General features: G+C 67.1%; 55 protein-coding genes (2 of these 55 only partly in view). 26 read left to right on the top strand and 29 right to left on the bottom strand.

The annotated features are described in order from the left end of the window. The 4 genes in view from KF871_RS12905 to KF871_RS12920 are tightly spaced (each overlapping or abutting the next) and all read left to right on the top strand, a layout consistent with a single transcriptional unit that may run on beyond the window. On the top strand, positions 1 to 355 hold the 3' end of the coding sequence (locus KF871_RS12905; protein ID WP_291143006.1) for an ABC transporter substrate-binding protein. The gene continues 887 nt to the left of window position 1, outside the view; 355 of the gene's 1242 nt are visible here — the last part of the coding sequence; its start codon lies off the left edge, out of view; its stop codon occupies positions 353 to 355. Next, the gene (locus KF871_RS12910; protein ID WP_291143009.1) at positions 352 to 1977 is read left to right on the top strand and encodes an ABC transporter permease; all 1626 of its coding nucleotides are present in this window, start codon (positions 352 to 354) and stop codon (positions 1975 to 1977) included. Before KF871_RS12905 ends, KF871_RS12910 begins: the two co-directional genes overlap by 4 nt. Then, positions 1974 to 2606, top strand: a complete 633-nt coding sequence (locus KF871_RS12915) for an ATP-binding cassette domain-containing protein (protein WP_291143014.1) — start codon at positions 1974 to 1976, stop codon at positions 2604 to 2606. The genes KF871_RS12910 and KF871_RS12915 overlap by 4 nt, the downstream gene beginning before the upstream one ends. Continuing rightward, positions 2599 to 3207: a CDP-alcohol phosphatidyltransferase family protein gene (locus KF871_RS12920; protein ID WP_291143017.1), complete on the top strand. Its 609-nt coding sequence runs from the start codon at positions 2599 to 2601 to the stop codon at positions 3205 to 3207. Before KF871_RS12915 ends, KF871_RS12920 begins: the two co-directional genes overlap by 8 nt. Here the strand turns inward: KF871_RS12920 and KF871_RS12925 are convergent. Continuing rightward, the gene (locus KF871_RS12925) at positions 3189 to 4487 is read right to left on the bottom strand and encodes a TIGR04283 family arsenosugar biosynthesis glycosyltransferase (protein WP_291143020.1); all 1299 of its coding nucleotides are present in this window, start codon (positions 4485 to 4487) and stop codon (positions 3189 to 3191) included. The two genes, KF871_RS12920 and KF871_RS12925, sit on opposite strands and share 19 nt — an antisense overlap. Continuing rightward, on the bottom strand, positions 4484 to 5488 hold the full coding sequence (locus KF871_RS12930) for a phosphotransferase (protein ID WP_291143023.1): 1005 nt from the start codon (positions 5486 to 5488) through the stop codon (positions 4484 to 4486). Before KF871_RS12930 ends, KF871_RS12925 begins: the two co-directional genes overlap by 4 nt. A 138-nt stretch (positions 5489 to 5626) precedes the next feature. Here KF871_RS12930 and KF871_RS12935 point away from each other — a divergent pair, with 138 nt between their 5' ends. The 4 genes from KF871_RS12935 (at position 5627) to KF871_RS12950 (ending at position 10711) form a co-directional block, all read left to right on the top strand. Then, complete coding sequence (locus KF871_RS12935; protein WP_291143026.1) at positions 5627 to 7789, top strand: FAD-dependent oxidoreductase; 2163 nt, start codon at positions 5627 to 5629, stop codon at positions 7787 to 7789. A gap of 10 nt (positions 7790 to 7799) precedes the next feature. Beyond that, positions 7800 to 8564 carry a DUF3047 domain-containing protein gene (locus KF871_RS12940; protein ID WP_291143028.1) on the top strand — a complete coding sequence of 255 codons (765 nt, stop codon included), beginning with the start codon at positions 7800 to 7802 and terminating at the stop codon, positions 8562 to 8564. Positions 8565 to 8614: 50 nt separating this feature from the next. Then, on the top strand, positions 8615 to 9817 hold the full coding sequence (locus KF871_RS12945) for an FAD-dependent oxidoreductase (protein ID WP_291143030.1): 1203 nt from the start codon (positions 8615 to 8617) through the stop codon (positions 9815 to 9817). A gap of 126 nt (positions 9818 to 9943) precedes the next feature. Continuing rightward, on the top strand, positions 9944 to 10711 hold the full coding sequence (locus KF871_RS12950; protein ID WP_291143033.1) for a DUF4399 domain-containing protein: 768 nt from the start codon (positions 9944 to 9946) through the stop codon (positions 10709 to 10711). Between the two features lie 19 nt (positions 10712 to 10730). On the opposite strand, the gene KF871_RS12955 is transcribed toward KF871_RS12950, so the two are convergent. From KF871_RS12955 to KF871_RS12970, 4 genes are all read right to left on the bottom strand, one after another. Then, positions 10731 to 11426 (bottom strand): haloacid dehalogenase type II, encoded by a 696-nt coding sequence (locus tag KF871_RS12955; protein WP_291143035.1) that lies wholly within the window; start codon positions 11424 to 11426, stop codon positions 10731 to 10733. A gap of 8 nt (positions 11427 to 11434) precedes the next feature. Beyond that, on the bottom strand, positions 11435 to 12508 hold the full coding sequence (gene selD / locus KF871_RS12960) for a selenide, water dikinase SelD (protein ID WP_291143037.1): 1074 nt from the start codon (positions 12506 to 12508) through the stop codon (positions 11435 to 11437). 94 nt (positions 12509 to 12602) lie between these two features. Further along, complete coding sequence (locus KF871_RS12965; RefSeq protein WP_291143039.1) at positions 12603 to 13727, bottom strand: PQQ-dependent sugar dehydrogenase; 1125 nt, start codon at positions 13725 to 13727, stop codon at positions 12603 to 12605. A gap of 69 nt (positions 13728 to 13796) precedes the next feature. Continuing rightward, entirely contained in the window at positions 13797 to 14381 is a 585-nt protein-coding gene (locus KF871_RS12970; protein ID WP_291143040.1) for an NnrU family protein, read from the bottom strand. Between the two features lie 144 nt (positions 14382 to 14525). Between KF871_RS12970 and KF871_RS12975 the strand changes: the two genes are divergently transcribed. From KF871_RS12975 to KF871_RS12990, 4 genes are all read left to right on the top strand, one after another. Next, the gene (locus KF871_RS12975) at positions 14526 to 15032 is read left to right on the top strand and encodes a MarR family transcriptional regulator (protein ID WP_291143042.1); all 507 of its coding nucleotides are present in this window, start codon (positions 14526 to 14528) and stop codon (positions 15030 to 15032) included. After that, positions 15019 to 15711, top strand: a complete 693-nt coding sequence (locus KF871_RS12980; protein WP_291143044.1) for a GNAT family N-acetyltransferase — start codon at positions 15019 to 15021, stop codon at positions 15709 to 15711. The genes KF871_RS12975 and KF871_RS12980 overlap by 14 nt, the downstream gene beginning before the upstream one ends. Positions 15712 to 15823: 112 nt before the next feature. Next, positions 15824 to 16783: an RNA polymerase sigma factor RpoH gene (rpoH, locus tag KF871_RS12985; protein WP_291143046.1), complete on the top strand. Its 960-nt coding sequence runs from the start codon at positions 15824 to 15826 to the stop codon at positions 16781 to 16783. A 48-nt stretch (positions 16784 to 16831) separates the two neighbouring features. Then, positions 16832 to 18604, top strand: a complete 1773-nt coding sequence (locus KF871_RS12990; protein WP_291143048.1) for a 7TM diverse intracellular signaling domain-containing protein — start codon at positions 16832 to 16834, stop codon at positions 18602 to 18604. A gap of 9 nt (positions 18605 to 18613) precedes the next feature. Here the strand turns inward: KF871_RS12990 and lysS are convergent, their stop codons facing one another. From lysS to KF871_RS13035, 9 genes are all read right to left on the bottom strand, one after another. Then, positions 18614 to 20170, bottom strand: a complete 1557-nt coding sequence (gene lysS, locus KF871_RS12995) for a lysine--tRNA ligase (RefSeq protein WP_291143050.1) — start codon at positions 20168 to 20170, stop codon at positions 18614 to 18616. 81 nt (positions 20171 to 20251) lie between these two features. After that, positions 20252 to 20968: an ABC transporter ATP-binding protein gene (locus tag KF871_RS13000; protein WP_291143052.1), complete on the bottom strand. Its 717-nt coding sequence runs from the start codon at positions 20966 to 20968 to the stop codon at positions 20252 to 20254. A gap of 13 nt (positions 20969 to 20981) precedes the next feature. Beyond that, the gene (locus KF871_RS13005) at positions 20982 to 21752 is read right to left on the bottom strand and encodes an ABC transporter ATP-binding protein (RefSeq protein ID WP_291143055.1); all 771 of its coding nucleotides are present in this window, start codon (positions 21750 to 21752) and stop codon (positions 20982 to 20984) included. A 10-nt stretch (positions 21753 to 21762) separates the two neighbouring features. Further along, on the bottom strand, positions 21763 to 22863 hold the full coding sequence (locus KF871_RS13010) for an ABC transporter ATP-binding protein (RefSeq protein WP_291143059.1): 1101 nt from the start codon (positions 22861 to 22863) through the stop codon (positions 21763 to 21765). A 19-nt stretch (positions 22864 to 22882) separates the two neighbouring features. Further along, positions 22883 to 23812 (bottom strand): branched-chain amino acid ABC transporter permease, encoded by a 930-nt coding sequence (locus tag KF871_RS13015; protein WP_291143061.1) that lies wholly within the window; start codon positions 23810 to 23812, stop codon positions 22883 to 22885. A gap of 215 nt (positions 23813 to 24027) precedes the next feature. Then, complete coding sequence (locus KF871_RS13020) at positions 24028 to 25317, bottom strand: replication-associated recombination protein A (RefSeq protein WP_291143064.1); 1290 nt, start codon at positions 25315 to 25317, stop codon at positions 24028 to 24030. A 15-nt stretch (positions 25318 to 25332) separates the two neighbouring features. Then, a complete protein-coding gene (lolA, locus tag KF871_RS13025) occupies positions 25333 to 25971 on the bottom strand; it encodes an outer membrane lipoprotein chaperone LolA (protein WP_291143067.1) in 639 nt (212 codons plus the stop codon). Between the two features lie 47 nt (positions 25972 to 26018). Beyond that, a complete protein-coding gene (locus KF871_RS13030) occupies positions 26019 to 28355 on the bottom strand; it encodes a DNA translocase FtsK (RefSeq protein WP_291143071.1) in 2337 nt (778 codons plus the stop codon). 52 nt (positions 28356 to 28407) lie between these two features. After that, positions 28408 to 29082 (bottom strand): Crp/Fnr family transcriptional regulator, encoded by a 675-nt coding sequence (locus KF871_RS13035; RefSeq protein ID WP_291143073.1) that lies wholly within the window; start codon positions 29080 to 29082, stop codon positions 28408 to 28410. 162 nt (positions 29083 to 29244) lie between these two features. On the opposite strand from KF871_RS13035, the gene trxB reads away from it, so the two are divergent. From trxB to rpmG, 3 genes are all read left to right on the top strand, one after another. Next, positions 29245 to 30192, top strand: coding sequence for a thioredoxin-disulfide reductase (trxB, locus tag KF871_RS13040; protein ID WP_291143076.1), 948 nt, complete (start codon positions 29245 to 29247; stop codon positions 30190 to 30192). Positions 30193 to 30375: 183 nt separating this feature from the next. Next, positions 30376 to 30609 (top strand): 50S ribosomal protein L28, encoded by a 234-nt coding sequence (rpmB, locus tag KF871_RS13045; RefSeq protein ID WP_070400609.1) that lies wholly within the window; start codon positions 30376 to 30378, stop codon positions 30607 to 30609. A gap of 11 nt (positions 30610 to 30620) precedes the next feature. Further along, the gene (gene rpmG / locus KF871_RS13050) at positions 30621 to 30791 is read left to right on the top strand and encodes a 50S ribosomal protein L33 (protein WP_251710571.1); all 171 of its coding nucleotides are present in this window, start codon (positions 30621 to 30623) and stop codon (positions 30789 to 30791) included. Between the two features lie 95 nt (positions 30792 to 30886). Here rpmG and KF871_RS13055 read toward each other — a convergent pair whose 3' ends face one another. Together KF871_RS13055 and KF871_RS13060 are read right to left on the bottom strand one after the other, a co-directional pair. Beyond that, positions 30887 to 32113, bottom strand: a complete 1227-nt coding sequence (locus KF871_RS13055) for a fatty acid desaturase (protein WP_291143080.1) — start codon at positions 32111 to 32113, stop codon at positions 30887 to 30889. A gap of 168 nt (positions 32114 to 32281) precedes the next feature. Then, on the bottom strand, positions 32282 to 33550 hold the full coding sequence (locus tag KF871_RS13060) for an RsmB/NOP family class I SAM-dependent RNA methyltransferase (RefSeq protein WP_291143083.1): 1269 nt from the start codon (positions 33548 to 33550) through the stop codon (positions 32282 to 32284). 37 nt (positions 33551 to 33587) lie between these two features. Between KF871_RS13060 and KF871_RS13065 the strand changes: the two genes are divergently transcribed. The 3 genes from KF871_RS13065 (at position 33588) to KF871_RS13075 (ending at position 36721) form a co-directional block, all read left to right on the top strand. Further along, positions 33588 to 35207 carry a peptide chain release factor 3 gene (locus tag KF871_RS13065; protein WP_291143085.1) on the top strand — a complete coding sequence of 540 codons (1620 nt, stop codon included), beginning with the start codon at positions 33588 to 33590 and terminating at the stop codon, positions 35205 to 35207. Continuing rightward, a complete protein-coding gene (locus tag KF871_RS13070) occupies positions 35204 to 36040 on the top strand; it encodes an AraC family transcriptional regulator (RefSeq protein WP_291143087.1) in 837 nt (278 codons plus the stop codon). Before KF871_RS13065 ends, KF871_RS13070 begins: the two co-directional genes overlap by 4 nt. A gap of 66 nt (positions 36041 to 36106) precedes the next feature. After that, the gene (locus tag KF871_RS13075) at positions 36107 to 36721 is read left to right on the top strand and encodes a LysE family translocator (protein ID WP_291143088.1); all 615 of its coding nucleotides are present in this window, start codon (positions 36107 to 36109) and stop codon (positions 36719 to 36721) included. A 6-nt stretch (positions 36722 to 36727) separates the two neighbouring features. On the opposite strand, the gene purN is transcribed toward KF871_RS13075, so the two are convergent. Further along, the gene (gene purN / locus KF871_RS13080; protein ID WP_291143090.1) at positions 36728 to 37327 is read right to left on the bottom strand and encodes a phosphoribosylglycinamide formyltransferase; all 600 of its coding nucleotides are present in this window, start codon (positions 37325 to 37327) and stop codon (positions 36728 to 36730) included. A gap of 134 nt (positions 37328 to 37461) precedes the next feature. On the opposite strand from purN, the gene KF871_RS13085 reads away from it, so the two are divergent. Together KF871_RS13085 and KF871_RS13090 are read left to right on the top strand one after the other, a co-directional pair. Next, positions 37462 to 38643 carry an acyl-CoA dehydrogenase family protein gene (locus KF871_RS13085; protein ID WP_291143093.1) on the top strand — a complete coding sequence of 394 codons (1182 nt, stop codon included), beginning with the start codon at positions 37462 to 37464 and terminating at the stop codon, positions 38641 to 38643. 10 nt (positions 38644 to 38653) lie between these two features. Beyond that, positions 38654 to 39769 carry an acyl-CoA dehydrogenase family protein gene (locus tag KF871_RS13090; RefSeq protein WP_291143096.1) on the top strand — a complete coding sequence of 372 codons (1116 nt, stop codon included), beginning with the start codon at positions 38654 to 38656 and terminating at the stop codon, positions 39767 to 39769. Positions 39770 to 39805: 36 nt separating this feature from the next. On the opposite strand, the gene murB is transcribed toward KF871_RS13090, so the two are convergent. Beyond that, positions 39806 to 40858, bottom strand: coding sequence for a UDP-N-acetylmuramate dehydrogenase (gene murB, locus KF871_RS13095; RefSeq protein ID WP_291143101.1), 1053 nt, complete (start codon positions 40856 to 40858; stop codon positions 39806 to 39808). Positions 40859 to 40891: 33 nt separating this feature from the next. Here murB and KF871_RS13100 point away from each other — a divergent pair, with 33 nt between their 5' ends. Continuing rightward, positions 40892 to 41377: a YajQ family cyclic di-GMP-binding protein gene (locus tag KF871_RS13100; RefSeq protein WP_291143104.1), complete on the top strand. Its 486-nt coding sequence runs from the start codon at positions 40892 to 40894 to the stop codon at positions 41375 to 41377. A gap of 2 nt (positions 41378 to 41379) precedes the next feature. Further along, positions 41380 to 42024 carry a TIGR02281 family clan AA aspartic protease gene (locus KF871_RS13105; protein ID WP_291143107.1) on the top strand — a complete coding sequence of 215 codons (645 nt, stop codon included), beginning with the start codon at positions 41380 to 41382 and terminating at the stop codon, positions 42022 to 42024. Positions 42025 to 42027: 3 nt separating this feature from the next. Here KF871_RS13105 and KF871_RS13110 read toward each other — a convergent pair whose 3' ends face one another. From KF871_RS13110 to KF871_RS13125, 4 genes are read right to left on the bottom strand one after another with little or no spacing between them, the layout of a single operon-like run. Continuing rightward, positions 42028 to 42387, bottom strand: a complete 360-nt coding sequence (locus tag KF871_RS13110; RefSeq protein WP_291143110.1) for a RidA family protein — start codon at positions 42385 to 42387, stop codon at positions 42028 to 42030. Beyond that, positions 42384 to 43013, bottom strand: coding sequence for a glycerol-3-phosphate 1-O-acyltransferase PlsY (gene plsY / locus KF871_RS13115; RefSeq protein ID WP_291143113.1), 630 nt, complete (start codon positions 43011 to 43013; stop codon positions 42384 to 42386). The genes KF871_RS13110 and plsY overlap by 4 nt, the downstream gene beginning before the upstream one ends. 33 nt (positions 43014 to 43046) lie before the next feature. Further along, complete coding sequence (locus KF871_RS13120; RefSeq protein WP_291143116.1) at positions 43047 to 43541, bottom strand: aminoacyl-tRNA deacylase; 495 nt, start codon at positions 43539 to 43541, stop codon at positions 43047 to 43049. After that, positions 43538 to 44590 carry an aldo/keto reductase gene (locus KF871_RS13125; RefSeq protein ID WP_291143119.1) on the bottom strand — a complete coding sequence of 351 codons (1053 nt, stop codon included), beginning with the start codon at positions 44588 to 44590 and terminating at the stop codon, positions 43538 to 43540. The genes KF871_RS13120 and KF871_RS13125 overlap by 4 nt, the downstream gene beginning before the upstream one ends. A 138-nt stretch (positions 44591 to 44728) precedes the next feature. Between KF871_RS13125 and KF871_RS13130 the strand changes: the two genes are divergently transcribed. Then, positions 44729 to 45406: an OmpA family protein gene (locus tag KF871_RS13130; RefSeq protein ID WP_291143121.1), complete on the top strand. Its 678-nt coding sequence runs from the start codon at positions 44729 to 44731 to the stop codon at positions 45404 to 45406. Between the two features lie 158 nt (positions 45407 to 45564). Here KF871_RS13130 and KF871_RS13135 read toward each other — a convergent pair whose 3' ends face one another. The 5 genes from KF871_RS13135 to KF871_RS13155 all read right to left on the bottom strand — a co-directional run bounded on the left by KF871_RS13135 (position 45565) and on the right by KF871_RS13155 (position 51115). Continuing rightward, positions 45565 to 46977, bottom strand: coding sequence for a gamma-aminobutyraldehyde dehydrogenase (locus KF871_RS13135; protein ID WP_291143201.1), 1413 nt, complete (start codon positions 46975 to 46977; stop codon positions 45565 to 45567). Between the two features lie 73 nt (positions 46978 to 47050). Beyond that, positions 47051 to 47857: an ABC transporter permease gene (locus KF871_RS13140; RefSeq protein ID WP_291143124.1), complete on the bottom strand. Its 807-nt coding sequence runs from the start codon at positions 47855 to 47857 to the stop codon at positions 47051 to 47053. Next, entirely contained in the window at positions 47847 to 48803 is a 957-nt protein-coding gene (locus tag KF871_RS13145; RefSeq protein WP_291143126.1) for an ABC transporter permease, read from the bottom strand. Before KF871_RS13145 ends, KF871_RS13140 begins: the two co-directional genes overlap by 11 nt. After that, positions 48800 to 49813 carry an ABC transporter ATP-binding protein gene (locus KF871_RS13150; protein ID WP_291143128.1) on the bottom strand — a complete coding sequence of 338 codons (1014 nt, stop codon included), beginning with the start codon at positions 49811 to 49813 and terminating at the stop codon, positions 48800 to 48802. The genes KF871_RS13145 and KF871_RS13150 overlap by 4 nt, the downstream gene beginning before the upstream one ends. Before the next feature lie 117 nt (positions 49814 to 49930). Continuing rightward, the gene (locus KF871_RS13155) at positions 49931 to 51115 is read right to left on the bottom strand and encodes an ABC transporter substrate-binding protein (protein ID WP_291143131.1); all 1185 of its coding nucleotides are present in this window, start codon (positions 51113 to 51115) and stop codon (positions 49931 to 49933) included. A gap of 222 nt (positions 51116 to 51337) precedes the next feature. Between KF871_RS13155 and KF871_RS13160 the strand changes: the two genes are divergently transcribed. Both KF871_RS13160 and KF871_RS13165 read left to right on the top strand, forming a co-directional pair. Continuing rightward, a complete protein-coding gene (locus tag KF871_RS13160) occupies positions 51338 to 52258 on the top strand; it encodes a LysR substrate-binding domain-containing protein (protein WP_291143134.1) in 921 nt (306 codons plus the stop codon). A gap of 88 nt (positions 52259 to 52346) precedes the next feature. Continuing rightward, positions 52347 to 53144 (top strand): CPBP family intramembrane glutamic endopeptidase, encoded by a 798-nt coding sequence (locus KF871_RS13165; protein ID WP_291143137.1) that lies wholly within the window; start codon positions 52347 to 52349, stop codon positions 53142 to 53144. A gap of 42 nt (positions 53145 to 53186) precedes the next feature. Here KF871_RS13165 and KF871_RS13170 read toward each other — a convergent pair whose 3' ends face one another. Next, entirely contained in the window at positions 53187 to 54902 is a 1716-nt protein-coding gene (locus tag KF871_RS13170) for an acyl-CoA synthetase (protein ID WP_291143140.1), read from the bottom strand. A gap of 35 nt (positions 54903 to 54937) precedes the next feature. On the opposite strand from KF871_RS13170, the gene KF871_RS13175 reads away from it, so the two are divergent. Continuing rightward, positions 54938 to 55795, top strand: partial view of an alpha/beta fold hydrolase gene (locus KF871_RS13175; protein ID WP_291143143.1) — the 5' portion only. It continues 57 nt past the right edge of the window; 858 of the gene's 915 nt are visible here — the first part of the coding sequence; its start codon is at positions 54938 to 54940; the stop codon falls past the right edge of the window.

Consider the following 55795-nt stretch of genomic DNA (forward strand, 5'->3'; position numbering starts at 1 on the left):
CGAGATCGCCGCCGGCCGCCTGGCCGACACCACCGTGAGCTGGCAGTTCGAGCAGGGCACCATCGGCAACACGCACTTCGTGGCCATCCCCTACAACGCGCCCCAGCCGGCCGCAGCACAGGTGGTGGCCAATGCCCTGCTGGCCCCCGAGGCCCAGGCCCGCAAGGCCGACATAACGCACTGGGGCGACCCGACCGTGCTGGACCTGCAGCGCCTGAGCGCGAGCGAACGCAAGCTGTTCGACACCGGCGCGCGGCCCGGTCTGGTCGAGCGGCCTGCCCCCACCCTGCCCGAACCCCACGCCAGCTGGGTCGAGCCGATCGAGCGCGAGTGGCTGCGACGCTACGGGTCTTGATCTCGCGCCGGGGTGCAGCGGCGGTGCTGCTCGCCCTGGCGGGCCTGCCCATGGTCTGGGCCGCGCTGGCCGCCCTGCGCGCCGGCCTGGTGCCCTCGGCCTGGGCGGACCTGTGGCAACAACCGGCGCTGGCGCGCTCGCTGGCCTTGACCTTGTTCACCGGCCTGGGCGCCACGGTGCTGGCCTGGTGGCTGGCCGCGGCGCTGCTGTCGCGTGCCTACGTGCAAGAGCGCTTGCAGCGATTGCTTCGCCCGCTGCCAGCCATGCTGGCCACACCCCACGCGGCCATGGCCATCGGCCTGCTGTTTCTGCTCTCACCCAGCGGCTGGCTGCTGCGAGCCGTATCGCCTGGCCTGACCGGCCTCACCTTGCCGCCGCCCTGGCCCACCACGCAGGACCCCTGGGGCCTGGGGCTGGTGCTGGCGCTGGTGATCAAGGAAGTGCCGTTCCTGCTGTGGTCGGCGGCGACGCAACTGCAGCGCGCCGACGTGGGTGCGCGCTGGCGGGCCGAGCACCGCCTGGCGCAGACCCTGGGCTACCCGGCTCAGCGCGCGTTCTGGCGCGTGGTCTGGCCACAGCTGGCACCGCGCCTGCGCTGGCCCCTGCTGGCGGTGCTGGCCTACAGCCTGACCGTGGTCGACATGGCGCTGGTGATCGGTCCGGCGTCGCCCCCCACGCTGGCCGTGCTGGCCTGGCAGTGGCTGGGCGACGTTGATGCAGCCACCTACGCACGCGGTGCCGCCGCCGGTGTGTTGTTGTTGGGTGTGGTGGGCGCGTGCAGCGCGGCATGGTGGCTCACCTGGCGACTCACACGCCGCCTGCGCAGCGAGGGCGGCCACCGCGGGCGGCCCGGCACTCACGCGCGCCGGTCGATCGGCGCGCCCGTGTTGATGGCTGTGTACGCGATCGCCGTGCTGGTGCTGCTGGTGGCCAGCATCGCCGGGGTGTGGACGTTCCCGGCCTTCTGGCCGCAGTCAATCAGCCTGGCGGCCTGGCAGTCGGTGATCCGCAGCAGCGACACCCTCTGGACCACGCTCTGGCTTGCGGCGGCCAGCAGCGCCATCGCCCTGGTGTGGTGCCTTGCCTGGCTGGAGCTGGCGCCCAGGCATTGGGACGATGCCGCGCGACCGCTGCTCTACCTGCCGCTGTTGCTGCCGGCCGTGTTGTGGGTGGTGGGCCTGTATGGCATGGGCTTGCAGCTGCGGTGGGAAGGCCAGCCCAGCGGCGTGCTGCTGGCGCACGGGGTCATGGTGCTGCCTTACGTGCTGCTCACGCTCAGCCCGGCCTACCTGGGCTTTGATCCGCGCTACGCGCAGCTGTGTGCCACGCTGGGTCGCGGCCGATGGCATTTCCTCTGGCGCGTGAAATGGCCGCTGCTGCGGCGCGCCATCGCTGGCAGCGCCGCGGTGGGGTTTGCGGTCAGCGTCACCCAGTACCTGCCCACGCTGTACCTGGGCGCCGGGCGCTACGCCACCGTCACGACCGAAGCGGTCAACCTGGCGGCGGGCGGGCAGCGGTCACTGACCGCCGCCTATGCCGTCCTGCAGTTCGTGCTGCCGGTGCTGGGATTTGCCGTGGCGGCGTGGGTCGGGCGACCAAGACGCTTCAGAATCGCGGCATGACACTGTCTGTGGCCATCCAGCGCCTGGGCACGCCCACGCGCTGCCTGGTCGAAGCCATGCGCTTTGACATCGCCGCGGGCGAGATCCTCACCCTCATGGGGCCCAGTGGCAGCGGCAAGAGCTCGGTGCTGGCCGCCATCGCCGGCACGCTCGACCCCGGCTTGCACTTTGACGGCGAGGTGCAGCTCGATGGCCGCCCCATCCATCACCTGCCCACCGCGCAGCGGGGCGTCGGCCTGCTGTTTCAGGACGACCTGCTGTTCGCCCACATGACGGTTGCCGAGAACCTGATGTTCGCGGTGCCGCCCGGCCCGCGCGCTCAGCGCCAGGCCGCGGTGGACAGTGCGCTGGCCGAGGCCGGCCTGGGGGGCTACAACGAGCGCGACCCCGCCACGCTCTCGGGCGGTCAGCGTGCTCGCGTGGCGCTGATGCGCGCATTGCTGGCCAGGCCGCGCGCCCTGTTGCTCGACGAGCCGTTTTCCCGCCTGGACGCGGCGCGGCGCGCACAACTGCGCCACTTCGTGTTCACGCATGTGCGCCAGCGCGCCATCCCGGTGCTGCTGGTCACGCACGACCGCGACGACATCGCCGACCCGGCGCGGGTGATCGAGTTGCACGGCCATGCTTGATCGCACGCTGCAGCACTGGTTGCGCGCGCCACTGCAGGCCTTGGCGCGCGTGTTGGTGCGCTGGCGGGTGCGCGCCGACCCACTGACCTGGACCGGTTTTGCACTCGGCATGCTGGCCGCCCTGTGCATCGCGGTGCAATGGCCGCTGACCGGGCTGGGGCTGTTGCTGCTGTCGCGCCTGTGCGATGGCCTCGACGGTGCGGTCGCGCGCGCCACCCAGGCCACCGACCGCGGCGCCTTCCTCGACATCGCGCTCGACTTTCTGTTCTACGCCGCCATTCCCCTGGCCTTCGCCGTGGCCGACCCTGCGGCCAACGCACTACCGGCAGCGGTGCTGCTGGCCAGCTTCATCGGCACCGGCAGCAGCTTTCTGGCCTTTGCGGTGCTGGCGCAAAAACGTGGCCTGAGCTCGCTGTCGTTTCCCGACAAGGGCTTTTACTTTCTGGGTGGCCTGACCGAGGCCACCGAGACGCTGGCCGCCTTCGTGCTCATGTGCCTGTGGCCCACCGCGTTCCCGGTCATTGCGTATGTCTTCGCGGCGCTGTGCGCCATCACCGTCGCCATGCGCATTGCCTGGGGGGTTCAGCGGCTGGCTGATTGAATGGCGAGCCAGCGTTGCCAGTCAGACGGGTGGTCGACGTCCCACAGCAGCGGGCCTTCCCACAAACTCAAACCCAGCTGCGCGCAACGTGCGCGTGTGGCCTCGGCCACCGATGCGCTGCCCCAGTGAATGTCGCGAAACACACCGGCGATCGCGCGGCGCAGCCCCAGCGCCACGTAACCCCCATCTTCCGCGGGCACCATGCCGACGTCGTGGTGCTGCAACGCATCGGCCAGTTGCTGCAGCACGTCAGGGTTGAGGCTGGGCGCATCGGTGCCCACCACGATCCAGGCGCGCTGGCTTTGCGCAAAGTGCGCGGCCATGGCGTGCGCCATGCGCTCACCCAGGTCGGCGCCCTGCTGCACCCGGGTGCGCCAGCCGGCCCGCTCGCGAAGCACGCACCACAACCGGTGCTGGTCATCGGGCGCACACCAGATGATTGCCGGTCCCAGGCTGGCCACGCGCACTGTGGTTAGCGTGTGCAACACCAGGGCACGGTGCGCACGCGCCGCACCCCGCGCACCCAGCAGCGGCATCAACCGCGTTTTGGCCTGGCCGGGCACCGGCGAGCGCGCCATGATGGCCAGCGCCGCATCGGCGCGCGGTGTGTAGCCGTAGCGGCGCGCCAGGGTCTGCGCGTCGGCACCCAAAGCAAAGCGCAGACGCAGGCCCCACATCAGCCACACGGTGCGCCACAGGCCATGCGTGTCCCATCGCCGGCCATCGGTCTGCACCCGTTCGCGCAAGGCGGCGACCGGGGCCGCACGTCGCAGACGCGCGCTCAGGGCCACGTCTTCCATCAAGGGCAAGGGATCAAAGCCACCCAGCCGGCGAAACAACGCGGTGCGCACGAACAGACCCTGGTCACCCGTGGCGATGCCGGTGAGGCGCGAGCGCCCATTCATCAGCCAGGCCACCATGGGCAACAGCGGGTGCCGGCCGACGATGCGCACGTCAAAACGCCCCCAATCCGCGCCATGGGCCAGTGCGCGTTCGATGGCCTGGTCGGCGTCGTCGGGCAACACGGTGTCCGCGTGCAGGAACAGCAGCACGTCGCCCTGTGCGCACGCCGCGCCCGCGTTCATCTGCGACGCCCGGCCCCGAGGCGCTTGCAGCACCCGGTCGGCGCCATGGCGCGCGACGTCCATTGACGCGTCGCGGCTGCCGCCGTCGACCACGATCAGCTCGGCGCCGCGCTGGCGAAACACCTGCAAGGCCTGCAAGCGACCAGCCAGCGCGGCCGCATCGTCGAGCACCGGCATCACGATCGACAGCCTCATGTGCGCAAGGCCCTCTCCAGTGCGTCGAAGCCGGCCTGCAATTGCGCAATCGTGTTGGCATCGAGGTAGTGGTCCACGCGGTTGCGCACGTGGGTCACCAGCGCGGGTTCGCTCAGCGCGCCCGACCAGTCGGCACCCTGCCCTCCGGGTGGCAAGCCCGACAACACCCGCCATTGCGCACACCAGGTGATCGACCACAGCCACATCGCGCGCCGCAGCGGCACGTGCCAGGCGGCGCTGAGCGGTGCGATGGTGCCGACCCGGGCGGCCCAGGCGGTGATGAAGGCGCGCTCCTGCGCGGTGTCGAGCACGGCGCGGCTGGCCACGTCCCAGGTGGTCGAGGTGTAGAGCGTGGCGTGCGCCAGGTCCAGGCCGGGCGGACCGATGCGCAGCTTCTCGAGGTCGACCAGCACCGCGCGCCCATCGCCGTCGCACAGAAAGTTGCCCGGGTGCGCGTCGAAGGCAATCAACGAACACGGCGGGCGATCGGCGCGCGCCACGCGCTCGGCGAAGCCCTCGCGCTCAAGCTCGATGGCCTGACGGGCCGGTGCCGACAAACCGGCCGCCGACAGGTGTGCTGCCTGCTGATCGATCGCCGCCAGCAGGTCGGCCAGGGGGTCGGCCGGCCGGTGCAAGGGGGTTGGCTCCGAAGGCACGGGCAGCGCATGCAATGCGGCCAGCGCCTCGGCGATGGCAGTGAGGTCCTGCGGCAGGCGGGCCGCATGCCCCGCGATGGCCTCGACCAGCAAGGCGCCGCGCGGCAGATCGCCCGACACCGGCAGCACCCCGAGCAGCCTGGGCGTGTGCCCGCTGGGCGCGGCTTGCGCGAAGCAGGCTTGCTGATAGACCAGGTTGTCTTCGGGCGACAAGGCCATCTGGCTTTGTTTGGGCACGCGCACCAGCCAGGGTGTGCCCTGCAACCGCACGTGCCAGTGCGCCAGGCCGGTGTCGGCCAAGGGCTGCAAGGGCGCATCGGCCAGATCGGGCCGATGGCGTCGCAATGCGCGGTCAAGGCTTGGCAGGAGCGTGTGAGCGAGTGACATACGGTGTAAGAATGCCGCGGGTCCGGGCGACCGAAACGGAACCTGTTGGCGCGGCCTGCTGGCGCAACCCATGAGCAGGACCTTTGAGGCATTGTCGTGAACCTTCGCAAAACCTTGCTGCTCGCCCTGATCGCCCTGGCGGTGGTGGCGTTCTTCGCGCTCGATCTGGGCCGCTTTCTCAGCCTGGAAGCGCTGAAGCAGCGCCAGGCCGATTTCGCCGAGCTCTATGCACAGCGGCCCTGGACGGTGATCGGCGCGTACTTCGCCATCTACGTGGCCACCACGGCGCTGTCGCTGCCAGGGGCCACCATCATCACCCTGGCCGGCGGCGCCCTGTTCGGCCTGCTCTGGGGCACGGTGATCGTCTCCTTCGCCTCCAGCATCGGCGCGACGCTGGCTTTTCTGGTGGCACGCTTCGTGTTGCGCGACAGCGTGCAGGCGCGCTTCGGTCAGCGCCTGAGCGAGATCAACCAGGGTGTCGAGCGCGAGGGCGCGTTCTATCTGTTCACGCTGCGGCTCATCCCGCTGGTGCCGTTCTTCGTGATCAACCTGCTCATGGGGCTGACGGCGATGAAGGCGCGGACCTTCTACCTGGTCAGCCAGCTCGGCATGCTCGCGGGCACCGTGGTGTACGTGAACGCAGGCACGCAGCTCGCGCGCATCGATTCGCTGAGGGGCATCCTGAGTCCGGCGCTGATCGGCTCATTCGTGCTGCTGGGCGTGTTTCCCTTGCTGGCGCGGCGCGTCGTCGCGGCCGTGCAGCGGCGCCGTGTGTATGCGCCCTGGGCAGGGCAGCGACCCGCGCGCTTCGATCGCAACCTGATCGTCATCGGTGCCGGCGCGGGCGGCCTGGTCACCGCCTACATCGCAGCCGCGGTCAAGGCCAAGGTCACGCTGGTCGAGGCCCACAAGATGGGGGGCGATTGCCTGAACTATGGCTGCGTGCCCAGCAAGGCACTGATCCGCAGCGCGCGCCTGGCGCACCAGATGCGCCACGCCTCACACGTCGGCCTGGGCGACGTATCGGCCACGGTGAACTTCAAGGCCGTCATGCAGCGCATCCGTTCGGTGGTGGAGGCCATCGAGCCGCACGACAGCGTTGAGCGCTACACCGGGCTGGGCGTGGAAGTGCAGCAGGGCTACGCGACCTTGGTGAACCCCTGGACGGTGGAGATCGCGCTCAACAATGGGGGCAAGCAGCGGCTGACGGCGCGCAGCATCGTGCTGGCCACCGGCGCCAGTCCCTTCGTGCCACCGTTGCCCGGTCTGGACGAGGTGGGCTACCTCACCAGCGACACGCTGTGGGACGCGCTGGCCGAGCGCGACACCGTGCCGCAGCGCATGGTGGTGCTGGGTGGCGGCCCCATTGGCAGCGAACTGGCGCAGGCCTTTGCGCGGCTGGGCGCGCAGGTCACGCAGGTCGAAATGGCGCCACGTATCCTGGCGCGCGAGGACGAAGAGGTGAGCGCCCTGGCCCGGGCCGCGCTTGAGGCCGATGGCGTGCACGTGCTCACCGGCCACAAGGCCTTGCGCTGCGAGCGCGACGATGCCGGCAAATGGCTGGTGGTCGAGCACCAGGGGCAGACACAGCGCATCGCCTTTGATGAGCTGATCTGTGCGGTGGGCCGCAGCGCGCGATTGAAGGGCTATGGACTGGAGGCACTGGGCATCCCCACCAGTCGCGTGATCGACACCAACGACTACCTGCAGACGCTGTACCCGAACATCTACGCCGCAGGCGACGCCGCCGGGCCGTTCCAGTTCACCCACGTCGCGGCACACCAGGCCTGGTACGCCGCGGTGAACGCGCTGTTCGGCGAATTCAAGCGCTTCAAGGTCGACCACAGCGTGATTCCCTGGGCCACCTTCGTCGACCCCGAGGTGGCGCGCGTGGGCCTGAACGAGCAGGAGGCCCGCGAACGCGGCATCGCCTTCGAGGTGTCGCGCTATGCGCTCGAAGAGCTCGACCGCGCCATTGCCGACGGCGAAACGCAGGGTTTCATCAAGGTGCTCACCGTGCCGGGCAAGGACCGCATCCTGGGTGTGACCATCGTCGGTGCGCACGCGGCCGAGTTGCTGGCCGAGTACGTGCTCGCCATGAAGCACGGCCTGGGGCTCAACCGCGTGCTGGGGACCATCCACACCTACCCCACGATGGCCGAGGCGAACAAGTACGTGGCGGGCGAATGGAAGCGCGCCCATGCACCGCAAGGCCTGCTGCGCTGGGTGCAGCGGTACCACGACTGGAAGCGGGGTTGAGCGCGTGAGCGTGGCGCCCAACGCCCTGGCCTTCGTGCGCAGAGTGGCCGGCTGCCTGGTCTGCCTTGCTTTGGCCACGGCACAGGCGCAGGGCGTGCCCGACCTGCCCGATCTGCTCGATGCGCAAGGCGCCATCGCCACGCCCTGGCGGGTTGTGGGCTTTCCCAAGTCGCAGCGCGACATCCCGCTGACGCAGTTCAGCGCCGGCAGCGTGGATGGCGAACGAGGCGTTCGGGTCGAGGCCCAACGCTCGTACGGCACGCTCACGCTGGCCACCGACCTCGCGCCATCGGCGCTTCGCTGGCGCTGGCGGCTCGACCAACCGCTGCAGGGCGGCGAACGTCCGCCCGACATCCTCAGCAAGGCCGGCGACGATGCCGCGCTCAAGGTCTGCGCCCTGTTCGATCACCCGCTCGATCGCGTGCCCTTCGTGGAGCGCCAGCTGCTGCGCCTGGCCCGCGCCGTCAGTGGTGAGGCGCTGCCCGCTGCCACGGTCTGCTACGTGTGGGACAGCCGCTACGACGCCCTCACCGAGAGCGCCAATCCCTACACCCGGCGCGTGCGCTTCGTGGTGCTGCGCGGAGCGGGCGCGCCATTGCAGCAATGGGTGGACGAGTCGCGCGATCTGGCGCAGGACTTTCGCCGCCTGTTCGGCGACGAACAAGCGCCCGATGCACCCCTGCCCCGGGTGACGCAGCTGCTCATCGGCGCCGACGCGGACAACACCGGTGCGCACAGCATCGGCTGGGTGCGCGCGCTGCGCACCGTCCCTTGAGCGACCCGGCTCCCGCAGCACCACCGTTGGCGCACGTACCATTGCGCCCCATGCGAAGTGGCATCACCCGACTTCTGCTGCTGGGCGCGGGACACGCCCATGTGCAGGTTCTGGCCGAACTGGCCAGGCACCATCCGGCGGACCTGCAGGTCACGCTGCTGAGCCCGCACCCATCGCAGACCTACAGCGGCATGGTGCCCGGCCTGGTGGCGGGCCGCTACAGCGTCGACGAGGTCCAGATACCACTGGCCCCGCTGCTGCAGGCAGCGCACACACGCTGGGTGGCCGGCCGCTGTGTGGGCATCGACAGCGCCAACACCCAGGTCCACTGGCAAGGCCCCGACGACGACACGGTGCACGCGCTGCCCTACGACCTGCTGTCCATCGACACCGGCGCGGTGCTCGATCGTGAGCGACTCGATGCCGAGCTGCCCGGTGCGCGCGAACACACCCTGCCCCTGCGTCCGATCGATGCCTTTGTGGGCTTGTGGCCCGAGGTGGTCGAGCTGGCGCAGCAGCGCCCGTTGTCGGTGGCGGTGATCGGTGCGGGCGCGGCCGGCATCGAGACGGTGTTTGCCGCCGCCCAGCGCTTGCGCGCCGACGGTGTGCCGGGCTCGACCTTCACCCTGGTGACCGGTGGCCCCGAACCCGGCCCCGGCTACATACCTGGCGTGCGCGCACGCATTCAACGCCGCTTGCGGCGCGAGGGCATCCATGTGCTGCGCGAGGCCTGCACCCGCATCGACGACACGGGTGTGCACCTGGCCAACGGGGCGGTGCTGCGGTGCGATGTGCCCCTGCTGGCGATTGGCACCCACGCACCCACCTGGCTGCGCGGCAGCGGGCTTGCCCTTGACGACGCTGGACACGTATTGGTCAACCGCTTTCAGCAAAGCACCAGCCACGCCAATGTGTTCGCGGTCGGCGACGTGTCCACCCGCGATGACCACCCGCACCCGCGCAGCGGCGTCTATGCGGTGCGGGCGGGTCCGCCGCTGGCGCACAACCTGCTCGCTGCGCTCGAGGGCCGCCCGCTCAAGCCGCATTGGCCGCCGGGCTACACGCTCAACCTGCTGTCGTGCGGCACGGGCTTTGCCATCGCGAGTTGGGGCCCTTTGCACGCGCAGGGCGCCTGGGTCTGGCGCTGGAAGGACCGCATCGATCGCGCCTTCATGGCCCGGTACTGTGGCGTCCATGCCAACAACGCCGGGCCCCGGGTGCCCCATCCGGAGGATGAGCGGCGCGCGCGCTGACCTGTTGCGCGGCACATGCCGCTAGACTGGCATGCCCGTACCCGTACCAAGGCTGTGTGAGCAGCCACGATGCCCATGACCGCCTTGTACCTACGCCGCCGCCCCCTTCTGGCCACCCTTGTCACCGTGACAGCGCTTTGCGCCACGCATGCGCTGGCGCAAGGCAGCCCCTACGGCAGTAACAACCTTCACCCCTGGCAGGTGCCACCACCGCGCCTGTCGGCCGAGGCCTACTTCACCAACCTCAAGGACGGTGACCGCATCGAGACGCCCTACGTGCTCAAGTTCGGGCTCTCGGGCGGCTGGGGGCTGGCGCCGATCGCGCAAGCGGGCCATGGCAAGAGCGGCCATCACCACTTGCTGGTCAACCGCGACCTGCCGCTGAATTTCAAGCAGGCCCTGCCCTTCAACGACCAGTACATCCACTTCGGCAAGGGTCAGATGGAGACGGTGCTGACGCTGGCACCGGGCGAATACAAGCTGCGCATGCTGCTGGCCGACCAGCAACACCTGCCGCACTTCGTCTACAGCAAGCCCACGCGCATCGTGGTCACGCGCAAGAACGACACCGACCCCAAGACGCTGCAGAAAAAGGGCCTGGAGATCGAGCTGGACAAAACCTCCGCGCGCCCACCACTGCGCGTGGGTTTTCATGCCTCCTTGCTCAACGTGGCGCAAATGGCGCAGCGCATTCCCGAGTCCGGGCATTTCCGCGTCACCATCACGCCCGAGAGCGGCGCAGCGCCCGCGGTCATGGATTTCGTCGATGGCGAGACCGAGGTCTGGCTGTCACCCCCCGCGGGCCGCTACGGGGTGAAGCTGGAGATGCTCGACAACCTCGCGCCCGAGCGCCCGCTGGCCGAGGCGGTGAGCGCGCGCTTCGAGGTGCGCTGATCCGCCTGACTGCGCGGCTTCAGCAGCCGAGCTGATCGGCCAGGTGCTGCAGGTCGCGCGCGTGCCAGGTGTTGGCCGCATCGGGCGACACATCCTTGGGATGCGCCTGGCCGAATTCGAACGGCCGCTCGATGTAGGCCGTGGCCAGACCGCAGGCGCGTGCGGCGGCCAGGTCGTCCTGATGGGCGGCCACCAGCATGACCTCGCCCGGCGTCACGTCGAACACCTCGGCGACGCCCAGGTAGGTGCGCGGGTCGGGCTTGTAGGCACGAAACACCTCGGCCGACAAAACGCAGTCCCAGGGCAGGCCGGCGCGCTTGGCCATGTTGGTGAGCAGGCCGATGTTGCCGTTGGACAGCGAGCTGATGGTGAAGCGCTGCTTGAGCCGCGTGAGCCCGGCCACGCTGTCGGGCCAGGCGTCCAGGCGGTGCCACACGCGGTTGAGGTGCGCGCGCTCGACCTCGCTCAGGTGCTCCAGGCCGAAGCGCGGCAGGATCTGATCGAGGATCATGCGGTGCAGGTCGTCGATGCGCGTCCAGCCGAGTTCGCCGCTGCGCACGCGCTGCATGGCGGGCTGGTAGCCGCCGCGCCAGGCCAGCGCAAAGGCGTCGGCATCGACCTGCGGGTACAAGGCAGACACCTCGCGCACGATGCTGCCGTGCCAGTCGACCACGGTGCCGAAGATGTCGAAGATGAGGATGGATACCTGGGTCATGGTCTGCCTCAAGCGACGTGCAGGTGAATGCCGTCGGCCGCCGGCCCGACGACCGTGCCGATCTCGACCGCATCGGCAAAACCGTGCCGCGCGAAGGTTTCGAGCACCTGCGCTACCGTGTCCTCGCTGCAGGACACCAGCAGGCCGCCACTGGTCTGCGGGTCACTGAGCAGGGCCTGATCGGACGCCTGCAGCGCGGCGTCCATGCGCACCTGGTGGCCATAGGCGGCCCAGTTGCGCCCCGATGCGCCGGTCACCACACCAGCGGCCGCCAGCTCGCGCACGCCAGCCAGCAAGGGCACTCTGGACCAGTCAAGCCGCACCTGCACGCCCGCGCCGCGCGCCATCTCCAGCGCGTGGCCGGCGAGGCCGAAGCCGGTGACGTCGGTCAGCGCGTGCACGCCAGGCAGCGCCGCCAGATCGGGGCCCGGTGTGTTCAGGCGCGTGGTGGTGGCGATCATCTGCGCATAACCCTCGGGGTCCAGGCGCTCCTTCTTGAGCGCCGCCGACAGCACGCCCACGCCGAGCGGCTTGCCCAGCACGAGACGGTCCCCGACCTTCGCGTCGGCGTTGCGCTTGACGCGATCGGGATGCACCAGGCCCATGGCCACGAGACCATATATCGGCTCCACCGAGTCGATGGTGTGTCCGCCCGCCACCGGAATGCCCGCTGCCCGGCACACGGCCTGCCCCCCCTCGAGGATGCGGCCGATAGTCTGTGGGCTGAGCACGTTGACGGGCATGCCCACGATGGCCAGCGCCATGATGGGCGTGCCGCCCATGGCGTAGACGTCGCTGATGGCGTTGGTGGCGGCGATGCGGCCGAACTCGAACGGGTCATCGACGATGGGCATGAAGAAGTCGGTCGTCGCGATCAGCGCCTGCTCATCGTTGAGGCGGTAGACCGCGGCGTCGTCCGAGGTCTCGATGCCGACCATGAGGGCCTCGGGAATCGGCATGGCCGCGGTGCCCTTGAGGATCTCGCTGAGCACGCCCGGGGCGATCTTGCAGCCGCAGCCGCCGCCGTGCGACAGGCTGGTCAGGCGCGGCTGGGTGGCCGCGGTCGGGGTGGGCGCGTTCATCTGGGGTCTCCTCTGGCAGAACAGGCCGCATTGTGCGAGCAGCCGCGCGAACCCGCACGCGCGGGGCTTACACACCCAAAGGCCAGACCCAGGTTCAGCGCGGCTGCAGCCGGATGAGCTGGCCGTCGCTGGCGTCGGTCAGCAGGTACAGCAGCCCGTCCGGGCCCTCGCGCACATCACGGATGCGCTGGCCCAGATCGGTGAGCAGCTTCTCCTCGCGCACCACCCGCTCACCGTCGAGTTGCATGCGCACCAGGTAGCGGAACTTGAGCGAGCCGGTGAACAGGCTCCCCTGCCAGTCGGCGCCGTAGCGGTCGCTGCGCAGCCAGGCCAGACCCGAGGGCGCGATCGATGGCACCCAGTACTGGACCGGTTGCGCCATGCCGTCCTTGCGCGTGATGCCGTCGCCGATGCGCCCGCCACCATAGTTTTCGCCGTAGGTGATGACCGGCCAGCCATGGTTCACCCCGGCCCGCGGGTGGTTGAGCTCGTCGCCGCCCTGCGGCCCGTGCTCGATCGTCCACAGGGTGCCATCGGGGCCGAGGGCTGCCCCCTGCACGTTGCGGTGTCCATAGCTCCAGATCTCCGGCAGAGCCCCGGCGCGAGCGACAAAGGGGTTGTCGCTTGGTGCCGTGCCGTCGGCGCGCACCCGCACCACCTTGCCCAGGTGGTTGTCCAGGGTCTGCGCGTCCTGCATGCGGCTGTAGCGGTCGCCCAGGGTGAGGAAGAAGTTGCCATCGCCGGCCTGCACGATGCGGCAGCCAAAGTGCAATCGGCTCGCCACCTTGGGCTTCTGGCTGAACACCACCCGCACGCCCTCCAGCCGTGTTCGATCGTCCGACAGCCGCGCGCTGGCCATGGCCGTTGAATTGCCGCCCAGGCCGGGTTCGCTGAAGCACAGGTGGACCCGCCGGTTGTTGGCAAAGTCCCGGTCGGCGACCACATCGAGCAGGCCCCCCTGGCCCACCGCGTCAACGTCCGGCACACCGGCAACCGGTGGTCCCAGGCGGCCATCGGCCTCGACCACCCGCAGCCGCCCGGGGCGCTCGCTCACCAGCATGCGGCCCTCGCCGATGAAAGCCAGGCCCCAGGGGTTCTGCAAGCCGCTGGCCAGCACCTGCGGCTCGATCCGCGGTGCCTGTGCCCAGGCCACCGCCCCTTGCACAAGCACCAGCGCGGCGAAAGACAGGGAACGGGAGATCGCGTGCGTTGGGGTCATGGTGGGCTCGAGTGCAGGGTGGCCATGGCGGGTGTGAATGCGCACCACCGCCGCCAGTTCCCTCACCCGTCACCCAAACGGACGAACACCGATCAGGAAGCCATGCGCCCAGAAGGCGAAGACGGCGTACAGCACGAGGCCGCCCACCACGGCGATCGCATCGTTGGACGCCCTGGGTGACGCCGCACGGACCGATCGACCCAGGCCGGCGGCCTCACGGCGTTTGATCGAAATGCGGTCGGCCACCGCCCACACCAGAAAGCCGCCAAACAGCAGCACATCGGCCAGGGTGCCGTTGGCGAGCAGATGCGCCAGCGCCCACAGCTTGGTCGCCACCAGCATGGGGTGTCTGGTGGCCCGTTGAATGCGCCCGGGCAGGTAGGCCGCCAGCAGCAGCACGAACACAGGCAGCATCAGGGTGGCGGCTACATGGCGCATGGCCGCCGGCGGCGTCCACAGCAGCACGGGGTCCTGACGTGCGGCGCTGTAGCCGGCGACGATCAAGCCGAACCCGGCCAGTGCCACCAGGGTGTACAGCCCTTTCCAGGCGCCCTCCCCCAGGCGCTGGGCCAGCGCGTCCCGCCCGCGGGGCGCCATGATCGACACCGAGTGAATGCCCAGAAACAGCAGCAAACCGAGGATGAGGAGTTGCATGGTGGTCGGATGAAAAGCCTGCCCGCGTGGCGGGCGTGGCGATGCCCGGACTCTATCCGGACCCCGTGCCCGTGTGCGAACGGGTTGATATTCAGCATTTAAATAACATGGTATATATCACTGCATTGAATCAGTGAGATGCTTATGTCAACGGACATCGTCAAGGAACTGGGCCTGCTGACGCTGGGCAGTCGGCTCAAACGCCTGGGTGAGCGTTTGCAGGGCCAGACGCAGGTGTTGCTCGACGCCCAGGGGCTGGGCGTGCCGGCATCCCACCAGCCCTTGCTGGCCGCGTTGGCGCGGGCCGACGCCCTGAGCGTTGGCGAGCTGGTACAGGCGCTGGGCGTCAGTCAGCCGGGCGTGACCCGGCAATTGGGCAATCTGCAGGCCGCCGGGCTGGTTCAGGCCTGGCAGGGCGGCGAGGACTTGCGGTTGCGCCGCATGCGCCTGACCGAGGCCGGCCGCAGCTACGTGGCCCTGGCCGAAGCCACCGCCTGGGCCGCGATCCGTGCGGCCGTCACCGACGCCTGCGCCGGCCAGGGCGAGGCCTTGCTGGGCCACCTGGATGCCCTCGAGCAGGCGCTGGATGCCCAGGACCTGGCGACCCGCCAACACCAGACCACCGAGGGAGCCACCCATGCACCCGCTTGACCGCCCCGTCTGGGCCAGCCTGAGCACATCACTGGCACCGCTGAGCGAAGGCGGTGACCTGGCCAGACGCCTGTTGCCGACAGTCAACCTCTTCGGTGCCTCGCGCGACGACACCCCCGAGTCGCTGGCAGCGCTGGCGGCCCTGGTGGCGCCGGGGGAGCAGCTGTACCTGGCGCAAGTGGGCACCATCGCAGTGCCACCCGGGTTGACGCTGCTGAAATCGGCCACCGGGGTGCAGATGCTGGCCGAGCAGGACCTGCGGCCCCTGGTTGGGCGAGGCGACGACACGGCGGCCTGGGAGGTACTCCAGGATGCCGACGCCGCCGACATGCTGGCCCTGGCCCGGCTGACCGAACCCGGCCCGTTTCTCGCCCGCACCCACACCATGGGGCGCTTCCTTGGGGTACGAACGCCCAACGGACTGGCCGCCATGGCGGGCGAACGCCTGCGCCAGCCCGGCTTCACCGAGGTCAGCGGCGTCTGCACCCACCCGGACCACCGCGGCCGCGGCCTGGCGCGGCGGTTGTCGGCAACGGTGGCGGCGGTCATCCAGGCCAGGGGGGAGCAGCCCTATCTCCACGCCTGGTCGACCAACCGGGCGGCGATCTCTCTGTACAAGCAGCTGGGGTTTCGGGTTCGAACCGAAATACAGGTGGCGGTGCTGGGCCGCCCGGGCTGACGCCCCCACCAAACCACCGCCCATGCCCAGTAAACGGCCATGGAACTTCTGACTTAGCACTCCCTCCAAGCGAGTGCTAATATCACCAGCCGATTACCCGAGGAGGTCATCCATGTCCCAGTCGCTTGCCGTTGTGAACGCCCCGTCCGCCACCCTGGCCACCGCCGGCGCGTGGTCGAGCCGCGCCCTGACGCTGCCACCCCTGGGCAACCTGGATGCCTACATCTCCGCCGTCAACCGCATGCCCATGCTCAGCCTCGACGAGGAACAGGATGCGGCGCGGCGCCTGCGCGATCACAACGACCTCGACGCCGCTGGCCGCTTGGTCATGTCGCACCTGCGCCTGGTGGTGTCGATCTCGCGCCAGTACCTGGGCTATGGCCTGCCGCATGGCGACCTCATCCAGGAAGGCAACGTGGGCCTGATGAAGGCCGTCAAGCGCTTCGACCCCGAGCAAGGGGTGCGCCTGGTCAGCTACGCCATCCACTGGATCAAGGCCGAGATCCACGAATACATCCTGAAGAACTGGCGCATGGTCAAGCTGGCCACGACCAAGGCCCAGCGCAAGCTGTTCTTCAACCTGCGCTCGCGCAAGCAGGGCCTGCGCGCCGAAGCCGCCGCCGATGGCGACACCCACCGCGAGGTGTTGAGCGACGCCGAGATCGGCCTGATGGCCCGCGAACTCAACGTCAAACCCGAGGAAGTGCGCGAGATGGAAACGCGCCTGGCGGGCGGCGATGTGGTTCTGGACCCGACGCCCGGCGACGACGGCGAAGACGCCTTCGGCCCGATCGCCTACCTGGCCGACCGGGCACACGAGCCCACCGCCATGATCGAATCGGCCCAGCGCGACCACCTCGCCACCGAAGGCATTGCCCAGGCCATGGGCGAGCTCGATGATCGCTCGCGCCGCATCGTGAGCGAGCGCTGGCTGAAGGTGAACGACGACGGCTCGGGTGGCATGACGCTGCACGAGCTGGCGGCCGAGTACGGCGTCAGCGCCGAGCGCATCCGTCAGATCGAAGTGGCGGCCATGAAGAAGATGCGCAAGGCACTGGCCGCCTACGCCTGACCGATCGGGGCGTATGCCCTTTGGCGCGACTGCACAATCGCGCCCAACATGACATTCCCGCGTATCTGGCGACACCGCTTCGCCACGGCAGGCACCGCCCTGCTCTTGCTGTTCTGCCCGCCGCTGCTGCTGGCACAAATCACCCCCCCACCCGAGCCCGCGGACGGATCGCCCTCGGTGATCGTGCTCGACGATGAGGTACGCACCGTTTCGCTCGACGGGCGCAGCGAGCAGGCCATCGACCCCGATGGCTCGCTCGATATCGAGCGCCTGGCCAACGAGCCGAACGCGCTGGCGTTTTCGCCGCGCCAGACTGGGCAACGGGTGCGCCTGCCCGATGGCGCCGCGCTGTGGATCCGGTTCGACGTGCAGATGCGCGACCTGGGGGCGCACTGGGAGCTTGAACTCGCGCGTTCGGGCACCGACCTGATCACCCTGTACCACCGCGATGCCATGGGACGCTGGCGCGTGCAGAACGCCGGCGACCGGTTGCCGGTTGAGCAATGGGACAACCCCGACCGCTATCCGGTGTTCGGCCTGGAACCTCGCGCGGACGAAACCGTGCGCTACTGGGTCCGCATCGAGCACGCCCGGGTGCCCTTCTCGGGCGAGCTGCTGATCCACAACCACAACCGGCTGCGAGAACTGCGCATTCACCAGCAGTTTGGTCTGGGCGCCTACTTCGGCATGACCGCCCTGTTGACCCTGATCGCCCTGGCCAACATGGCCGTGTTTCGCGATGCCGCCTTTGCGGGCTACGCGATCTACACCGGGTTGCTGGGCCTCAGTCTCGCCGCCTCGCTGGGCGTCGGCGGCCAGTTTCTGTGGCCCGGCCAGGCGCGCTGGAACCAACTGGCGGAGTACGTTCTGCTGCCACTGATGGGCGTGGCGGCCATCATGTTCGTGCGGCTGGCGCTGCATCCCAGACGCATCGGGCTCACGCTGGAGCGCCTTTGCTGGCTGCTGGCGCCCATCTGGCTGGCCACCACCGCCTGGGACGTGGTGCTGCCCAGCGCACTGAGCCTTCAGGTCAACACCGCCATGGGGGCGCTGGCGCTGGGCCTGGTGGCGGCCATGGTCTGGGCAGCACTGCGCCAGAGCGAGACGTGGGTGCGCCTGATCGGTGTCGGCATGGTGCCGGTGCTGCTGGCCAGCGCCCTGCCCGTGCTGCGCAACTTCAACCTCCTCTCCTCAGGCTTCCTGTCGCAGTACGGCATGGTGCTTGCCGCGACCCTCGAAGCGCCCATCCTGATCTACGCTTTGCTGCAACGCTCGCAACAACTGCACGAGGCCCAGGCGCGGGCCCGTGCGCTGGCCCGCACCGAACCCCTGACCGGCCTCACCCACCGCCACCACTTCCTGGTGCGCCTGCACCACAGCCTGGTGCGCGCGACGCGTTATGGGCACCGAAGCGCCCTGCTGCTGATCCACCTCGACAACCACCATGAGTTTCTGCAGACCCATGGCCGCGAAATCGCCGACCGGGCGCTGGTGATTGCGGCCTCGCAGCTGCGCTCGCAGGCGCGCGACGTGGACACGGCAGCGCGCGTGGACGACAACAGCTTTGCCCTGCTGATGGAAGGCCCGGTGAAGCCGGCCCAGGCGCTGTCCACCGCCACGGCCCTGGTGGCGGACGGCCTGCGCCCCTCCGAGCGCCTGCCTGTGGGCGCAACCTTGCGTTTGAAGATCGTGGTGGCGATGGTCCCCGACACCCTCAACGAGCTCGATCAGGACGCCAATGCGCACATCGAGTGGATGCGCCAGGGCATGCTGGCGCTGAGCGAGGACGCGCGCAAGGCCATCCTCAAACTCAACTTCTGACCGCGCGCGTCAGACTTCGCGACGCAAAGCCGGGAACAGGATGACGTCGCGGATGCTGGGGCTGTCGGTCAGCAGCATCATGAGGCGGTCGATGCCGATGCCGCAGCCACCCGCAGGCGGCATGCCGTACTCCAGGGCGCGCACGTAATCCGCATCGAAATGCATGGCTTCGTCGTCGCCGCCGTCCTTGGCATCGACCTGGGCCTGGAACCGGGCCGCCTGGTCTTCGGCGTCATTGAGCTCGGAGAAGGCATTGCCGAACTCGCGCCCGGTGATGTAGAGCTCAAAGCGCTCAGTGATCTCGGGCTGTGCGTCGTTCGCACGGGCCAGGGGCGAAATCTCGGTCGGGTGGTCCATGATGAAGGTGGGGTTCCATAGCTGGTCTTCCACCTTCTCTTCAAAGTACAGCACCTGCAGCGAGGCCACGCTGCGCGCGGCCAGCTGGTTCTTCTCTTCGGTCAACCCCAGCTTGCGCAGTTGCGCACGCAGCCACTCGGCATCGTCGACATTCGCGCCCGCATCGGTGTACTTCACGATGGCATCGCGGATCGTGAGCCGCTCGAACGGCGAATCAATGTCCACCGCGCGCCCCTGGTAGCTCACTTCGCCGTCGCCGCGCACGGCGCGCACCACGTGACGAATGAGCTGCTCGCAAAAGTCCATGAGGTCGCGGTAGTTCCAGTACGCCGCGTAGAACTCCATCATGGTGAACTCGGGGTTGTGACGCACCGAGATGCCTTCATTGCGGAAGTTGCGGTTGATTTCGAACACCCGGTCGAAGCCCCCGACCAGCAGGCGCTTGAGGTAGAGCTCGGGCGCGATGCGCAGGAACATTTCCTGATCGAGCGCGTTGTGGTGCGTGATGAAGGGCTTGGCATTGGCCCCACCGGGGATGGGGTGCAGCATGGGCGTCTCGACTTCGAGGAAGCCGTGCGACACCATGAACTGGCGCAGCGCAGTGACGGCCTGGCTGCGGGTAACAAAGCGGCGGCGCGCGCCTTCATCGGTCATCAGGTCGACGTAGCGCTGGCGGTACTTGATCTCCTGGTCGTGCACGCCATGGAACTTGTCGGGCAAGGGGCGCAGGCTCTTGGTCAGCAAGCGGATGCGATCGACATGGATGGTGAGCTCGCCCGTGCGGGTGCGAAACAGGGTGCCCTCGGCGGCCACGATGTCGCCCAGGTCCCAATGCTTGAAGGCAGCGTGCTGCGCCTCGCCCACGCTGTCGTTGTTGATATAGATCTGGATTCGACCACCGCTGGGGCCGAGCGAGGCGTCCTGCAGCGTCGCGAAACTGGCCTTGCCCATGACGCGCTTGAGCATCATCCGCCCGGCCACACTGGCACGCACCGGGTTGGCCTCCAGGGCTTCCTTGGTCGCCTCGGCGTGGGCGACCATGAGTTCGGCCGCCGTGTTGCCCGGCTTGAAGTCGTTCGGGAAGGCCACCCCTTCGCCGCGGGCCTGGGCTTCGCGCAATCCCTTGAGCTTCTCGCGCCGTTCGGCGATCAGCTGGTTGTCGTCTTGCGCCACGGGCGCCGCGGTGTCGGGGGTGTGGGTCTGGCTCATGAAAATGAAAAGCGGGTCGGGCGCCAGCGTGGCGCGCAACCCGCGATTGTAGGTTTGGGCGCAAAGCGCCCGTTCAAAGGCTTATTCGCCGAGGTAGGCGGCCCGCACTTTCGGGTCGGTCAGCATCTGCTTGGCCTCGCCGGTCATGATGATTTCGCCGGAGTCCATGACGTAGCCGCGGTTGGCGATCTGCAGCGCCCGGCTGGCGTTCTGCTCAACCAGCAGAATGGTCACGCCCTGCGCCGACACATCACGTACCACCTCGAAGATCTTGTCGACCATGATTGGCGACAAGCCCATGGACGGCTCGTCGAGCAGCAGCACCTTGGGCTGGCTCATCAGGGCCCGGGCCATGGCCAGCATCTGCTGCTCACCGCCGCTCATGGTGCCGGCCAGCTGGTCCTTGCGTTCTTTCAGGCGCGGGAAGATGCCGAACATGCGCTCGATGTCGTCGGCCACCTTGGGCTTGTCCTTGCGCACGTAGGCGCCCATCTGCAGGTTTTCGGTGATGGTCATGCGGGTGAAGACACCGCGGCCTTCCGGCACCATGGCCAGGCCCTGCTTGACCAGGTCCCAGGCACCTTTGCCCCGGATGCTCTGACCCATGTACTCGACGTCGCCGTCTTCCATGGACAGCGAGCCGGTGATGGCCTTCATGGTGGTGGTCTTGCCGGCGCCGTTGGAGCCGATGAGGGTGATCAGCTCACCTTCGTTGACTTCGAGATCGATGCCTTTGACGGCTTTGATGCCGCCGTAGGAGACCTTCAGCCCTTTGACTTTGAGAAGCGTGTTTGCCATGTGGGTCTCCTGCTCAATGCCCGCCGGTGCCGAGGTAGGCCTCGATCACCTTGGGGTCCTTCTGCACCTCGGCCGGCGTACCGGTCGAGAGCTGCTTGCCGTAGTCGAGCACGGTCACCCGGTCACACAGACCCATGACGAGCTTCACGTCGTGCTCGATCAACAGGATGGTGCGGTTGTCGTTGCGGATGCGGTCGATCAGCTCACGCAGTTGCACCTTCTCGGTGGCGTTCATGCCGGCCGCCGGTTCGTCCAGCGCAATCAGCTGCGGGTCGGTGGCCAGGGCGCGGGCAATTTCCAGGCGGCGCTGGTCGCCGTAGCTCAGCGTGCGTGACTTGAAGTCGGCGAACTTGCCGATGCCCACGTAGTCGAGCAACTCCTGCGCGCGCTCGGCGATTTCGCGCTCCTCGCGCTTGAAGCCGGGGGCACGGAAGATCGCGCCCAGCAGGCCCGAGTGGGTGCGGATGTGGCGCCCCACCATCACGTTCTCCAGCGCGGTCATCTCGGCAAACAGCCGGATGTTCTGGAAGGTGCGCGCGATGCCGGCCTTGGCCACTTCGTGCACGGCCGTGGGCGTGTAGGGCTTGCCGGCCAGCTCGAACGAGCCGCTGTCAGGCGTGTACAGACCGGTCAGCACGTTGAAGAACGTCGTCTTGCCGGCACCGTTGGGGCCGATCAGCCCGTAGACCTGACCGCGGTGGATTTCGATGCCCACGTCACTGAGGGCTTGCAGACCGCCAAAGCGCTTGGAGACGTTGGCGACTTTGAGAATGGTTTCGCTCATGCTGTGGCCCTCACTTCGCACTCAGGGACTTGCCGTGTTCCGGCGCGGGCCACAAGCCCTTGGGACGCAGCAGCATGATGACGATCATGGCCAGCGCGATCAGCAGCTGACGAAGGATTTCGGGGCCCAGGCGCCCGTCGGTGAGTTCGGTGAGCGGGCCCGCCACGTGGCGAAGCAACTCGGGCAGACCGGCCAGCACCAACGCCCCCAGGATGACACCCGGGATGTGGCCCAGGCCACCCAGCACCACCATGGCCACGATCATCACCGACTCCATCAGGATGAAGGACTCGGGGTACACGCCGCGCATGAACGAGGCGAACAGCACGCCGGCCACGCCGCCAAACGTGGCGCTCATGCCGAATGCGGCCAGCTTGAGGTTGCGCGTATTCAGGCCCATGGCCTTGGCAGCAATCTCGTCTTCGCGAATGGCCATCCAGGCGCGGCCGATGCGTGAGTCCTGCAGCCGGTAGGCGATGACGATGGCCACCACCACGAAGAACAGGATGAGGTAGTAGTACATCGTGACCGACTGGAAGGTGTAGCTGAACCCACCGATCGAGATGTCCAGGCTCTGGCTCATGCGATGCCCGAACACGCTCACTGCGTCGATGTTGCTCAGGCCCTTGGGCCCGTTGGTGATGTTGATCGGACGGTCGAGGTTGAGCATGAAGATGCGCACGATCTCACCGAAGCCCAGCGTGACGATGGCAAGGTAGTCGCCCCGCAGCTTGAGCACGGGCGCGCCCAGCACCAACCCGGTCATGCCCGCCACGCAACCGGCAATGATCATCACCAGCCAGAAGTTCATGTGCAGACCGTTCGGGAAGGTGGCAGCCACCCAGGCGAAGGTTTCGGTCAGGTGCGGCGATGCGAGCAGGCCGTAGAGGTAGGACCCCACGGCGAAGAAGGCGATGAAGCCCAGATCGAGCAGGCCGGCGTAGCCCACCACGATGTTCAGGCCCAGGGCCAGCAGCACGTAAAGCAGTGCGACATCGACGATGCGCACCCAGGAGTTGCTGCCGGTGGCCTGCAGCGCCAGCGGCAGCACCAGCATCAGCACGGCGACGACCGCAAAGGCGATCAGCTTGATGGATTTCGAGTTCGACATGGCGGTTCTCCCTGTGAACTCAGGCGCGATCGGCCACACGCTCGCCGAGCAGACCCGACGGACGCAGCGTCAGCACGATGGCCAGCACGATGAAGGCGAAGATGTCGGTGTACTGGCTGCCCAGGAACCCGCCAGTGAGCTTGCCCAGGTAGCCCGCGCCGAGCGACTCGATGAGCCCCAGCGCCACACCGCCGACCACGGCGCCGGCCAGGTTGCCGATGCCGCCCATGACCGCCGCCACGAAGGCCTTGAGGCCGGGCATGAAGCCCATGGCGTGCTGCACCGTGCCGTAGTTGGACGCCCACATGATGCCGGCGATGGCCGCCAGCATGGCGCCGATGATGAAGGTGGCCGAAATGACCACGTCGGGACGGATGCCCATGAGTGCGGCCACACGCGGGTTCTCGGCGGTGGCGCGCATGGCGCGACCCAGGTCCGTGCGGTTGACCAGCCACATCAGCAGCGCCAGCACGATCACCGTCGTGGCCAGGATGGCGATTTGGGTGATGGACAACACCGCCCCGAAGAACTCGATCGGCTCGCGCGAGAGCATCGACGGGTAGGACTTGGGGTTGGGCTTCCAGATGATCATCGCCAGCGTCTGCAATAGCAGCGAGACGCCGATGGCAGTGATGAGCGGGGCCAATCTGGGCGAGTTGCGCAGCGGCCGATAGGCCAGCTTCTCGATGGTGAAGTTGAGCGCGGCGCACACCACCATGGCGATGACGGTGGCAATGATGAGGATCATCCAGCCCGCCATGTCCGGCGAAGCTTCGCGCATGCCCGTGATGATGGTCCAGCTGGTGAGCGCACCCACCATGAGGACATCGCCGTGGGCGAAGTTGATGAGGCCGATGATGCCGTACACCATCGTGTAGCCCAGGGCGACCAGGGCATACATGCTGCCCAGCACCAGTCCGTTGAGGATCTGCTGTAGCAAGACTTCCATGAAAGGTTCTCCGTGTTCGTGACCGGCGGGGAGTGTTCACCGCCCCGTTCAACCTAGCAAAAAACCCGCCAGATGCGGCCTGGGTGCAGGCCGGGGGCGGGTTGGTGGTGGGCGATTGTAGCGAGGGGGAGTATGGGGTCCCATGGGCTGACGCCCCAGAAACTCAAGGGAAAACCCGGTGCAGAGGCACTCCCATCAGTCGGTCTGCGACCGTATCAGGAATTCTGATGGTTGAGTCGGCGCAGCTCGCGCAAGCGCTCCGCGATGCGGATTTCGAGACCGCGCTCGACCGGTCGGTAGAGCTCAGCGGGCGTCATGCCCGTTGGCCAATAGTTTTCGCCCGCTGCCACGCCACCGACCTCGTCGTGTGCGTACCGATAGCCCTTGCCATGGTCCAGATCCTTCATGAGCTGGGTCGGCGCGTTGCGCAGATGCAGGGGCACGGGTCGGGAGCCCTCGCGTTTGACCAGGGCGCGCGCTTCGTTGAAGGCCTTGTAGACGGCGTTGGACTTGGGCGCCATGGCCAGGAACACCACGCACTCGGCCAGCGCCAGTTCACCTTCGGGCGACCCCAGGCGCTCATAGACCTCGGCCGCGTCGAGCGCCAGCCGCAAGGCGCGGGGATCGGCCAGGCCGATGTCCTCCGCGGCCATGCGGATGAGGCGGCGCGCGAGGTAGCGCGGGTCTGCGCCGCCATCGAGCATGCGAACAAACCAGTACAAGGCGGCGTCGGGGTCAGAGCCGCGCACCGATTTGTGCAGCGCGCTGATGGTGTCGTAGAACTGATCGCCGCCCTTGTCGTAGCGGCGCATGCGCTCGCCCAACACACGCAGCAGCCAGGCGTCGTCGATGCGGTCGAGCTTCTCGCGGCCAGCGGCCACAGCCAGCGTCTCCAGCGTGTTGAGCAGGCGCCGAGCGTCGCCGTCGGCGTAGCCGACCAGTCGCGCGATGGCGGCTTCGTCGATGGCTGGCACCGCCTGGATGGCCTGCGCCTTGGCCACGATGGCACGAAGGTCGTCGTCGGTGAGCGACTGCAGCACATACACGGCCGCGCGCGACAACAGCGCCGAATTGACCTCGAACGACGGGTTCTCGGTGGTGGCGCCGATGAAGGTGAACAGGCCGCTCTCGACGTGGGGCAGGAAGGCGTCCTGCTGGCTCTTGTTGAATCGATGCACCTCGTCGACGAAGACGATCGTGCGCTGGGCATGCAGGCCATCGCGCGCGGCTTCGGCGCGCTCCACCGCTTCGCGGATGTCCTTGACGCCACCCAACACCGCGCTGATGGTGATGAACTGCGCGTCGAAGGCATCGGCCATCAGCCGGGCGATGGTGGTCTTGCCAACACCAGGTGGGCCCCAAAGGATGCAACTGTGCGGCTGACCGGACTCGAAGGCCAGTCGAAGCGCCATGCCCTCACCCAGCAGATGCTGCTGGCCGATGACCTCGCCCAGCGTGCGCGGGCGCAGCCGCTCGGCCAATGGGACGTGTGTGGCGGTGTTCAAACGCGCGCGCGGCCCTCAGGGCCGGATCACGTCGGCACCCGCGGGCGGGGTGAAACGAAACTCGTTGCCGGTCAGCGCCGGGTTGCTCTGCCATTGGGTGAATCGCAGGGCCGACAGTTGCCCGAGGCCATCCTCGATGTCCAGGGCAGCCAGGCGGTTGCCCGAAAAGCCCAGCCGCACCTTGCGAAGTTGCCCATCTCGCTGGCGCGGCACCGCTTCCACCCACTGGAGGCCATCGCGCTCCGGAGCCGACTTCAGTTCAAAACTCTCGCGCAAGGCCTTCAGGTCGGCCGACGAAGCGATGATGGCCGCCGGTGTGCTGCCCAGCGCGTCCTGCTGGCGCCGCACCGTGACCTGGTTGAGGTCCACGTCGTAGAGCCAGAGCTGCTGGCCATCGGCCACGATCACCTGCTCGAAAGGCTTGAGGTAGTCGAAGCGGAAACGGTCGGGGCGCTGAAAGGCGAAGCGGCCCCGGCTGGTCTTTTGTCGGGCTTTCGTCTCGTCCGCGCGCTTGGGCGAGGTCACCACCTGCGTGAACTCGGCGCTGGCGCTGTTGGATTCGCGCAGAAAGGTCTCGAGCGCCTGCAAGCCGTCGGCATGGGCCGGTGCCACCACACCCCAGAGCATCACCAGCGAAAGGGCGGTCGATCGCATCCACATCACCATGAGAGCCCCGCACCCGACGGAAGTTGCAGATTCGCTCATTCGGGCCGTCCACCCACGAGGATGTCGCGCTGACCACTGCTGGTGAGCGCGCTCACCAGGCCCGCGTTCTCCATGTCTTCCAGCAGGCGCGCGGCGCGGTTGTAGCCAATCTTGAGCTTGCGCTGCACGTAGGAGATGCTGGCCTTGCGGTCCTGCAGCACAATGGCGACCGCCTGATCGTAGAGCGGGTCCTTTTCGCCACCGGCATCGCCGCCCTCGCCGAAGATGTCACCGCCCTCCCCGTCACCGGCGCCGCCATCGAGCACGCCGTCGATGTAGTCGGCCTCGCCTTGCTCCTTGAGGTAGCCCACCACCCGGTGGACCTCATCGTCACTGACGAAGGCGCCGTGCACACGCGTGGGAAAACCGGTGCCGGACGGCAGGTACAGCATGTCGCCCATGCCCAGCAGGCTTTCCGCCCCCATCTGGTCGAGGATGGTGCGGCTGTCGATTTTGCTGCTGACCTGAAACGCGATGCGGGTGGGGATGTTGGCCTTGATCAGGCCCGTGATCACGTCGACGCTGGGGCGTTGCGTGGCCAGGATGAGGTGGATGCCGGCCGCGCGGGCTTTCTGCGCCAGGCGTGCAATCAGTTCTTCGATCTTCTTGCCGACCACCATCATCAGGTCGGCCAGTTCGTCGATCACGACCACGATGTAGGGCAGGCGATCCAGCGGCTCGGGCTGCTCGGGCGTCAGCGAGAACGGATTGCCGATGGACTCGCCGCGCGCCTTGGCTTCGTCGATCTTGGTGTTGAAGCCCGCCAGGTTGCGTACGCCCATCTTGCTCATGAGCTTGTAGCGCTTCTCCATCTCGGCCACGCACCAGTTCAGTCCGTTGGCCGCGTGCTTCATGTCGGTGACGACCGGTGCCAGCAGATGCGGTATGCCCTCGTACACGCTCATCTCGAGCATCTTCGGGTCGATGAGCAGCAGGCGCACATCCTTGGGGTCGGCCTTGTACAGCAGCGACAGGATCATCGCGTTGATGCCCACCGACTTGCCCGATCCCGTAGTGCCCGCCACCAGACAATGCGGCATCTTGGCGAGGTCGGCCACCACCGGCAGACCACCAATGTCCTTGCCCAGGCCAATGGTCAACAACGACCTGGCGTCGTTGTAGACCTGCGACCCCAGGATCTCCGACAGGCGAATCGTCTGGCGCTTGGCGTTGGGCAGTTCCAGCGCCATGAGGTTCTTGCCCGGGATGGTCTCGATCACCCGGATGGACACCAGCGACAGCGAACGGGCGAGGTCGCGACTGAGGTTGACGATCTGCGAACCTTTGACGCCCGTGGCCGGCTCGATCTCGTAGCGGGTAATCACAGGACCGGGCGCGGCGGCCACGACGCGCACATCCACGCCAAAGTCCTTGAGCTTCTTTTCGATCAGGCGGCTGGTCATCTCCAGCGTCTGCGCATCGACCGTGGTCTGCTGACCCGGCGCAGCGTCAAGCAGATCGACCTGGGGCAGCTTGCTGTCGGGCAACTCGGTGAACAGCGGCTTCTGGCGTTCCTTGGCCACACGCTCGCTCTTGGGCACCTCGACCATCGTCGGCTCGATGACCACCGGCACCGGGTGGTGTTCTTCGATCTCGACCCGCTCGGTGTGAACCACCTCTTCGCGCTCGCGCGCGGCCTGTCGCCCGATGCGTTCGTCTTCCAGTTCCTCGCGCTTTTCCCGACGGGATTCGAACCAGCCATAGACGGTCTGTCCCATCACCTCGGCCCAGTGCCCCCAGGAAAAGCGAAACACCAGCGGCAAACAGGCCAGCAACAGCGCCAGCAGCGCCAGCGCCGACCCCGTGAAACCCAACCACCGTTGTGCCAGCGGCCCCAGCGCATGGCCGAGCACCCCACCCGCATGCCCCGGCAACAAGGACTCCAGCCTGTAGAGGCGGCTCCACTCCAGCGCTGCACTGACCGACAACAACGCCACCAGACCAAGCCAGAACACCGCCCTGCGACCCATGGGGCGTTGCCACCAACGCGCACCCTCGGGCGTGGCTGCGGTGCCTCTCAGCCAGCGTGCCAGCGCTGACAGCCACACACGCACACCCGCAGCGAAGGCCCACCAGACCGTGAATCCGAACAGATAGTAGCTTGCGTCGGCCACCAGCGCACCCAGCCGACCGGCCCAATTGCCCACCTCGGCCCGGGATCCGGTGGTGCTCCACGCCGGGTCCGCCAGGGAATGGCTGAGCAAAGCCAGCAACCAGAAGGCGAGCGCCGCGGCGCCCAGCACCAGCCCGATTTCCTGCGCAAAGCGCGCGATGCCACTGACCGCAGGCGCGTCGCGGCGATCGGCGTTGAGGGTGTTCAATGAATACGTCATGACCAGCGGTTAGCAAGCGCAAGCTTACCGCAGCCGCCGGCGCAAACCGCCCTCACCCCAGGGTGTTGAGGCGCTCCTTGATGATCGTGGCGCCGTCTTCGCTGACCTCGATGAAGCCCCGGTCCTCAAGGTCTTTCATGACCCGGCTCACCATCTCGCGCGAAGCCCCGATCATCTTGGCCACGTCCTGGCGCGACACGCGTTCGCGAATCATGAGTTGGCCATCGCGCCCTGGCTGGGCCTGCTCGAGCAGCGCGCGGGCCACACGCCCATAGACGTCCAGCAAGGCCAGCGATTCGATCTTGCGATCGGCCTGGCGCAAGCGCTGCACCAGACCACGCATCACCGCGTAGGCCATTGAGGAGTTTTCAGGCAGGCAGCGGGCAAATTCGTTGCGCCCCAGGATGAGCACGTCGGTCTGGACTTCGGCACGCACCGTGGCCGAGTGTGGCTGGTTGTCAATCAGGCTCATCTCACCCACGTAGTCGCCGGGGTTCATGGTGGCCAGGATGACCTCGCGGCCCCGGCTGTCGGTGGTGACCACCCGTGCGCGCCCCGTCAATACGATGGCCAGGCAGTTGGACTTCTTGCCCTGCTCGACGATGCATTCGCCGCGCTTGTAGCGCCGCTTGACCACCGCGTCTGCCACCGATTCGGCCTGCGCCTGCGTGAGTGTGGAAAACAACGGTACGCGGCGAATCAGGTCGAGATTGGACAGGATGGACATGCGTGTATTCCAAGACGTTCGCGGCGAAGCGGGCCCGCGTCCCTACAATTCCGGCCAAACCCATCGACGCACTGCATGCGCCGTTGACTATCGCGCCGGTTAACCCCATATACCCCTGCGACTCTAAACCAATTGCCCCATTTTTTGATGGGACTCACGAGCATGAAACACGCGAAAGTCCTGATCCTGGGCTCCGGCCCTGCCGGCTACACCGCCGCTGTCTACGCCGCGCGCGCCAACCTCGACCCCCTGCTGATCACCGGCATCGCGCAAGGCGGCCAGCTGATGACCACCACCGAAGTGGACAACTGGCCGGCCGATGTGCACGGTGTTCAGGGCCCGGATCTGATGCAGCGCTTTCAGCAACATGCAGAGCGTTTCAAGACCGAGATCGTGTTCGACCACATCAACAAGGTCGACTTCTCCAAGCGCCCGTTCGTGCTCACGGGCGACAACGGCCAATACAGCTGCGATGCGCTCATCATCGCCACCGGCGCATCGGCCAAGTACCTTGGCCTGCCCTCTGAAGAAGCCTTCATGGGCAAGGGCGTGAGCGCGTGCGCTACCTGTGACGGCTTTTTTTACCGTGGTCAGACCACCTGCGTTGTCGGCGGTGGCAACACCGCTGTCGAAGAAGCGCTGTACCTGTCGAACATCGCCAGCAAGGTCTACCTCGTGCACCGACGCGACAAGTTCCGCGCCGAACCGATCCTGGTCGACAAGGTGATGGAGAAGGTCAAGGAAGGCAAGATCGAACTCAAGTTGTTCAAGGCGCTGGATGAAGTGCTGGGCGACGACACCGGCGTCACTGGCATTCGTCTCAAGGACACCCAGAGCGGCGCCACCGAAGACGTGAAACTGCAGGGCTGCTTCATTGCGATCGGGCACCAGCCCAACACCGAAATCTTTCAGGGCCAGCTCGAGATGAAGGATGGCTACATCGTCACCAAATCCGGGTTGAGTGGCATGGCCACCATGACCAGCGTTCCGGGGGTTTTTGCCGCAGGCGACGTCCAGGACCACGTCTATCGCCAGGCCATTACCAGCGCCGGCACCGGCTGCATGGCCGCACTCGACGCGCAGCGCTTCCTGGAGCAGCAGGCGGATTGATTTCCCAGACTTCGCGGTTATGGCTATAATCGCGGGCTTTGCTGAATGCCGGGCCTTCGCCTGGCAAACCGCGATCCCCGGGTTACCGCCACCCTTAACTGGCGAGGTGAGGCTGAACGCCAGTCGCGGAAATCCTTCTGCGACCCGCTGCGAACAGCCGAGTGAATGGATCGGAGTGTCCTCATGGCACGCGTCTGCGACGTCACGGGCAAGAAGCCCCAGGTCGGGAACAACGTTTCCCACGCCAACAACAAAACCAAGCGCCGGTTCTTGCCGAACCTGCAATACCGCCGTTTCTGGGTCGAGAGCGAGAACCGCTGGGTTCGTTTGCGCGTCTCGGGCGCTGCCCTGCGCCTGATCGACAAGAAAGGCATCGACGTCGTTCTGGCCGACATGCGCGCCAACGGCCAGGCTTAAGGAGAACCACCATGGCAACCAAAGGCGGCCGCGAAAAAATCAAGCTGGAGTCCACAGCGGGCACCGGCCATTTCTACACCACCAACAAGAACAAGAAGACCACGCCCGACAAGCTGCTCTTCAAGAAGTTCGACCCCGTCGCCCGCAAGCACGTGGATTACAAGGAAGTGAAGCTCAAGTAAGAGCAACACTTGCCCGACAAAAAAGCCCGCTGCCGCGGGCTTTTTTTTTGGGCTGCTGCCCCGTAGGGCAACAGCGTTTCATTGACCTGGCGTTCTCAGGCGTGTGCCGAGCGCAAGCGAACCGAGAAGTCGCGCAACGCCGCAATGCCGCTCTCTTCGGCGCGACGGCACCAAGCCTGCAGATCGGCGGCCAGTTGCTCACGCGTGGCATTGGTGCTCGACCAGAGCGCCCGCAACTCTTCGCGCATGGTGACCATCTTGTCGAGCACCGGGTGCTCGGCACGGGCCTGGGCCAGTTGCGGCTTGACCGCCGTAGGCACCTTGTCGTCGTCGCGGTGCAACCAGCGCTTGGCCGCCTTGAGCACCGAGGCGTCGGCCTGACGGGCCTTGAGCGTGGCAATTTCGTTTTTGCAGGCTTCGCGCAGCTCGCGCGCGTAGCCTGCCATCACCTCGTAACGGTTGGCGATGATGGCTTCAAGCGTCTTCTCGTCGGCCACCGGTCGCACATCGCCGAAGGCCATCTTTGGCGGAACCTTCTTCACCGTGGCCAGGCCCAGCGCCGACAGACCACGGATGTACATCCAGCCGATGTCGAACTCGTAAGGCTTGACCGACAGCTTGGCCGACGTCGGGTAGGTGTGGTGGTTGTTGTGCAGTTCTTCGCCACCAATGATGATGCCCCAGGGCGACACGTTGGTGCTGCCGTCGGTGGCCTCGAAGTTGCGGTAACCCCACCAGTGGCCAATGCCGTTGATGATGCCGGCCGCAGTGATGGGGATCCATGCCATCTGGATCGCCCAGACGGTCAGACCGAGCGCGCCGAACAGCGCCACGTCCAGGATGAGCATGAGGCTCACACCCAGCGCCGAATGGCGGGTGTACACGTTGCGCTCGATCCAGTCGTTGGGCGTGTTGTGGCCGAAACGCTCCATGGTCTCGGCGTTCTTGGCCTCGGCTCGGTAGAGCTCGGCGCCTTCCCAGAACACCTTCTTGATGCCGAAGATGTGCGGGCTGTGGGGATCGCCCTCGTGCTCGCACTTGGCGTGGTGTTTGCGGTGGATGGCCGTCCACTCCTTGGTGACCATGCCGGTCGTCATCCAGAGCCAGAAACGGAAGAAATGCGACGCGATCGGGTGCAGGTCCAGGGACCGGTGCGCCGAATGGCGGTGCAGGTAGATCGTGACGCTGGCGATGGTGACGTGCGTGAGCAGCAATGCCACCAGCATCGTCTGCCACCAAGCCAGGCCCATCAGGCCGTTGGAGAGAAAGTCCACAAGGCCGCCCCAGAGGGTCGACAGGAAACCGGTATCGGAAGAATTCATCTAGGTCCCAAGAGGACTGCCCATGAATGAGAAGGACACAAAGACCCCCGTCCCGGGCAGATGGACGGGGCAAGCCGCGATTGTAGGTGGGGGGGGCCTCTCACACCAAGCGCATTGGCCGCCCGAAAGCCTCGAACAGATGGTCAAGTGCGGGCCAATTGACCTCGATCAAGCGGCTTTCCGCCAGACGGCGGCAAAGAAGCCGTCGGTGTGATGGCGATGGGGCCACAAGCGAAGGAAGCGCCCACCTTCGCCAGACGTCAGCGTTGCGGCCTCCGGGACCCGCAAACCGGCCAGCAGGTCACCCACAGGCTCGGCCACGAAGCCCGGGTGGTCTGCGCCAAAGGCCTCGGCCACGGCTTCGTTCTCCTCACGCAGCAAGCTACAAGTGGCATAGACCAGGCGCCCGCCCGGCTTGAGCAGACGCGCCGCGCTCGCCAGGATGGCACGCTGCGTGTCCGTTTGGGCCGCCACCGTCTCGGGCGTGTGGCGCCATTTGAGGTCGGGGCTCCGGCGCAAGGTACCGAGCCCGGAGCACGGCGCGTCCACCAGAACCCGGTCGATCTTGCCGGCCAGGCGCTTGATGCGCTCGTCGCGTTCGTGCGCAATGGCCACCGGGTGCACATTGGACAAGCCACTGCGCGCCAGGCGCGGCTTGAGCCCGTCCAGCCGGTGTGCGGACGTGTCGAACGCGTAGAGCCGCCCGCTGTTGCGCATGGCGGCGCCGATGGCGAGCGTCTTGCCGCCAGCGCCGGCGCAGAAATCCACCACCATCTCGCCTCGGCGGGCGTCCAGCAGCAGGGCCAGCAGCTGCGAGCCTTCGTCCTGCACCTCCACTTCGCCCTGCGCGTAGGGCGCCACCTTGGTCAACATCGGTTTGCCTTCCAGGCGGATGCCCAGCGGCGAATAAGGCGTCGGCTCGGCGGTCAATGCCGCCGCACGCAAGGCCTGCAGCGCGGCGTCCCGCTTGGTCTTGAGCAGGTTGACGCGCAGGTCCAACGGCGCGGGCTGCAGCAGGCTGGCTGCCAGATCGTCGAACGCATCGCCCACCTGCGCGCGCAAGGCATCGGCCAGCCATTCGGGCAGGTTGTGCCGATGCGGGGCGAGCCATTGGTCGTCCCGAACCGCGGCGCAGGCGTCCAGCCAGTTCTTCTCGGGCTCGCTGAGCGCGCTCTTGAGAAAGTCGCGGTCACCCGGGAATGACAGGATGGCCAGGCGTCGCCATTTGGAGCCGCTGCCGGAGCGGGCCAGCCACTCCAAGCGCAGCCGCTCGCGCAGTGTGGCGTAGACCGAGGCCGACAAGGTGGCGCGCTCGCGCGGACCCAGGGACTTGTTGTCGCGGAAGTGGCGGGCCACCACCGCGTCGGCGGGGTGCTGGAAGCGAAAGACCGCTTCGATCAGGTTGGCGCTCTCGTCGAGCAGGGCTTTGGGGTGCATGGGGGCGGTATTGTCCCCCGATCGATAATCCGCGGTTATGTCAGACATCCCCGATCAGGTTCGGCGCCGCCGCACCTTCGCCATCATTTCCCACCCCGACGCGGGCAAGACCACGCTCACCGAGAAGCTGTTGCTGTTCTCCGGCGCCATCAACATCGCCGGCAGCGTGAAGGCGCGCAAGGCCGCGCGCCACGCCACCAGCGACTGGATGGAGATCGAGAAGCAGCGCGGCATTTCGGTGGCATCCAGCGTGATGCAGATGGAATACCGCGACTGCGTCATCAACCTGCTGGACACGCCGGGCCACCAGGACTTCTCCGAAGACACCTACCGCGTGCTTACAGCGGTGGATGCCGCTCTGATGGTGATCGACGCCGCCAACGGCGTGGAGCCGCAGACGCGGCGCCTGCTGCAGGTTTGCCGGGCGCGCAACACGCCCATCATCACCTTCATCAACAAGATGGACCGCGAGGTGCAGGCGCCGCTCGACCTGATGGACGAGATCGAGCGTGAGCTGGGCATGACGGTGGTGCCCTTCACCTGGCCCATCGGCATGGGCAAGACTCTTCGCGGTGTGTACGACCGCCGCGCCGAACGCATGCGCGTATTCACGGCCGGCGAAGACACGCGCGGCGGCGACGAGGAGGTGCTTGAAGGCCTGGACAACCCCGAGTCCGCGAAGCGCTTCGGCGCTGAGTTCGCCCAGGCCAAGGACGAGCTCGAGCTGGTCGAGGGCGCATCGCCTGCCTTCGACGAGGGCGCCTTCCTGCAAGGCCACCAGACACCCATGCTGTTCGGCTCGGCCGTCAACAACTTCGGCGTGCGCGAAGTGCTGGATGCCCTGGTCGATCTCGCTCCGCCGCCCGGCGCGCGCAGCGCCCTGCAGCGCACGGTCGAGCCCATCGAGCCCAAGTTCAGCGGCGTGGTGTTCAAGATCCAGGCCAACATGGACCCGGCGCACCGCGACCGCATCGCCTTCGTGCGCGTGGCCAGCGGCCATTTCGAACGCGGCATGCGGCTGAAGGTGGTGCGCAGCGGCAAGGAACTGCGCCCCAACACCGTGGTTAGCTTCCTGTCGCAACGGCGCGAGCTGCTCGACGAGGCGTTCGCAGGCGACATCATCGGCATCCCCAACCATGGCGTGCTGCAGCTGGGCGACACCCTCACCGAAGGCGAAGCGCTGCAGTTCACCGGCCTGCCCTTCTTCGCGCCCGAGATCATCCGCAGCGTCGAAGTGGCCGACCCGTTGCGCAGCAAGCAGTTGCGCGCCGGCCTGACGCAGCTCGGCGAAGAAGGCGCGATCCAGGTGTTCCGCCCGGTCGCTGGCAGCGTGCTGTTGCTGGGCGCTGTCGGGCAACTGCAGTTCGAGGTGGTGGCCCACCGGCTTGAGCACGAGTACGGCGTCAAGGCGCGCATCACGGGCAGCTCGTACAACGTGGCGCGCTGGGTCACCTGCGCGCCCGAGGACGGTGGCGAACAGGAGCTCAAGCGCTTCATCGACGCCAACGCGCACCGGGTGGCGCTGGACGCGGTGGACGCACCCACGGTGCTGCTGGACCACATGGCGACGCTGCGGGCGGTCGAGGCCAACTGGCCCAAGATCAAGTTCCACGCCATGCGCGAGCACGCGGGCCTGGTGTTTCACAAGTCGATGTGAGGCACCAACCCGCGCACTGCGTCGAGGTCCGGCAGGGCCCGCTGCCCGGCGTACACGCCGTGCTGACCGACAGCGAGCGCGGCTTCGACAAGCACTGCCACGACAGCTTCGGCTTCGGGCTGATGGACGCGGGAGCGCACCGCTCCTGCAGTGGTCGGGGCCAGGTGGTGGCCCAAACGGGCGACATCGTCACCACCAACCCCGGTGAGATGCACGACGGCCACCCCGTTGGGCACCATGGGCGCCGTTGGCGCATCGTGCATCTGACGCCCGCGGCCATGGCAGCCCTGGTGGGACGAGCCGACCACGAGCTCAACCAGCCGGTGTTTGAAGACGCGCGACTTCGCACGGCCATCGGCCGCATGTTTGACCACTGGGACGCCTTGCGCTCCGACGGTGCGCCAGCGCTGGCCGGACAGTGGGAAGAGGCGCTGGGACTCGCCTGCGGCGAGCTGGTCGCTCGCCACAGCGAACAAGCGCTGGCCGACCGATCCGAACGCCTGCACGCGCCGGGCATCGAGCGGGTGCGAGACTGCCTGCAATCGCAACTGGCAGCGCCACCCGATCTGGGCGCACTGGCGGCCCTGGCGGGCCTGTCGCGCTTTCAACTGGTGCGCCAGTTCGCCCGTGCCCAAGGCTTGCCCCCCTTCGCCTGGCTGCAGCAGCAACGCCTGGCAAGAGCGCGCGAGCTGATACGCCACGGCGCCTCACTGAGCGACACCGCGCAGAACTGTGGCTTCGCCGATCAGAGCCACCTGCACCGGCACTTCGTGCGTTGCTTCGGCTTCACGCCGGGCGCCTGGCAGCGCGCCTGTCGCCCATCGCTGCAATAGCGTTCAAGACGGCCCAGGCGCCGCGCGTCACGATGGAGGCACCTACGTCATCCACGCCCTCGCTCCATGATCTCCCTCGAATTCCTGCTGACCTCGCTGCTGGTGGTGGTCACACCCGGCGCCGGCGTCTTGTTCACCGTATCGACTGGTCTGTCACACGGGCGCCTGGCCAGCGCCTTCGCCGCCCTCGGCTGCACACTGGGCATCGTGCCGCACATGGCGGCCACCGCGCTGGGGCTGGCGGCGGTGATGCATGCGGGAGCGCTGGCGTTTCAGGCGCTCAAGCTGATCGGCGTGCTGTACCTGCTGTACCTGGCCTGGGCCACCTGGCGCGATGGCGCCGCATTCGGAGCCGACGTGCGTGGCGCACAGCCCTCCGCGCTCCGACTGGTCGGTCGCGCGGTGCTGGTCAACGCGCTCAACCCCAAGTTGACGCTGTTCTTCCTGGCGTTCCTGCCGCAGTTCATGCAACAGGGCGACCCGACCCCGATGCGGCAGTTCGGCGCCCTGAGCGCGACCTTCATGGCCATGACCCTGGCGGTGTTCCTGCTCTATGGCCTGCTGGCGCACAGCGTTCGCCAACGGGTGCTCTCCTCGCGCACGGTGCAGAACGCGCTTCGGCGGGGATTTGCGTTGGCCTTCGCCGGCATGGCGGCCAAACTTGCGCTCAGCGAACGCTGAACGCGATCAGACGCCCGCAATCAGCAAATCTTCCACCGCGCGCGGGTAGATCAGGTGCTCCTGGGTGAGCACGCGCGCCGACAAAGCCTCGGGCGTGTCGTCCGGCAGCACCGGCACCACCGCCTGCGCCAGGTATTCGCCGTGATCGAGCTCGGGCGTCACGCGGTGCACCGTGGCGCCGGCGAAGCGGCAGCCGGCCTCGATGGCCCGCTGGTGCGTCCTGAGCCCCGTGAAGGCGGGCAGCAAGCTGGGGTGCACATTCACCAGGCGGCCCTCGTAGTGGCGCACGAAGTCCGGCGTGAGGATGCGCATGAAGCCGGCCAGCAGCACCAGGACCGGCCGATGGGCATCGATGGCGGTCATCAGCGCCGCGTCGAAAGAGGGGCGATCGGCGTGCAGCTTGTGGTCGACCACGGTGGTGGCCACGCCGTGCGAACGCGCCCACGCCAGGCCGGCCGCATCGGGGCGGTTGCTGACGACGGCCACCACCTCGGCACCAAAGCGTGCGGCCCATTTGCGCTGGCGCGAGGCCTGCACCAGGGCGGCCATGTTCGAGCCACTGCCCGAGATGAGAACAACGATCGGGCGGGCAACGGGCGCAGACATGGGCCGGGAGTGTAATGACGCCGTCCGACGGCTTGTCGCCGCTTGGACAGCGAAAAAACGAACGGTCGTGCGAAACTGCGACGCAGTGCAACAGAGGGCTCGCCATCCGCGCGGGCCTGCCAAGGAGACAAGCCATGGACCTGGCCTTCACGCCTGAGGAGCAGGCGTTTCGCGAAGAGATCCGCACCTGGGTGCGCGACAACCTGCCCAAGGACATCAGCGACAAGGTGCACAGCGCCATGCGCCTGACCCGCGACGACATGCAGCGCTGGGCCAAGATCCTGGGCAAGAAGGGCTGGCTGGGCTACGGCTGGCCCAAGCAGTTCGGCGGTCCGGGCTGGAACGCGGTGCAAAAGCACCTCTTCGAAGAGGAATGCGCGCTTGCCGGCGCGCCCCGCGTCGTCCCGTTCGGGCCGGTGATGGTGGCGCCCGTCATCATGGCCTTCGGCAGCAAGGAGCAACAAGAGCGCTTCCTGCCCGGCATCGCCAGCGGCGAGGTGTGGTGGAGCCAGGGCTACAGCGAGCCGGGCTCCGGCTCCGACCTGGCCAGCCTGAAAACACGCGCCGAGCGCAAGGGCGACAAATACATCGTCAACGGGCAGAAGACCTGGACCACGCTCGGTCAGTACGGCGACTGGATGTTCAACCTGGTGCGCACCTCGACCGAGGGCAAGCCGCAGACCGGCATCTCCTTCCTGCTGCTGGACATGAAGACCAAGGGTGTCACCGTGCGCCCGATCAAGCTGCTCGACGGTGACTGCGAGGTCAACGAGGTGTTCTTCGACAACGTCGAAGTGCCGGCCGAAAACCTGATCGGCGAAGAGAACAAGGGCTGGACCTACGCCAAGCACCTGCTCAGCCACGAGCGCACCAACATCGCCGACGTCAACCGCGCCAAGCGCGAGCTTGAGCGCCTCAAGCGCATAGCCAAGACCGAAGGCGTGTGGGACGACGCGCGCTTTCGCGACCAGATCGCGCTGCTCGAGGTCGACATCGTGGCGCTGGAAATGCTGGTGCTGCGCGTGCTCTCGGCCGAGAAATCGGGCAAGAACTCGCTCGACATTGCCGGCCTGCTCAAGATCCGCGGCAGCGAGATCCAGCAGCGCTACAGCGAGCTGATGATGCTGGCCGCCGGCCCCTACAGCCTGCCCTTCATCCATGAGGCCATGGACGCAGGCTGGCAAGGCGACTTCCCCGGTGGCGTGCTGGGCAACGCGCCGCTGGCGTCGACCTACTTCAACATGCGCAAGACCACGATCTACGGCGGCTCCAACGAGGTGCAACGCAACATCGTGGCGCAGACCGTGCTGGGCTGAGGAGAAGAACATGGATTTTGATTTTTCTGACGATCAGGTCGCACTGCGCGACGCGGTGCAGAAATGGGTCGAAAAGGGCTACGGCTTCGAACGCCGCCGCGCCATCGAGGCCGCTGGTGGATTCGATCGCACCGCCTATGGCGAACTGGCTGAGTTGGGGCTTGCCGGTCTGTACGTGGACGAAGCCCACGGCGGCCTGGGCATGGGCCCGGTCGAAGCGATGGTTGTGATGGAACAGCTCGGCCGCGGCATCGTACTGGAGCCCCTCGCGCAGACGCTCATCGCCACCGGCGTCATCGGCGCCTACGGCGGCGACGACGTCAAGTCCGGCTGGCTGCCAAAGATTGCGGGCGGCGAGGCCCTGGTGGTGCTGGCCCTGCAAGAGCGCGGGGCGCGCTACCGCCTCGACCGGATTGCCGCCACCGCCAGCAGCAATGGTGGCCAGTGGCGCGTGACGGGCAGCAAACAGATCGTGCCAGCGGCCGATCAGGCCGACGCCTTTCTGGTGCCCGCCATGGCCAACGGCCAACCCGCTCTGTTCCTTGTCGAGTCCGGCGCCCCGGGTGTGAAGACCTCGGGCTATCCAACGCAGGACGGCGGCCGCGCCGGCGACCTGACACTCAGCGACACCCCCGCCGTGCTGGTCAGCGCCAATGGCCAGGCGGCGCTTGAGCATGCAGTCGACATCGGCATCGCCGCCACCTGCGCCGAAGCGGTCGGCGTCATGGACCAGACGCTGGCCATCACCGTCGACTACATGAACACGCGCAAGCAGTTCGGCGTGGCGATCGCGACCTTCCAGGCACTGCGCCACCGCGTGGCCGACATGAAGATGCAGCTGGAGCTGGCGCGCTCGATGAGCTACTACGCCAGCCTCAAGCTCAACGCACCGGCCGGGGAGCGCCGCCAGGCCATGGCCCGCGCCAAGGTGCAACTGGGCAATGCCATGCGCTTCGTAAGCCAGCAGGCGGTGCAATTGCACGGTGGCATCGGTGTGACCGACGAGTACATCGTCAGCCACTACTTCAAGAAGCTGACCCAGCTCGAGATGACCTTCGGCGACACCCTGCACCACCTGGGCGAGGTGTCTGCCCGCATGCAGGACACGGCCGGCGTGTTCGCCTGACAACCCGCGCGAGCGCACCCGGCCCCGGGTGCGCGCTCAGATGACGACCGGCTCCGGCTCCAGCCGGATGCCAAAGCGCTCGTACACGCTGGTCTGGATCGCCCGGGCCAGCGTGACCACCTCGCCACCGGTGGCCCCACCGCGGTTGACCAGCACCAGCGCCTGCTTTTCGTAGACGCCCGCATTGCCCACGCCACGCCCCTTCCAGCCACAGGCATCGATGAGCCAGCCCGCGGCCAGCTTGATGCTGCCGTCCGGCATGGGGTAATGCACCACCTTGGGCTCGCGCGCAATGATGTCGGCGCAGACGTCGGGCGACACCGTCGGGTTCTTGAAGAAGCTGCCGGCGTTGCCAATCACCGCCGGGTCGGGCAGCTTGGCGCGGCGGATCGCACAAATCCAGTCGAACAGGGTCTGCGCATCGGGCGCGGTATTGCCGGTCTCGGCCATGCGCCGTTCCAGGTCGGCATAGCCCAGCACAGGCTTCCACGCCTTGGGCAGCCAGAAGCGCACGCGCGTGATCAGGGCACGCCCCGCCAGACCGAAGTCGCGCGTGTCGGACGACGCATGTTTGAACACCGAATCGCGGTAACCGAAACCGCATTTGCCAGCATCCAGGGTGAACGACTCACCGGTGCGCAAGTCAATGGCGTCCAGCGAGTGAAAGCGGTCCTGCAGTTCGACACCATAGGCACCAATGTTCTGCACCGGTGACGCGCCCACCGTGCCCGGGATCAGCGCCAGGTTTTCCAACCCGGGCCAGCCCTGCTGCAGGGTCCATTGCACGAAGGCGTGCCAGTTCTCCCCGGCACCGGCTTCGACCAGCCAGCCTTTGGGGCCGTCGTCAACCAGACGCCGGCCCATGATCTCGACCTTGAGCACCAGGGGCTTTACGTCGCCGGTGATCACCAGGTTGCTGCCTCCACCCAGCACGAAGGGCATGCCGCCGCGGGTAAGACCCGCCCAATCGGCCGACGCCAGCAGGCCCAGCAGGTCGGCCTCCTCGCGGATGCGCACCAGTTGGTGGGCTTTGGCCACGATGCCAAAGCTGTTGTAGGCCTGTAGCGGTACCTGCTTCTCGACTATCATGGCCGCGATTTTCTCACCCCCTTTGTGTCCGCCATGCCCTCGTTCGATACCGTCCTCGAAGCCGACCTTGTTGAAGTGAAAAATGCCGTCGATCAGGTAGCGCGCGAAATCGGCACGCGCTTCGATTTCAAGGGCACCAGCGCCGCCATCGAACTCAAGGACAAGGAAATCACCCTGCTCGGCGACGCCGACTTCCAGCTCCAGCAGATTGAAGACGTGCTGCGCAACAAGCTGGCCAAGCGCAACGTGGATGTGCGCTTCCTCGATGTGGGCAAAGTCGAAAAGATCGGCGGAGACAAGGTCAAGCAGGTGGTCAAGGTGCGCAACGGCATCGCCACCGAAGACGGCAAGAAGATCCAGCAGGCCATCAAGGCCAGCAAGCTCAAGGTGCAGGCCGCCATCCAGGGTGACGCAGTGCGCGTGACCGGCGGCAAGCGCGACGACCTGCAAAGCGCCATCGCCCTCATCAAGACCGAAATGAAGGACCTGCCCTTGTCCTTCAACAACTTCCGGGACTGAGCATGCTGCACCGGCTGCTGGCCACGCTCGCTGCGGGTCTGGCCTTGCCGGTGCTGGCGCAATCGGTCGCGCTCTCGGGCGTGTCCGGGCAGCGCGCGCTGCTGGTGGTGGACGGGGCGCAGCCACGCTTCGTCGCCGCAGGCCAGATGCACCAGGGCGTGCGCGTGGTCTCGGTGCAAGGCGACACCGCCATCGTCGACATCGCCGGGCGGCGTCAGACCTTGCGTGTTGGCGAGTCGCCGGTGAGCATGGGCAGCGCAGCGCCTGCCTCAGGCGAATCGGCCCGCGTGGTGCTGACCGCCGACGGCCAGGGTCACTTCATGCCGCAAGGTCAGATCAACGGCAAACCGGTGCAGTTCATGGTCGACACCGGTGCCACGCAAGTCATCATCGGCGAGCCCGAAGCGCGCCGCCTGGGGCTCGACTTCTCCAAAGGCCAACCCGTGCAGGTGACCACCGCCAATGGCGCGGCGACGGGCCACCGCCTGGTCCTCGATTCGGTGCGCATTGGCGACGCCCAAGTCTATGGCGTGGGTGCCATCGTGCTGCCGCAATCGGCGCCCTTTGTGCTGCTGGGCAACAGCTTTCTCACGCGATTTCAGATGCAGCGCACCAACGACCAACTGGTGCTGCAGCGGCGCTATTGAGCCTCAGGCCTGCGCGGCCGTGACCACGATCTCGATGCGGTAGGCCGGGTTGGCCAGCGCGGCCTGCACCGTGGCGCGCGGTGGCGCAGCGCCCGGCACCACCCAGGCGTCCCAGACCTCGTTCATGGCCGCGATGTCGCGAATGTCAGTGAGGTAGATCTCCGCACGCAGGATGCGCGACTTGTCGCTGCCGCAATCCTTCAGCCGCATGGCGACCTGCTCCAGCACATCCTCGGTCTGGCCTTTGATATCGACGTCGCCGCGCTCGGGCACCATGCCCGCCAGAAACACGATGCCGTTGCACACCGCCGCTTCGCTGTAGCGCTTGGCCATGCCCACGCGGGTGATGGTGTTCCCGCTCATGACTTCTTCGCTCCCAGTTTGCTTTCCTTGCCCGCGATCAGGCGATTGATGTTCTCGGCGTGGCGCCAGACCAGCAGCACCGACATCACCGCCAGGCCCAGCACCATCACCCCGGGCGCCGACCAGGCCACACCCGCGCCCAGCAGAAAGTAGGCCGGCGCAAACACCGCCGTCACGATGGACGCCAGCGACGAATAGCGAAAGAAGAAGGCCACGATCACCCAGGTGGCCAGCGAGGCCAGGCCCAGCCAAGGGTTGAAGGCCAGGATGACGCCGGCCGCCGTGGCCACGCCCTTGCCACCCTGAAAGCGGAAGAACACCGGAAACAGGTGGCCCAGAAACGCCGCCAGCCCCACCATGGCCACGGTGCCATTGCCCAACCCGTAGGGCTCGCCAAACATCTGCACCAGCACCACCGGCAGCCAGCCCTTGAAGGCATCGAGCAGCAGCGTGACGATGGCCGCGGCCTTGCTGCCCGAGCGCAGCACGTTGGTCGCGCCCGGGTTCTTGCTGCCGTAGGTGCGCGGGTCGGCCAGGCCCATGGCGCGACTGACCACCACCGCGAACGACAGCGATCCAATCAGGTACGCGACCAGCGTGGCCAGTGCGGGATAGAGCGATTGCAAGGGTGTCTCCTCACGCGTTGTGCAAAGCGGGCGTCATTCTGCCAGCGCGCACTGCACCGATTGCGCTCCGAGCGGGCCCGCCAGCACAGCGGGGTCGATGCCAACCAGAAAGCCGCGCCGGCCACCGTTGATCCAGATCCTCGGCAGTGCCAGCACGCTGGTCTCGACATACACCGGCATCTCGCGCTTGAGCCCAAAGGGTGAGGTACCACCCACCTGGTAGCCGCTGTGGCGGGTGGCCACCTCGGGCTTGCACGGCTCGACCGACTTGGCGCCAATCTGGCGCGCCAGGTTCTTGGTCGACACGGTGCGGTTGCCGTGCATCAGCACCGCCAGCGGCCGCGCCGCCTCGTTCTGCATGATCAGCGTCTTGACCACAGCAAACGGGTCGAGGCCCAGCACCTGCGCACTGTGCTGCGCTCCGCCGTGCTCCAGGTACTCGTAGGGATGCTCGGTGAACGCCACGCCATTGGCCTTGAGCCAGGCCGTGGCGGGCGTTTCCGAGACGTGCGCAGCGCGCTTGCTCACTGGGCAGGGTCGCGCGCTTCCCAGCGGATCTTGTCGATCGCGCCCAGCAGCTCGGGCGACAACTGCACGTCCCAGGCATCCAGGCATTCGTCGAGCTGCGCCACGCTGGTCACGCCGATGATGGTGCTGGCCACGCGCCAGTTGCGATAGCAAAAAGCCAGCGCCAACTGCGAGGGCGTCAGGCCGTGCTCGCGCGCCAGGGTGTTGTAGCGCTTGGCCGTGGCCAGCGATTCGGGGCGACCCCAGCGCTGTTTGCGCATGCTCTCGAACAAGGCCATGCGGCCGTGGTCACCCACCAGACCGGTGTCGTCGTACTTGCCGGTCAGCAGCCCGAAGCCCAGCGGCGAGTACGCCAGCAGCGACACCTCGGTGCGGTGGCAGGTTTCGTCCAGGCCGTTTTCGTAGGCGCGGTTGATCAGGCAGTACGGGTTCTGCACCGTGGCCACGCGCGGCAGTCCATGCTGCTCGGCCAGGCGGACGAACTCGTGCACGCCGTAAGGCGTCTCGTTCGACAGACCGATGGCACGCACCTTGCCGGCCTTGACGAGTTCACTCATGGCCTCAAGCTGCACGTGGATCGAGGCGCAGTCTTTGTCTTTGGTGGGATCGAAGTAAACGGCACCAAACGCCGGCACGTTGCGCGCCGGCCAGTGGATCTGGTACAGGTCGATCACATCCGTCTGCAGACGGCGCAGGCTGCCTTCGCAGGCCTGCACGATCTCGGCCTTTGTCAGCCCCGATTGATCGCCACGGATCCACGGCATGCCACGTGAAGGGCCCGCCACCTTGGTGGCGAGCACCACCTTCTGCCGCAGCCCGGGCGTGCCCGCAAACCAGTTGCCGATGATGGTCTCGGTGGCACCGCAGGTCTCGGCGCGCGCAGGCACCGCGTACATCTCGGCGGTGTCGATGAAGTCCACACCTCGCTCGAGCGAGCGGTCAAGAATGCGGTGCGCCGTGGCCTGATCGACCTGCTCGCCGAAGGTCATGGTGCCGAGGCAGATGGGTGTGACACGAAGCGGGCTCTGGCCGAGTGAAACGGGTTTCATGCAAGGATTTGTAAGTTCGTCGGACATCGGTGAGGCGGACACCTCAGGGGGGTATAAGTTTAGGCCTTGGTCTACAACCCACGCGCGTCGTCGGTTGCGCTGCGCAACCGACACCTTTCATCACGTGAGGATTTCTCCATGAACAACTTCCAACACACCCACAACATCCCCCGTGCCATCGCCGCTGTCGTCGTCGCCGCTTCCATCGCCATTTCCGGCTGCGCCAACATGAGCCAGACCCAGCAGGACAGCGCCAAGGGGGCCGGCATCGGCGCCGCCGCGGGCGCGGTGCTCGGCGCGCTCACCGGTGGATCCAAGGGCGCGGCACAAGGCGCCGTGATTGGCGCCGGCGCAGGCGCACTCGGTGGCTACATCTGGTCCACGCGCATGCAGGAGCAGAAAAAGCAGATGGAAGCCGCCACCGTGGGCACCGGCATCGGCGTGAGCCAGACCGCCGACAACCGCCTCAAGCTCGAGATTCCGGCCGACGCCGGCTTTGCATCCGGGCGCTCCAGCCTCAGCCCCACGCTGGTGAACGTGCTGGCCCAGTTTGCCACCACGCTGCAGCAGAACCAGGTGACGCAGGTGGCCATCATCGGCCACACCGACAGCTCTGGCAGCGACGCCATCAACAACCCCTTGTCCTTCGATCGCGCCAACGCCACCAAGGACTATCTGGTCTCGCGCGGCGTGTCCCCGGCGCGCATCGCCACCGATGGACGCGGCTCACGCGAGCCAGTGGCCGACAACGGCACGCCGGCCGGACGCGCCGCCAACCGACGCGTCGAAATCTACGTGGCCGAACCCGCAAGCTGACGGATCCTTGCTGTCACGCTTCTCAAGCCCGGCCAAGGCCGGGCTTTTTTCTTGCCGGCATGCTGCCCGCATTCGCCCGGAGACACCGCGGAACTGGCTTCGCCAGGCCGCAGGTGTCGCCCCCTTGAGGGGGTCGCGTGAAGCGCGGCGGGGGTGTTTCAGAGTTTGGCCATCACGTGCCGCGCCACGGTGTAGTCCTCCAGCGCGTACATGGACATGTCCTTGCCGTAGCCACTGTGCTTGAGGCCGCCGTGCGGCATTTCATTGACCAGCATGAAGTGGGTGTTGATCCAGGTGCAGCCGTATTGCAGCTTGCGCGCCACCTTGAGGGCACGCCCCACGTCCTGCGTCCAGACCGATGAGGCCAGGCCGTAGTCCGAATCGTTGGCCCAGGTGATGGCTTCGTCGGGGTCCGAGAAGCGGGTGATCGAAACCACGGGGCCGAACACTTCGCGCCGCACGATCTCGTCGTCCTGGCGCGCACCGGCAATCACCGTGGGTTCGTAGAAAAAGCCGCTGCCCGCGCGCATCTTGCCGCCGGCGGTGATTTCCATGTGACCCACCATCTGCGCGCGCTCCACGAAGCTGGCCACGCGGTCGCGCTGGCGGTCGCTGATCAGCGGGCCAAGCTCCACGCCCTCTTCGTCCTGCGTGCCCATCTTGATGGTCTTGACCGCGCTGCTGAGGTCGGCCACGAGGCGGTCGTACACCTTGGCGCCCGCGTACAGGCGGCAGGCCGCGGTGCAGTCCTGCCCAGCGTTGTAGTAGCCAAAGGTGCGGATGCCTTCAACCACCGCATCCAGGTCCGCGTCGTCGAACACGATCACCGGCGCCTTGCCGCCCAGCTCCAGGTGCGTGCGCTTGAGCGTGCCCGTGGCCGCCTGCAATATCTTGCGCCCGGTGGATACGTCACCGGTGAGCGAGACCATGCGCACCAGCGGGTGCTCCACCAACGGCTGCCCCACGCTGGCGCCACGGCCACACACCACGTTGAAGACGCCCTTGGGCAGGATGTCGGCGACCACGCGCGCCAGCATGAGCGACGACAGCGGCGTTTGCTCGCTGGGCTTGAGCACCACCGTGTTGCCGGCCGCGAGCGCTGGCGCGATCTTCCAGGCCGCCATCATCAACGGGTAGTTCCATGGCGCGATGGAGCCGACAACGCCGATCGGGTCGCGCCGGATCATGCTGGTGTGTCCCGCCAGGTATTCGCCTGCCAGCGGCCCGTGCAGGTTGCGCGCGGCGCCCGCAAAGAAGCGGAAGCAATCGGCGATGGCAGGGATCTCGTCCTCGAACGCGCGCACGTAGGGCTTGCCGCAATTGAGCGACTCCAGTCGGGCAAAGGTCTCGGCGTTGGCCTCCACTGCATCGGCCATCTTCAGCAGCGCGCGCGAGCGCTCCATTGGCGTGGTGTCGCCCCAGCTGTCGAACGCGCGGTTGGCGGCCAGCACCGCGCGGTGGATCTGGTCGTAGGAGGCCTCGGGCACTTCGGCCAGCACAGCGCCCGTCGCCGGGTTGAGGACCTTCTCGACCTCGCCTTCGCCGGCGACGAACTGCCCGTCGATGAACAGCTCGGTGTGCAACAGGTGCTTGAAATCGGGTGTCTTGCCCATGGTGTTCTCCGGTGTCTTGCGGATGGAAGGGTCAGCGGTTGCCGGGCTGCTCGTCAGCGCGGGTCAGGTAGTAAGCCGCCAGGATGGGGATGAAGGTGAGCGCGATGATCACGACGGCCACCACGTTGGTCACCGGGCGCTGGCGCGGGCGGATCAGCTCCTGCAGCATCCAGATGGGCAACGTGGTCTGCTGGCCGGCGGTGAAGGTGGTGACGATGACCTCGTCAAAGCTCAGCGCAAAGGCCAGCAGGCCACCGGCGAGCAGCGCAGAGCCCAGCTGCGGCAGGATCACGTAGCGGATGGTCTGGAAGGTGTCGGCACCCAGGTCCATCGAGGCCTCGATCAGCGACGGGCTGGTGCGCCGCAATCGCGCCACCGCGTTGTTGTAGACCACCACCACGCAGAAGGTGGCGTGGCCGATGACGATGGTCCAGAAGCTGAAGGGAATCTCCAGCGTGCTGTAGGCGCTGCGCAGCGCGATGCCCGTGATCACGCCCGGCAAGGCGATCGGCAGGATCAGCAGCAGCGAGACCGCGTCGCGGCCGAAGAAACGGGTGCGCGCCAGGCCGGCCGCAGCCAGGGTGCCGAGCACCATGGCGAACAGCGTAGCCATGAGTGCCACCCGCATGGACAGGCCAATGGCCGCCCACACGTCCTCGCGCTCCCAGGCCACGGCGAACCACTTCGCCGTCAGCGCCGGCGGTGGGAACACGTAGCTCTTGTCCTCGGCGCTGAACGCATACAGGATGATCAGCGCGAGCGGAATGTGCAGGAACAGCACGGCGCCCCAGGTCGCCGCCCGCAGCCCCCAGCCGGCTTTCGATGGGTCAGAGCGCATCGAAGGCCCCCAGTCGTTTGGCGATCCACAGGTACACGCCGATCACCACGATGGGCACCAGCGAGAACGCCGCCGCAAACGGCAGGTTGCCGGCCACACCCTGCTGGCGATAGACCACCTGCCCGATGAACAGGGTCGAGTCCCCGATCACCTGCGGAATGATGTAGTCGCCCAGTGTGAGCGAGAAGGTGAAGATCGAGCCGGCTGCGATCCCTGGCATGGCCAGCGGGAAGATGACCTTCCAGAAGGTCATCGACCCGCGCGCACCCAGATCGCCGGAGGCCTCCAGCAGCGAGCCCGGGATGCGCTCGATCGCGGCCTGGATCGGCAGGATCATGAACGGCAGCCACATGTAGACGAACACGATGAAGGTGCCCAGGCGCGAGAAGGACAGCGAGTTGCCACCGATGCCCGGTGTAGCCAACACCGCGTCGAGCAGCCAGGTCAGGTGCAGCTCGGCCAGCACCCAGCCGATGGCGCCCTCTTTGGCCAGCAGCAGCTTCCACGCATACAGGCGCACCAGGTAACTCGACCACAGCGGCAACATCACCGCGATGTAGAGCAAGGCCTTGTGCGGGCCGCGCGCATGGCGCGCCATGTAGTAGGCAATCGGGAAGGCGATCGCGGTGCAGGCCACCGTCACCAGCACGGCCATGAGCACCGTGCGCCAGGCGGCATCCAGGTTGGCCGGTTGAAGCAGGTCGCGAAAGTTCTGCAGCGTCAGGGTGGACCGGTCCACCACGCCCGAGAACTCGTCGAGCGAGAAAAAGCTGTTGGCCAGCAAGGCGAACAGCGCGCCCAGGTAGACCACGCCAAACCACAGCAGCGGCGGCACCAGCAGCGAAGCGAGCGCCAGACCGCGCCGCCGGTACAGCAGGTCGGACACGCGCCGCCACAGGCCGCGCGGCGCGCTCGACGTGATGGGCAGCGCCGCAGACAGGCTCATGCGCCGGCTCCCGCCAGCGGGTGCACCGCGTCATCGGCCCACCGCAAGCCGACCGTGCTGCCGCGAAGGGGCAGTTGCGGATGTTGCTCAGGGTTCAGGTCGACCGCAATGGCGGCACCCTGCCAGTCCAGGTGCACACGCGAGAAGGCGCCGAAGTACTGCGTGTCGGTCACCGTGGCGCGAATCTGTCCTTCGCCATCCGGCAGCAGGCGAATCCGCTCCGGGCGCAACATGGCCGACGGCAGCCCGGTCAACGACAGCGCGCGGTCGCCATCGAAGACATTGGCCGCGCCGACGAACTCGGCCACGAAGCGGGTGGCGGGCCGGTTGTAGATCGCCGTGGGTGCATCCACCTGTTCCAGCCGGCCGTTGTTGAACACGCCGATGCGGTCGCTCATCGACAGCGCCTCGTGCTGGTCGTGCGTGATGAACAGGAAGGTGATTCCCAGCTGGCGCTGCAGGGCCTTGAGCTCGGTCTGCATCTGCTCGCGCAGCTTGAGGTCCAGCGCGCCCAGGGGCTCGTCGAGCAGCAACACCTGGGGCTGATTGATGAGGGCGCGCGCCAGCGCCACGCGTTGACGTTGCCCACCCGAGAGTTGTCCCGGACGCCGCTCGCCCACACCCGGCAACCGCACGAGCTCGAGCATCTCTTCGGCACGGCGGTGGCGTTCGGCGCGCGCCACCTTCTGCACCATCAGCCCATAGGCCACGTTGTCGCGGATGCTCATGTGCGGAAACAGCGCGTAGTCCTGGAACACGGTGTTCACCGGCCGTGCGTAAGGCGGCGCCAGGGTCACGTCCTGCCCACCAATGTGGATGCGCCCGCTGGTGGGCAGGGTGAAGCCGCCAATCATGCGCAGGCAAGTGGTCTTGCCCGATCCCGAGGGTCCCAGCAAGGTGAAGAACTCACCCCCCTCGATCTTGAGGTCCACACGGTCGACCGCACGCACGGTCTGTGCGCCCGAGCCGAACACGCAGGACACACCATCAAGAACAACCGCAACTGTCATGAGAACACGCAACGAAAAACAGAACCTGACCGAGAGCAGCCGAGGAGCCGGCTCCGCCGGTCCTCAAGCTGCGCCCCCTCTGAAGGGGGTGGCGCGGAGCGCCGTGGGGGCGAGACCTTATCTGCCGCCGAGCACCGCGATGTAGTCGGTCACCCAACGGTGATAGGGCACGCAGGCGTTGTTCTGCGACGCGCACTTGGTGATGGGCGTCTTCCAGAACGAGATGCGCTCGAAGGAACCGAAGCCCTGATTGGCGCAGCCGTCGTCGCCCAGCAGCTTGTTGCCCTTGCAGGCCGATGGCACCGCCGGCACCGAGCCAAACCAGGCCGCGAGGTCACCCTGCAACTTGGGGTTGAGCGAATGCTCGAGCCACAGGTACGCACAGGTCGGGTGTTTCGCGTCGGCGTGCATCATCGTCGTGTCGGCCCACCCGGTGGCGCCTTCCACCGGCACCACCGTGGCCACCGGCTGGTTCTTGCTCTTGAGGATGTTGGCCTGGAATTGCCAGCTCGATGACGCCACCACGCCTTCGTTGGTGAAGTCGTCGATCTGCACGAAGGCGTCATGCCAGTACTTGCCCACCAGCTTGCGCTGGCCACGCAGCAGGTCGAGCGCGGCCTTGTACTGCGCCTCGTTAAGCTCGTAGGGGTCCTTGATGCCCAGCGCCGGGTTTTTCTTCATCAGGTACAGCGCGGCGTCGGCGATGTAGATCGGCCCGTCGAAGGCCTGCACACGGCCCTTGTTGCTCTTGCCGTCGGGCAGCGTCGTTTCCTCGAACACCACGCTCCAGCTGGTGGGCGCCTTGTCCTTGAAGACCTTGGTGTTGTACATGAGCACGTTCCAGCCCCATTGGTAGGGCGTGCCGTAGTGGGTGTTGTTGACGTAGTGCCAGGGCGCCTTTTGCAGACGCGTGTCCACGTTCTTGAAGCTGGGGATCAGGCCCACGTTGATAGGCTGCACGCGCTTGCCGGCGATCAACCGCATGGACGCGTCGCCCGAGGCGGTCACGAGGTCAAAGCCGCCCTCGTTCATCAGCGCCACCATTTCGTCTGAGGTGCCCGCGGTCTTGACGTTGACCTTGCAGCTGGTCTTCTTCTCGAAGTCGGTCACCCAGTCGTAATCCTTGTCGGTCTGTCCGCGCTCGATGTAGCCCGGCCAGGCCACGATGTCGACCTGCCCTTCGGGCTTGCCGAGCTTGTCCAGCGCCTTCTGCGCGTGAGCACCGGTGGTCATCGCCAGCGCCAGGGCGCCCAGCGCCGCGCCCGCCAGGACGCGGTTGAAAGAGGGGTGTGCGTGTGTCATGGGTCTATCACCTCGGTGGAGTCGGGTTACGGGAGCACCACAGGCGCCGCACGGCCCCTGGGCTGCCGCGCATGCTAGGCAGGGCTTGGGGCTTTCCAAAATACAAAATAAGCTCGGCGAGCAATCGAAAAAATCGATTGCTGGGGTTTACCCTTCCAGTTTTTGCACCGCAACAGGGCCCTCTGCGCCGCCCCAATGCCCCACATCGGGGCGCACCACGCCATGAACCGCCACGTCACGCTCAAACAGTTCCGCTACTTCCTGGCCGTCGCCGAATCGGACTCGGTGGCTGCCGCCTCGCGCATGCTCAACATCGCGCAATCGGCCATCACCAAAAGCGTGCTCGAGCTGGAGGACGCGGTCGGCCTCACGCTGTTCGAGCGCAGTCCCAAGGGCATGCGCCTCACACCCGAGGGGCACCGGTTCCTGGTGAAGGCGCGGCGGGTGATCGGCGCGGTGGCCGACGCCACACGTGGCGTGCGTCAGGGCGCAACCCCGCTGCAGGGCTCCCTGTCCATTGGCGTGACCAGCCTGGTCGCGGGCTACTACCTGTCGGAGGTGTTTGCGCGCTTTCGCCGCACCTGCCCGGCCGTCAACGTGCACGTGGTGGAGGATGCGCCCCCGTTCCTCGAGCACCTGCTCATCAACGGCGAGCTCGACATCGCCATCATGGTGTCCAACGCCCTGGGCGAGCCTCAGGCGCTGGTGGCTGAGACCCTGACCCGCTCGCCCAACCGGGTCTGGATGGCGGCCGATCACCCATTGGCCGCCAACGACGAAGTGGGTCTGGCCGAATGCGCCGAGCACGAGCTCGTGGTGCTGCAGGCCGACCGCATCGAAGTGCTCATGCGCAGCGTCTGGGCGCGCCACCAGCTCAAGCCGCGCACCGTGTTGCGCACCTCGTCGCTCGAAGCCGTGCGCTCGCTGGTCGGCGTGGGCGCCGGCCTGGCGGTGCTGCCCGACTTTCTCTACCGCCCCTGGACGCTGGACGCCGAGCACGTCGAGGTGCGCACCCTGCGCGATGCGGTGCCCACGGTGGATGTGGGCCTGGTGTGGCGCCGCGGCTCGCAGCCGCGGGCCGAGGTGCTGGAGTTCATTGAAGTGGCGCGCGACCAGTCACGCTCGCGGCGACCCGCCGGTTGACGCTCCGCCGCAGAGAGGGCGGGGCAGTTCCGGCACACTCCGCCGACCCCGCCAAACGAGCGCGGCGCCGATCACTGCCCTGGCCTTCATGACCAAGCCCTCCTCCTCAGACGCGTTTCCTTCGATCTACCAGGCCGCACTCCTGCTGCTGGCCACCTTTCTTCTTCAATACGCGGTCGACATGGCGCTCTACGACCAGCGCGAGGCCCTGGGCCTGGACATGCATCAGCGCTGGGCGCTCGGGCTCGTGGTGGCCGACGGACTGGTGCTCGCAACGGTGCTGCACCTGCAAGGGCGCAGCTACCGAAACTTTCTGCACGCGTCCCCATCGTCGCCCTGGGCAACACTCTTCCTGGTGGTGCCTGCGGTGCTGCTGCTGGTGCCACTGATTCTTCACCTGAACTTCTGGTCTTCAGCGATCCTCGAATGCGTCTTTCCCTTGTCGCGATGGGAAGCGCAGGCGTTTGACCACATGGCGGCAGATGACCTCGCGACCCTGATCGCCACGGGCATGCTCGCGCCCGTGCTGGAAGAAATGCTCTTTCGTGGCGTGCTCCTGCGGGGCTTTCTCGAGCGCTATCCCCGCTGGCCCGCCATTGCCACATCGGCGCTGTTTTTTGGCGTCATGCACCTCAACATCTACCAGTTCGTGCTGGCGTTCTGGCTTGGGCTGCTGCTGGGTTGGCTGTACGAGCGCACCCGCTCGCTGATGCCCAGCATCGCCCTTCACGCAGCAGTCAATCTGTCGGTCCTGGCCATCGGGTGGTCGACGGGATCCACCGGATCCGGGGACCCGGCCCTCAGCCTGGTGTCGTGGGCCCTCGCCACGCTGATGGCTGTTCTGGGCATGGCCTGGCTGCGCCGGGTCCTGAGTGTCAAGCGCTGAAGTACCGTGACCGGCACTTGGACGCGCGCGTTCACTCGCCGCTCATCCGCCCTTTGCCCTGGCTTCTTCCTGCAGCCGCAGCACGCGGCGCTGCACCTTGCCCGTCGTGGTCATGGGCAAGCTGTCGATGAACTCGATCTCTTTCGGGTATTCGTAGGGGGCGAGCCGGCCCTTGACGTGCTTTTGAAGATCGGCCACCAGCGCTTCGTTGCCGGCATGCCCTGGCGCCAGCACCACATAGGCCTTCACCACCGCACCGCGCTCCTTGTCGGGCTTGGGCACCACCGCCGCGTTGGCCACCGCCGGGTGTTTGACCAGGCAGTTCTCGATTTCACTGGGGCCGATGCGATAGCCCGCGGCCTTGAAGACATCGTCCGACCGGCCCTGGTACCAGAGGTAGCCGTCCGCGTCGCGCGTGGCCAGGTCGCCGGTGCGGCACCAGCTGTTGGCCGGGTCACCGGTGTACTTGGCGCGGGTGGCGCCGTCGTTCTTCCAGTAGCCGAGAAAGAAGATCGGGTCGGGCTCGCCGTGCACGTCGAGCCGATGCACCGCCACGTCGCCGGGCACGCCCTCGGGACATTCGTTGCCATCGTCATCAATCACCGCGACGCGGTGGCCGGGATAGCCCTTGCCCATGCTGCCCGGACGCGCCGGCCACAGGCGTGCGCAGTTGCCCACGATGTAGTTGATTTCGGTCTGGCCGAACATCTCGTTGACGGTGATGCCCAGCTCGTCGCGGCACCAGTTGAACACCGCGTCACCCACCGCTTCGCCCGCGCTCATGAGCCCCTGCAGTTGAAAGCAGAACTGCGTTCGCGGGCGCGGGAAGGCCTTCATCATGGCCTTGAGGGCGGTAGGGAACAGGAAGCTGTGGGTGATGCCATGGCGCTCGATGAGGTCGAACGCCGTCTGCGGCGAGAAGCGCCCGTTGTGCGCCACGATGGGCCGCCCGAAGTACAGCGACGGCAGCAAGGCGTCCATAAGGCCGCCGGTCCAGGCCCAGTCGGCCGGCGACCAGAACACCGCGTCAGAAGCTTTGCCGGCATCGAACGGGTCGAAGCCGAACCAGTTCTGGCTGCAGACGAAGCCCGTGAGATTGCCGATGAGGGCCCGATGCGGAATCAGCGCGCCCTTGGGGTTGCCGGTGGTGCCGCTGGTGTAGATCAGCACCGCGGCCTCGTCGGCCCGCGTGCGCACGGGATCGAACCGATCGGGCTCTTGTGCCAGCAGGCGCTGCCAGTCCAATGCACTGGCACCGGGCGCGCCCACCGCAATCACGTCCTGCAGCCGGGGACAGTTGGCGCTCACCGATTGCACGGCGGCCAGCGTGCTCGTGTCGCAGATCGCCAGCACCGCCTCGCTGTCGTGCAAGCGGTACTCAAGCGCCTCGGGCCCGAACAGTTGGGACAAGGGCATGCCCACCGCGCCCATCTGCAACACCGCCATGTAGGCCACCGCCGTTTCGAATCGCTGCGGCATGACGATGGCCACCCGATCGCCACGCTGCACGCCCAGCGCCACCAGGGCGTTGGACAGGCGATTGGCCTGCGCCAGCAGATCGCCGTAGGTGTGCGTGCGGTCCGGCTCGCCGGGAGCGGTGGCAATCACGGCCGTTTGCCTGGCATGCGCTGGTTCACTGCCCCAACGCCGAACACACACCTCGGCCATGTTGAAGTCCGCCGGCACCTGCCAGCCAAAGCGGCCATGCAATTCGGCGTACAGATCCGGACCGGTGTCGCGACCTTGACCGCGTGCCATCGTGTGTCTCCTCGGGCTTTTCTATGATCGGGCGAATGTATCAAGTACGACGCCCCTCCCGCAGCGACTTCCTGCCCATTCGCGGCTGGCGCTACCACCTCCGCAGCTGGGGCACACCTGACCCGCAGCGCCCCACGCTCGTGCTGGTGCACGGCTGGATGGATGTGGCCGCCTCGTGGCAGTTCATGGTCGATGCGCTGCGGGAAGACCGTCACGTGGTGGCCCCCGACTGGCGCGGCTTTGGCGACACCACCTGCGAGGGCCCCAAACCCGACAGCTACTGGTTCCCCGACTACCTGGGCGACCTTGACGCCTTGCTCGACACCTTGGTGGGTGACACACCCATTGATCTGGTCGGTCACAGCATGGGCGGTCATGTGGCCACCCTGTACGCCGGCGCGCGCCCGGCCCGGGTCCGGCGCCTGGTCAACCTCGAGGGTTTCGGCATGCCCGCGTCGGCGCCGTCCCAGGCCCCCAAGCGCTACGCCCACTGGCTCGACGAGATTCGTGCCGAACGCCGCGGTGACATGGACCTGGGCACCTACGACGACGTCGACGGCGTGGCCCGCCGCCTGATGAAGACCAACCCCCGCCTCAACCAGGACAAAGCGGACTGGCTGGCGCGCCAATGGGCAAGGCCCAATGCCCAGGGTCGCTGGGAGATCCTGGGCGACCCGGCGCACAAGGTCGGCAACGCGGTGCTGTTTCGCCCCGAAGAAGCTACTGCGGTGTACGAGCAGATCACCGCGCCCACGCTGTCGGTGGTGGCCAGCGACGACAGCCTGGGCCTGTGGTGGAAGGGCAAGTACACGCTCGACGAATTCCAGCAGCGCATCGGGCACGTTCCTCGCTTGCAACGCGCAGTCATCAACGACGCAGGACACATGCTGCAC

This window comes from Hydrogenophaga sp., assembly GCF_019635465.1.
In the GTDB taxonomy this organism is placed as follows: Bacteria; Pseudomonadota; Gammaproteobacteria; order Burkholderiales; family Burkholderiaceae_C; genus Hydrogenophaga.

Excerpts from the sequence above, each read along its gene's own strand:
- KF871_RS12965 (WP_291143039.1), bottom strand. The coding sequence starts at position 13,727 with ATGACCCCAACGCACGCGATCTCCCGTTCCCTGTCTTTCGCCGCGCTG.
- lolA (WP_291143067.1), bottom strand. The coding sequence starts at position 25,971 with ATGCGATCGACCGCCCTTTCGCTGGTGATGCTCTGGGGTGTGGTGGCA.
- KF871_RS13145 (WP_291143126.1), bottom strand. The coding sequence starts at position 48,803 with ATGAGCCTGTCTGCGGCGCTGCCCATCACGTCGAGCGCGCCGCGCGGC.
- rpmG (WP_251710571.1), top strand. The coding sequence starts at position 30,621 with ATGGCAACCAAAGGCGGCCGCGAAAAAATCAAGCTGGAGTCCACAGCG.
- KF871_RS13100 (WP_291143104.1), top strand. The coding sequence starts at position 40,892 with ATGCCCTCGTTCGATACCGTCCTCGAAGCCGACCTTGTTGAAGTGAAA.
- KF871_RS13065 (WP_291143085.1), top strand. The coding sequence starts at position 33,588 with ATGTCAGACATCCCCGATCAGGTTCGGCGCCGCCGCACCTTCGCCATC.
- KF871_RS13060 (WP_291143083.1), bottom strand. The coding sequence starts at position 33,550 with ATGCACCCCAAAGCCCTGCTCGACGAGAGCGCCAACCTGATCGAAGCG.
- KF871_RS13110 (WP_291143110.1), bottom strand. The coding sequence starts at position 42,387 with ATGAGCGGGAACACCATCACCCGCGTGGGCATGGCCAAGCGCTACAGC.
- KF871_RS13085 (WP_291143093.1), top strand. The coding sequence starts at position 37,462 with ATGGACCTGGCCTTCACGCCTGAGGAGCAGGCGTTTCGCGAAGAGATC.
- KF871_RS13055 (WP_291143080.1), bottom strand. The coding sequence starts at position 32,113 with ATGAATTCTTCCGATACCGGTTTCCTGTCGACCCTCTGGGGCGGCCTT.
- KF871_RS12955 (WP_291143035.1), bottom strand. The coding sequence starts at position 11,426 with ATGACCCAGGTATCCATCCTCATCTTCGACATCTTCGGCACCGTGGTC.
- KF871_RS12975 (WP_291143042.1), top strand. The coding sequence starts at position 14,526 with ATGTCAACGGACATCGTCAAGGAACTGGGCCTGCTGACGCTGGGCAGT.
- KF871_RS13150 (WP_291143128.1), bottom strand. The coding sequence starts at position 49,813 with ATGACAGTTGCGGTTGTTCTTGATGGTGTGTCCTGCGTGTTCGGCTCG.
- KF871_RS12925 (WP_291143020.1), bottom strand. The coding sequence starts at position 4,487 with ATGAGGCTGTCGATCGTGATGCCGGTGCTCGACGATGCGGCCGCGCTG.
- KF871_RS13155 (WP_291143131.1), bottom strand. The coding sequence starts at position 51,115 with ATGACACACGCACACCCCTCTTTCAACCGCGTCCTGGCGGGCGCGGCG.
- KF871_RS13105 (WP_291143107.1), top strand. The coding sequence starts at position 41,380 with ATGCTGCACCGGCTGCTGGCCACGCTCGCTGCGGGTCTGGCCTTGCCG.
- selD (WP_291143037.1), bottom strand. The coding sequence starts at position 12,508 with ATGAACGCGCCCACCCCGACCGCGGCCACCCAGCCGCGCCTGACCAGC.
- KF871_RS13005 (WP_291143055.1), bottom strand. The coding sequence starts at position 21,752 with ATGAGCGAAACCATTCTCAAAGTCGCCAACGTCTCCAAGCGCTTTGGC.
- murB (WP_291143101.1), bottom strand. The coding sequence starts at position 40,858 with ATGATAGTCGAGAAGCAGGTACCGCTACAGGCCTACAACAGCTTTGGC.
- KF871_RS12945 (WP_291143030.1), top strand. The coding sequence starts at position 8,615 with ATGCGAAGTGGCATCACCCGACTTCTGCTGCTGGGCGCGGGACACGCC.
- KF871_RS12980 (WP_291143044.1), top strand. The coding sequence starts at position 15,019 with ATGCACCCGCTTGACCGCCCCGTCTGGGCCAGCCTGAGCACATCACTG.
- KF871_RS13015 (WP_291143061.1), bottom strand. The coding sequence starts at position 23,812 with ATGGAAGTCTTGCTACAGCAGATCCTCAACGGACTGGTGCTGGGCAGC.
- KF871_RS12920 (WP_291143017.1), top strand. The coding sequence starts at position 2,599 with ATGCTTGATCGCACGCTGCAGCACTGGTTGCGCGCGCCACTGCAGGCC.
- trxB (WP_291143076.1), top strand. The coding sequence starts at position 29,245 with ATGAAACACGCGAAAGTCCTGATCCTGGGCTCCGGCCCTGCCGGCTAC.
- purN (WP_291143090.1), bottom strand. The coding sequence starts at position 37,327 with ATGTCTGCGCCCGTTGCCCGCCCGATCGTTGTTCTCATCTCGGGCAGT.
- KF871_RS13130 (WP_291143121.1), top strand. The coding sequence starts at position 44,729 with ATGAACAACTTCCAACACACCCACAACATCCCCCGTGCCATCGCCGCT.
- rpoH (WP_291143046.1), top strand. The coding sequence starts at position 15,824 with ATGTCCCAGTCGCTTGCCGTTGTGAACGCCCCGTCCGCCACCCTGGCC.
- KF871_RS12915 (WP_291143014.1), top strand. The coding sequence starts at position 1,974 with ATGACACTGTCTGTGGCCATCCAGCGCCTGGGCACGCCCACGCGCTGC.
- KF871_RS13140 (WP_291143124.1), bottom strand. The coding sequence starts at position 47,857 with ATGCGCTCTGACCCATCGAAAGCCGGCTGGGGGCTGCGGGCGGCGACC.
- KF871_RS13035 (WP_291143073.1), bottom strand. The coding sequence starts at position 29,082 with ATGTCCATCCTGTCCAATCTCGACCTGATTCGCCGCGTACCGTTGTTT.
- KF871_RS13000 (WP_291143052.1), bottom strand. The coding sequence starts at position 20,968 with ATGGCAAACACGCTTCTCAAAGTCAAAGGGCTGAAGGTCTCCTACGGC.
- rpmB (WP_070400609.1), top strand. The coding sequence starts at position 30,376 with ATGGCACGCGTCTGCGACGTCACGGGCAAGAAGCCCCAGGTCGGGAAC.
- KF871_RS13165 (WP_291143137.1), top strand. The coding sequence starts at position 52,347 with ATGACCAAGCCCTCCTCCTCAGACGCGTTTCCTTCGATCTACCAGGCC.
- lysS (WP_291143050.1), bottom strand. The coding sequence starts at position 20,170 with ATGAGCCAGACCCACACCCCCGACACCGCGGCGCCCGTGGCGCAAGAC.
- KF871_RS13170 (WP_291143140.1), bottom strand. The coding sequence starts at position 54,902 with ATGGCACGCGGTCAAGGTCGCGACACCGGTCCGGATCTGTACGCCGAA.
- KF871_RS13010 (WP_291143059.1), bottom strand. The coding sequence starts at position 22,863 with ATGTCGAACTCGAAATCCATCAAGCTGATCGCCTTTGCGGTCGTCGCC.
- KF871_RS12970 (WP_291143040.1), bottom strand. The coding sequence starts at position 14,381 with ATGCAACTCCTCATCCTCGGTTTGCTGCTGTTTCTGGGCATTCACTCG.
- KF871_RS13125 (WP_291143119.1), bottom strand. The coding sequence starts at position 44,590 with ATGAAACCCGTTTCACTCGGCCAGAGCCCGCTTCGTGTCACACCCATC.
- KF871_RS13090 (WP_291143096.1), top strand. The coding sequence starts at position 38,654 with ATGGATTTTGATTTTTCTGACGATCAGGTCGCACTGCGCGACGCGGTG.
- KF871_RS13075 (WP_291143088.1), top strand. The coding sequence starts at position 36,107 with ATGATCTCCCTCGAATTCCTGCTGACCTCGCTGCTGGTGGTGGTCACA.
- KF871_RS13030 (WP_291143071.1), bottom strand. The coding sequence starts at position 28,355 with ATGACGTATTCATTGAACACCCTCAACGCCGATCGCCGCGACGCGCCT.
- KF871_RS12990 (WP_291143048.1), top strand. The coding sequence starts at position 16,832 with ATGACATTCCCGCGTATCTGGCGACACCGCTTCGCCACGGCAGGCACC.
- KF871_RS13160 (WP_291143134.1), top strand. The coding sequence starts at position 51,338 with ATGAACCGCCACGTCACGCTCAAACAGTTCCGCTACTTCCTGGCCGTC.